Origin of the sequence: Pseudomonas sp. B21-017 (assembly GCF_024749245.1) — a bacterium.
Lineage (GTDB): Bacteria > Pseudomonadota > Gammaproteobacteria > Pseudomonadales > Pseudomonadaceae > Aquipseudomonas.
In genome coordinates, this window is the sequence record NZ_CP087194.1 from 2,258,530 (window position 1) to 2,315,388 (window position 56,859).

A 56,859-nucleotide genomic window follows, 5' to 3' on the forward strand; every position below is an offset into this window, starting at 1 on the left:
AGAGCATCGCCCAGGCTGGCCAACCCCTGGTTATCGATCTGTTGAGAGGTGAGTTGCCAGTCTTTCAGGCAGGCCTGCAACAACGCGGCGGTGAAGTCTTCACCGCCGAGGAAGTTGTCGCCGGTGGAGGCATGCACTTCGATCAGCGGCAGTGCGTATTCCAGTACCGTGACATCAAAGGTGCCGCCGCCCAAGTCGAAAATCAGCGTGCGCTCGAACTTCTGCTCGTGCAGTCCGTAGGCCATGGCCGCGGCGGTCGGTTCGTTGATCAGCCGCGACACTGTCAGGCCTGCCAGTTCGGCGGCAAACAGCGTGCGTTTGCGTTGCTCGTCACTGAAATAGGCCGGCACCGAAATCACCGCCTCATACACCGGATGGCCTAGCCAGGCTTCAGCATCCTGCTTGAGCGAGCCGATCACCAGTGCCGACAGCTCTTCGGGGCTGAATTGCCGTCCGCCCAGTTCGAACTGTTTGTCGCTGCCCATAAAACGCTTGAACGCCGCCACCGTGCGTTCCGGATGGGTGGTCAGACGCGCGCGGGCGGCCTTGCCTACCAGAATGCTGTCGTCCTCATCGAGGCTGACCACTGAAGGGGTGAGGACATCGCCAAGGGCGTTCGGAATCAACTGCGCCTGACCTTCCTGCCAAACGGCGATCAGGCTATTGGTGGTCCCAAGGTCGATGCCCAGCAAGGCCGGACGGGAGAGGGTTGCATCCTGCATGGTTGATCTCTTTGAGGCAGTAAAAAAAAAGCGCGACCCTACAGGTTGCAAGAAAAACTGGCAATTGGAGCACCTGTTACGGAACGTCTCCCATGCGGACTATTTGAGCAGTTTCTGAAACTCCTCCACCAGCAACGGCCGGCTGTGCAAATACCCCTGATACAAATGGCAGCCCAGCCCTTGCAAGAACTCCAGTTGCTCCTCGGTTTCAACCCCTTCGGCAATCACTTCCAGCTCCAGGCTGCGGGCCATGGCGACGATGGCGCGAATGATTTCGGTATCGTTGGGGTCGGTGGTGGCGTCGCGGACGAATGACTGGTCGATTTTCAGGGTGTCGACCGGCAGGCGCTTGAGGTAGGTCAGCGAGGAGTAACCGGTGCCGAAATCGTCCATGGCAAAGCTCACGCCGAGTTTTTTCAGGCGTCGCATTTTGCTGATGGTGTCGTCCAGGTTCTGGATGACGATGCCTTCGGTGATTTCCAGTTTCAGCAACGAGCAGGGCAGGTCGTGGCTGCCGAGGCTGTGCTCGATGCGTTCGACGAAGTCGTTCTGACGGAATTGCCGCGGGCTGATATTCACGCACAGGCTGAAATTGAGCGGGTCAATCAGGCCTTTGGCGATCAGGCGTTTGAAGGCCGCACAAGCTTCGTCGAGGATCCATGTGCCGACTTCCAGAATCAGCCCGCTGTCTTCCAGCACCTTGATGAACTCGGTCGGCGATTGCGCGCCCAGTTGCGGATGGTGCCAGCGCACCAGGGCTTCGGCGCCGGTAATGCGGTTGTTGCGGGCGTCCACCTGAGGCTGGTATTGCACGCTGAACTCACCCCGGGAAAGGGCCAGGCGCAGGTCGGTTTCCATGCGCAGGCGTTCGCTGGCGGCCTTCTGCATGGTGTTGTGATACATCTGCGTGGTGTTGCGGCCCGAGTCCTTGGCGCGGTAGAGGGCGATATCGGCGCGCTTGAGCAGGTCGGTCGGGGTCGAGCCGTGGTCGGGGATCAGCGCGATGCCGATGCTCGGCGTCACTTGCAGGCGCTGTCCATCGAGAAACATCGGTTCGGACAGCAACTCGCGCAAGGTATCCGCCAGTTCCCGGACTTGAGCGCTGACGTCGGTGCGCGAGCCTTCCAGGCCACTGAGCAGCACCACGAACTCATCGCCGCCCAGGCGTGCGACGGTGTCTTCCATGCGTACGCTGGCTTCAAGGCGCGCGGTGATGATTTTCAGCACCGTATCGCCCACCGGGTGGCCGAGGGAGTCGTTGATGTGCTTGAAGTGGTCGAGGTCGAGGAACATCAGGGCGCCACGCAAGTTGTGGCGCTTGAGCAGGGCGATCTGCTGGCTCAGGCGGTCCATCAACAGCGCGCGGTTCGGCAGGTTGGTCAGCGGGTCGTGGTAGGCCAGGTGACGGATCTGCGCTTCGGCATTTTTCAGCAGGCTGACGTCCCGGGCGGTCAGCAGCAGGCAGGCAGTTTCGTTGAGGGTGATCGGTTCCACCGAGACTTCGACGGTCAGCAACTCGCCGCGCTTGTTGCGCCCGAGCATTTCCAGGTGGTGAACCCGGCCCTTGATCTGTAGTTCGGCCAGCAACGCCGAGCGTTGTTTCTCTTCGGCCCAGATGCCGACCTGATACACCGTGCGACCCACCACTTCATCGGCACGGTAGCCGGTCAGGCGGCAGAAGCCGTCGTTAACCTCCAGATAGCGTCCAGTGTCGCGCTCGGTAATGGTGATGGCGTCGGGGCTTGAGTGGAAGGCCTTGGCGAACTTCTCTTCGCTGGCCTTGAGCGCCGCTTCCGAGCGTTGCTGTTGGGTGATGTCGCGCAGGGTGGTGACGATGCACGGCTGGTCGCCGACGCTGATCTGGCGGCTGGAGATCACGCAGGTCAGGGATTGCCCGTCCTTGTGTTGAACGATGATCGCCACATTGTTCAGGCCCTGCTCGCGGATGACCCGCTCGATCCTTTGCAGGCTTTTCGCCGAGGCGTCCCACAGGCCGATTTCGTCGGCGCTGCGACCGATGACGTCGGTGGTGCTCCAGCCGAACGTCTGGGTGAAGCTGGAGTTGATCTCGATGAAGTGGCCGGTGTCCTGGCGCGTGACGCAGATAGGGTCGGGGCTGACCTGGAACAACGTGGCGAATTTCTCTTCCGACGCTATCAGTTGCTGTTCGCGCTCCACTTGCTCGGTGATGTCCAGCAATGTGCCGGCCATGCGCAGCGGGTTGCCGTCATCATCGCGGTAGAGTCTGGCGCGGCTTTCCAGGTAGCGCGAACTACCGTCCGGCAGCTGCACGCGGTAGGTCAGTTGATAATTGCCGGCGGGGCCTTCGCGTAAGCTGCGGTAAGCGTCGCGCATGGTGTCGCGTTCTTCACCGGGTACACCTTCGAAAAACGCATCGAAGGATTCATGGAAGGGTTTGGGCTCCAGGCCATGCAGCTGGGCGGCCCGCGCCGAGCCGTAAAGCATGCCGCTGGGGATGTGCCAGTCCCAGGTGCCGAGTTGTGCTGAATCCAGGGCCAGGTCGAGGCGTTCCTGGCTGTCTTTGAGGGCGTGCTCGGCGATTTTGCGTTCGGTGGTGTCAAGGAATGTGCTCAGCAGATAGGGCTGGCCTTCGAGCTCGACCTTTTGCGCGCTGAGAATGCCGTCGTGAACCTGCCCGTTGCTGGCGCGAAATTGCACCTCCATGTTGATCAGCTCGCCTTTGGCCTTGGTGGCCTTGACCAGTTCCGCCCGTTGCTCCGGGTTGACCCAAAGGCCCAGTTCCAGGGTGGTTCGGCCGATTGCGTCTTGCACCGGCCAGCCGAACAGGCTTTCGAAGTACTGGTTGGCTTCGCTGATCAGGCCGTCTTCCTGTCGGGTCAGCAGCACCATGTTCGGGCACAGGTGAAACAGCGTGGCGAAGCGTTTTTCCGAGCTGCTCAGCGCTTGTTCACGCTGGCGCTGGTGGGTGATTTCACGGATGACCCCGATCATTCGTGGCCGGCCGTTTTTGTCCGGTAGCAGGCTGCCGTTGATTTCCAGCCAGTGCAGGCTGCCGTCGGGCCAGCGGATGCGGTGGTGCATGGCCTGCTCCAGCGGGGCGCCGGCGATCACTGCATTGAAGGCGCGGATGGCTTTCGCCCGATCCTCCTGGGGCAGCAGGTCGAGGTATTCCAGATCCTCGGGCAACGGTTGTCGGGGATCGAAGCCGAACAACGCCTGAGTGCCCCGTGACCAACTGATCTGTCCGCGCTCGATGTCCCAATACCAGGCGCCCAGTCGGGCACCATTGAGGGCCGCGAGCAACTGTGGGGCGCTTTCCCAGCTCTGCTCGGACCGTTTTGGGTCAATTGCCTGAATTCGCGGCATTGGCGGCATACGTTCAACAGATTTGGGCATGGATGACAGGCCTTGGGCTGAATTGGGCGTTAGGCACAGGGTTTTGGGGCTCTATAGGCGTAGCACAAAAGAAGAAGCACAGCTTAGCCGCGAGTCCCTGGCTGATCGATTTGTGCATCCAGCAAAGCCATGAAGGCCTTTGCCGCGTTCGACAGCGTCCGTTCGGTGTGCAGGATATAGCCTAGCTGGCGAGTGAGCTGTATGCCCGGCAAAGGTATGCGCGCCACTTGCTCATCCAGCATGGTGCGCGGCAAAACGCTCCAGGCCAGGCCGATCGAGACCATCATCTTGATGGTCTCCAGATAATTGGTGCTCATGGCGATGTTCGGCGTCAGGCCCTGGGCCTCGAACAGGCGTTGCACGATGTGGTGGGTAAAGGTGTTGCCGCCGGGGAAAACCGCGGGGTGCAGGGCAATGTCCGCCAGGCTGACCGCACCGTTGCTGATCAGCGGATGCTCCGGGGCGGCCACGAAATCCAGCGGGTCGTCCCACACGGGCGTGGCCTTGACCAATGTGTGAGGTTCCGGTGCAAGGGTGATGACTGCCAGTTCAGCGCGGCCATGGAGGATTTCTTCGTAGGCCACTTCCGAATCGAGGAACTGAATATCCAGCGCTACCTGCGGGTAACGTCGGGTGAACTCCCTTAATAAGGGCGGCAAGCGATGCAGGCCGATGTGATGGCTGGTGGCCAATGTCAGACGACCGGTCACTTCGCCAGTCAGGTTGGTCAGGGCGCGGCGGGTGTCATCCAGTACATTGAGGATCTGATAGGCCCGTGGCAGCAGGGCGCGGCCGGCTTCGGTCAGGCCGACTTCCCGGCCCAGTCGATCGAACAGTCGCACCTTCAATTGCTGCTCCAGCCCGGCGATGCGCTTGCTGATGGCCGGTTGCGTCAGGTGCAGTCGTTCACCGGCGCCGGAGAAGCTTCCGGTCTCGGCAATCGCGATAAAAGCGTTGAGGTTGGCGAGGTCCATAATGAGGTCTCAGTGACATTCCAGTTGGTTATGCAAAGCATAAAAAATATGAATTTGAGTTATTTAATGTAACCCCCTAGGATCGACCTCACAAGCCAAGGGGTTATTGAATTACTCAAGATCCGGGGCATAGAAACAAGCTGATGAGGAAACCGTCTGATGGCCGGCAAAACGCTCTACGACAAGCTCTGGGATTCGCATTTGGTCAAGCAGCGCGACGATGGCTCTGCGCTGATCTACATCGATCGTCACATCATCCATGAAGTGACCTCGCCGCAAGCCTTCGAGGGCCTGCGTCTGGCCGGGCGCAAGCCTTGGCGCATCGATGCCAACATCGCGACCCCGGACCACAACGTACCGACCACCCCGGAGCGCAAGGGCGGCATCGAAGCGATCGTCGACCAGGTCTCGCGTTTGCAGGTTCAGACCCTCGACGATAACTGTGACGAATACGGCATCGTCGAATTCAAGATGAATGACGTCCGCCAAGGCATCGTCCACGTCATCGGCCCGGAGCAGGGCGCCACCTTGCCGGGCATGACCGTGGTCTGCGGCGACTCCCACACCTCGACCCACGGCGCATTCGGTGCCCTGGCTCACGGTATCGGCACCTCCGAGGTCGAGCACGTGCTCGCCACTCAGTGCCTGGTCGCCAAGAAAATGAAGAACATGCTGGTGTTGGTCGAGGGCAAATTGCCGTTCGGCGTGACTGCCAAGGACATCGTCCTCGCCGTGATCGGCAAGATCGGCACCGCCGGCGGTAATGGCCACGCCATCGAATTCGCCGGTAGCGCGATTCGCGACCTGTCCGTTGAAGGCCGCATGACCATCTGCAACATGTCCATCGAAGCCGGCGCCCGTGTTGGCCTGGTGGCCGCAGACGAAAAAACCGTGGCTTACGTCAAGGGCCGTCCATTTGCTCCGAAGGGCGCGGAATGGGATTTGGCCGTCGAAGCCTGGAAAGACCTGGTCTCCGACGCCGATGCCAAGTTCGACACCATCGTCGAGCTCGATGCCTCTCAGATCAAGCCGCAAGTCAGCTGGGGCACCTCGCCTGAGATGGTGTTGGCCGTGGATCAGAACGTACCGGATCCGGCCAAGGAAATGGACCTGGTCAAGCGCGATTCCATCGAACGCGCCTTGAAATACATGGGTTTGACCGCCAATCAGGCGATCACCGACATTCAGCTGGACCGCGTATTCATCGGTTCCTGCACCAACTCGCGGATCGAAGACCTGCGCGCCGCCGCCGTGATCGCCAAGGGCCGCAAAGTGGCTTCGACCATCAAGCAGGCCATCGTGGTGCCGGGTTCGGGGTTGGTGAAGGCTCAGGCCGAATCCGAAGGCCTGGACAAGATTTTTATCGAGGCCGGTTTTGAATGGCGTGAGCCTGGCTGCTCGATGTGCCTGGCGATGAACCCGGACCGTTTGGAGTCGGGCGAGCATTGCGCGTCGACCTCCAACCGTAACTTCGAAGGCCGTCAGGGCGCCGGTGGTCGTACCCACCTCGTCAGCCCGGCCATGGCCGCCGCCGCCGCTGTGAACGGTCGTTTCGTCGACGTCCGCGAATTGATCTAAAGGAGCACAGCATGAAAGCTTTTACCCAGCACACTGGTCTTGTCGCGCCTTTGGATCGTGCCAACGTCGACACCGACCAGATCATCCCGAAGCAGTTCTTGAAGTCGATCAAACGCACCGGTTTCGGTCCGAACCTGTTCGATGAGTGGCGTTATCTGGACGTTGGCCAGCCGTATCAGGACAACTCCAAGCGCCCGCTGAACAAGGACTTCGTCCTCAACGCCGAGCGTTATCAAGGCGCCAGCGTGTTGCTGGCCCGCGAGAACTTCGGTTGCGGCTCCAGCCGCGAGCACGCGCCGTGGGCACTGGAAGAGTACGGTTTCCGCAGCATCATCGCGCCGAGCTACGCCGACATCTTCTTCAACAACAGCTTCAAGAACGGCTTGCTGCCGATCATCTTGAGCGACGCTGAAGTCGATGAGCTGTTCAAGCAGGTTGAAGCGAACCCGGGCTACCAGTTGCAGATCGATCTGCAGGCCCAGACCGTGACCCGTCCGGACGGCAAAGTGCTGAGTTTCGAGATCGATGCCTTCCGTAAGCACTGCCTGTTGAATGGTCTCGACGATATTGGTCTGACTTTGCAGGATCACGAGGCGATTGCCACGTTTGAAGCCAAGCACCGCGCGAGCCAGCCATGGTTGTTTCGCGACGCCTGAGATTGATCTGGAATCGATGTAATCAGGGCCGGCCTCTTCGCGGGCAGGCCCAGACAGCGCAAGGTTAAACCTAAAAAGGAAGTCCCGATGACCAGCACCGCGCAGCACAGCCAGGTAGTCCAAAAACAATTCGGTGAACAGGCCTCGGCCTATCTGAGCAGCGCCGTACACGCTCAAGGCACCGAATTCGCGCTGCTACAGGCTGAACTGGCGGGGCAGGGCGATGCCCGGGTACTGGACCTGGGTTGCGGCGCCGGTCATGTGAGTTTTCATGTGGCCTCGCTGGTCAAGGAAGTAGTCGCTTACGACCTGTCCCAGCAGATGCTCGATGTGGTTGCCGCCGCCGCTGTCGACCGGGGTTTGAGCAATGTGACCACGGTCAACGGCGCCGCCGAGCGTCTGCCATTCGCCGATGGGGAGTTCGACTTCGTCTTCAGCCGCTATTCGGCGCACCATTGGAGCGACCTCGGTGTGGCCCTGCGCGAAGTTCGCCGGGTGCTGAAACCGGGCGGGGTGGCGGCGTTCATCGATGTGTTGTCGCCGGGCAGCCCGTTGTTCGACACTTACCTGCAAAGCGTCGAAGTGCTGCGCGACACCAGCCACGTGCGCGATTATTCTGCGGGCGAGTGGTTGCGTCAGGTCAGCGAAGCGGGGTTGCATACCCGCAGCACCACGCGTCAACGGTTGCGCCTGGAGTACACCTCCTGGGTCGAGCGCATGCGTACGCCGCAGGTGATGCGCGCGGCGATCCTCGAGTTGCAGCAATCGATGGGCAACGAGGTGCGCGAATATTTTGAGATTGAAGCCGATGGTTCGTTCAGCACCGATGTACTGGTGCTGATGGCTGAACGATAGAATTTTTCCGGGCGCACCCGCGGGTGCGCCGACTGATGACATGAGGAAAGCATGAGCAAGCAGATTCTGATTCTCCCAGGCGACGGTATTGGCCCGGAAATCATGGCCGAAGCGGTCAAGGTGCTGGAGCTGGCGAACGACAAGTACAGCCTGGGCTTCGAACTGAGCCATGACGTGATCGGTGGCGCCGCCATCGACAAGCACGGCGTGCCGCTGGCCGATGAAACCCTGGCCCGTGCACGCGCAGCCGACGCTGTGCTGCTGGGCGCCGTGGGCGGCCCGAAATGGGACACCATCGAGCGTGACATCCGCCCTGAGCGCGGTCTGCTGAAAATCCGTGCGCAACTGGGCCTGTTCGGCAACCTGCGTCCGGCGATCCTGTACCCGCAACTGGCCGAGGCTTCCAGCCTGAAGGCAGAAATCGTTGCCGGCCTGGACATCCTGATCGTCCGTGAACTGACCGGCGGTATCTACTTCGGCGCGCCACGTGGCGTGCGCGAGTTGGAAAACGGCGAGCGCCAGGCCTACGACACGCTGCCATACAGCGAAACTGAAATCCGCCGTATCGCCCGTGTCGGTTTCGACATGGCCCGCGTACGCGGCAAGAAGCTGTGCTCGGTGGACAAGGCCAACGTGCTGGCCTCCAGCCAGCTGTGGCGTGAAATCGTCGAGCAAGTGGCCAAGGACTACCCGGACGTCGAACTGAGCCACATGTACGTCGACAACGCCGCCATGCAACTGGTGCGTGCACCGAAGCAGTTCGACGTGATCGTCACCGACAACCTGTTCGGCGACATTCTTTCCGACGAAGCGTCGATGCTCACCGGTTCCATCGGCATGCTGCCGTCGGCGTCGCTGGATGCCAACAACAAAGGCATGTACGAGCCGTGCCACGGTTCGGCGCCGGACATCGCTGGCAAGGGCATTGCCAACCCGTTGGCGACCATTTTGTCGGTGTCGATGATGCTGCGTTACAGCTTCAATCTGCAGGATGCGGCCGACGCCATCGAGAAGGCCGTGAGCCTGGTTTTGGATCAGGGTCTGCGTACGGGCGACATCTGGTCGGCTGGTTGCACCAAGGTCGGTACGCAGGAAATGGGCGACGCAGTAGTCGCCGCGCTGCGGAATCTGTAATCTCTCTGGCCCGCTGCAATTTTCAACCTTGAAAGCAGCGGCCCACTTTTCAAGAAGGTGTAGTTGCGATGAAACGTGTAGGTCTGATCGGTTGGCGCGGCATGGTCGGTTCCGTGCTCATGCAGCGGATGCTGGAAGAGCAGGATTTCGATCTTATCGAGCCGGTGTTTTTCACCACTTCCAATGTCGGTGGCCAAGGCCCGTCCGTGGGCAAGGACATTGCTCCGCTCAAGGACGCTTACAGCATTGAAGAGCTGAAAACCCTCGACGTGATTCTGACCTGCCAGGGTGGCGACTACACCAGCGAAGTGTTCCCGAAGCTGCGCGAAGCCGGCTGGCAGGGTTACTGGATCGACGCCGCTTCCAGCCTGCGCATGCAGGATGACGCGGTGATCGTGCTGGACCCGGTGAACCGCAAGGTTATCGACCAGCAGCTCGACGCGGGCACCAAGAACTACATCGGCGGCAACTGCACCGTCAGCCTGATGCTGATGGGCTTGGGCGGTCTGTTTGAAGCCGGTCTGGTGGAGTGGATGAGCGCCATGACCTATCAGGCGGCCTCCGGTGGCGGCGCGCAGCACATGCGTGAGCTGATCAAGCAAATGGGTGTGACTCACGGCGCTGTCGCCGATCAACTGGCCGATCCGGCCAGCGCCATCCTCGACATCGACCGCCGTGTTGCCGAAGCCATGCGCAGCGACGCGTACCCGACCGAAAACTTCGGCGTACCGCTGGCCGGCAGCCTGATCCCGTGGATCGACAAGGAACTGCCGAACGGCCAGAGCCGTGAAGAGTGGAAGGCCCAGGCCGAGACCAACAAGATCCTCGGTCGCTTCAAGAGCCCGATCCCGGTGGACGGTATCTGCGTGCGCATCGGCGCCATGCGTTGCCACAGCCAGGCGCTGACCATCAAGCTGAACAAAGACGTGCCGATCGCTGATATCGAAGGGCTGATCAGCCAGCACAACCCTTGGGTCAAGCTGGTGCCGAACAACCGTGAAATCAGCATGCAGGAGCTGAGCCCGACGAAAGTCACCGGCACCCTGAACGTGCCGGTCGGTCGTCTGCGCAAGCTGAACATGGGTTCGCAATTCGTCGGTGCCTTCACCGTCGGCGACCAACTGCTGTGGGGCGCGGCCGAGCCGCTGCGTCGCATGCTGCGGATCCTGCTTGAGCGTTGATCGATTGATGCAATGAAAGAACCCGTGCCTTGAAAGAGGTGCGGGTTTTTTATGCGCGCCATCCAACTTCTGTAGCAGCTGGCGAAGCCTGCGTCCAGCTGCGCAGCAGTCGTAAACCCTGCGCGCGGGGTTTGCCTGAATGATCGGGATCGCCATGACGAGGACTTCGTCCTCGAACGCAGCCTTCGGCAGCTGCTACAAGGCTTCCCCATTCATTGCCTCACCACCAACCACCCGGTAAAGTGCCGCTCCCCCCGTTTCGCCAGAGGTAGAACCATGAGCCAGTCCTTCGATATTGCCGTGATCGGCGCCACCGGTACTGTCGGCGAAACACTCGTCCAGATTCTCGAAGAACGCGACTTCCCGGTCGGCAATCTGCACCTGCTGGCGAGCAGTGAATCGGCCGGACACTCGGTGCCGTTTCGCGGCAAGAACGTGCGGGTGCGCGAAGTCGATGAGTTCGACTTCAGCAAAGTCCAGTTGGTGTTCTTCGCCGCCGGTCCGGCGGTGACCCTCAGTTTCGCCCCGCGCGCTACGGCCGCCGGTTGCTCGCTGATCGACCTGTCCGGCGCGTTGCCGGCCGATCAGGCGCCGCAAGTGGTGCCCGAGGCCAATGCTGCAATTCTTGCCGGCCTGAAAAAGCCCTTCCAGGTCAGCAGCCCAAGCCCTTCGGCGACAGCGCTGGCGGTGGTGCTGGCGCCGCTGCTCGATTTGCTCGACCTGCAACGCATCAGCCTGACGGCGTGCCTGGCGGTATCCGCCCAGGGCCGCGAAGCCGTCAGCGAGCTGGCCCGGCAAACCGCCGAACTGCTCAACGTGCGTCCGCTGGAGCCGGCTTTCTTCGATCGGCAGATGGCTTTTAACCTGTTGGCGCAAGTCGGTGCGCCCGATGCTCAGGGCCACACGTTGCTGGAAAAGCGTCTGGTGCGCGAGCTGCGTCAGGTCTTGTCGCTGCCTTTATTAAAGATTTCCGTCACTTGCATTCAAGCCCCGGTGTTTTTTGGCGATAGCTATAGCGTGACCTTGCAGTCATCGAGCGCTGTCGACCTGGCGAAAGTCAACGCGGCACTGGAAGCTGCGCCCGGTATCGAGCTGGTCGAGGCGGGCGATTACCCGACTCCGGTAGGCGATGCGGTAGGGCAGGACGTGGTTTACGTTGGTCGGGTTCGCAGCGGGATCGACGACCCGGCGGAACTTAACGTGTGGCTGACGTCAGATAACGTACGCAAAGGCGCCGCGCTCAATGCTGTGCAGGTGGCTGAATTGTTGATAAAAGACCTGCTGTAAAAGATACTTGGCAACAATTTTTTCTAGTGGTTCCAGCCGAACACCATGTTTGGCTGGAATGCTTGAGGCGAGCCATCCCGCAGGGCTTTCGTCGCATGAATGAAACGATCGCGCGCGACGACCCTTCGCCGTCGCGCGCAACGCCTTACGGCAGCGGCAATCAACACCTTCTCGCTGGCCGAGGAATGTTCAAACAAAGGATGAGGCTATGGTTCAAGTTCGCAAACTGGTGTTAGCAATAGCGGCCGCCTCGGCGCTGTCCTCCGGTATGGCGCATGCCCTCGGGCTTGGGGAATTGACCCTGAAATCGACGCTGAACCAGCCTCTGGTAGCAGAAATCGAGTTGCTCGACGTCAAGGACCTCACGGCTGCCGAAGTGGTGCCGAGCCTGGCCTCGCCCGAAGATTTCGCCAAGGCTGGTGTCGATCGTCAGGCGTTCCTCAACGACCTGACTTTCACGCCGGTGCTTAACGCCAGCGGCAAAAGCATCCTGCGCATCACCTCCAGCAAACCGCTGTCCGAACCGATGGTGAAATTCCTGGTTCAGGTGATGTGGCCAAGCGGTCGTCTGCTGCGTGATTACAGCGTGCTGCTCGATCCGTCCAAATTCTCGCCGCAAACCGCCGATGCCGCCGCGCAACCGGCGCCAGCCCAGGCGGTGACCACGCCAGTCACCGGCGCGACCAAATCGACGCAATACACCACCACGTCGCGCGATACCTTATGGGAAATCGCCGCGAAGGCGCGTAACGGTGGATCGATCCAGCAAACCATGCTGGCCATCCAGGCGCTGAACCCGGATGCCTTTATCGACGGCAACATCAACCGGCTGAAAGCCGGCCAGGTGCTGCGTCTGCCGGATCAGGTGCAAAGCGCCAGCCTGCCGCAACCCAAGGCCATCGCTGAAGTCGCGGCGCAGAACTCTGCATGGCGCCACGGTCGTCGCTATGTGGCGAAGCCTGGAAGCGGGCAGCAGCAACTCGACGCCACCAAGCGTGCTCGCGGTGACGGCGCTTCGTCGCAAGTCGCCACGGACAAGCTGAGCCTGGTCTCTGCCGACACCGGCAAGGGCCGTGGCAAAGGTGCCGCCGGTGATGCGAAAGCCTTGAGCAACAAGCTGGCCGTGACCCAGGAAAGCCTCGACACGGCTCGCCGTGACAACGCTGAACTGAAAAGCCGCATGAACGACCTGCAAAGCCAGCTGGACAAGCTGCAGCGCCTGATCGAACTGAAGAATAATCAGTTGGCCAAGCTGCAAGCCGAAGGCGGCGCGGGCGCACCGGCGGCTACGACCGCTCCGGCGATGTCGGCCGAGCTGGCAGCCAGCCCGGCGGCAACGCCTGTTGAGGTGACTCCGGCGGCTCCTGCGCCGGAAGTCGTTCCGGCGCCAGCCGTCGAGCCGACGCCTGTGGCGTCCGACGAGCAGAAATTCAACGAACTGCTGACCAACCCGATCCTGCTGGGTCTGGTGGGTGGCGGTGCAGTGGTTCTGCTGCTCTTGCTGCTGTTGCTGGCCCGTCGCCGTAAAGCTCAGCAGGAGGCAGAAAAACATCTGCGCATGGCCCGTGCCTTGGCTGAGGAACAAGCGTTCTCCGCCGACCTCGACCTGCCGGAAAGCAGCTTCGAAGGTCTGGAAGTTCCGCCGCCAAGCGTGAAGCTCGCGACCGCACCAACGCCTGCACCTGCACCGGCCCCGGTGATTGCCCCGGTTGTGGTGACGCCACCGATCGCTGCGCCGTTGGTTGCGCCTGCCGCCGAACGCTCTGACGACGTCTTGGCCCAGGCTCAGTCGCACATCGCGGCCGGTCGCCTGAATCAGGCTGCCGCGTTGCTGGAAGACGCTATCAAGCAAGAGCCGCAACGCAGCGACCTGCGCCTGAAGCTGATGGAAGTCTACGGTCAGCAGGGCGATCGCGATGCGTTCGTCGCTCAGGAGCGTCAACTGGTGGCCAACGGCGACAACTTCGCCCGGGTCGAACAGCTGAAAAGCCGCTTCCCGGCCATGGTGGTCGCGGCGGTGGGCGGTCTGGCCGCCGCAGCTGTCGCCGCCGAGCTGGACGCACAGTACGTCAAGGACCTGCTGCTGGATGAGCCGCAAGCCCCGGAACCGGCATTGGCTGACTTTGACAGTGCTTTCGATCTGAGTCTCGACGATCTGGAAGCGGCTACTCCGATCACGCCTGCGGTTGCAGTCGAGCCAGCACCGCAGCCACAGCCTGAGCCAGAACCAGAGTCTCTGGCTGAGCTGGATGAGTTTCCGCTGGACGACGACCTGAGCTTTGAGTCGGTGTTGCAACAACAGACTGAAATCAAGGAAAGCCTCGACGACCTGTCGGACTTCGACCTGGACATGGATCTGGGCGGCGATGCTTCCCCGGAGACTCTGGCTGAAGACGACTTCCTGCTGAGCCTGGATGACGACCTCAAGGACTTGCCTGTCGCTGAAGTGCCGACCGTCACTGAGGCGCCAACGGTGACTGAGGCGCCGCTCGACGATCTGGAGTTGCCGGCTGATTTCGATCTGTCGCTGGCCGATGAAATGGACGCCGCCCCGGATAAGCCTGACGCCTTTGAAAACGAACTCAACGACGTCAATGCCGAGCTGGATCGTTTGTCCCAGAGCCTCGGCGAGCCAAGCTTCACCGAGGAAGATGCGTTGGTCGCGTCAGATGACGAGCTCGATTTCCTCTCTGGCGCTGACGAAGTCGCCACCAAACTCGACCTGGCCCAGGCCTACATCGACATGGGCGACAATGACGGTGCTCGGGACATCCTCAATGAGGTGGTGACCGAGGGTGATGCGGGGCAGAAGAGCGAAGCCAAGGAAATGCTCTCGCGTCTGGCGTGAATCGTCGGTAAGGCTTAAACAAAACGGCAGCCCATCCAGGCTGCCGTTTTTGTTTGGGGGATGCGATAGGGTTGGTACATTCAACGCCGTGTCACAGTTACACTGGCATCCCGGTCCAGCGGCCTTATAATGCCTGCCTTTGCGTAGATCAGCAGGCTGTCACCCCTTGGCAAATATAGATAATCCGGCCGCCGAAATGGCGGCCGACGGCTTTTTTCGGATCGCGTTGGGCGTTGAATACAAAGGTTCGCGTTATCGCGGCTGGCAACGTCAGGCCTCCGGTGTGGACACGGTGCAGGAGCTTCTTGAAAAGGCCTTGTCCAAAGTCGCCGACTCACCCGTGTCGCTGCATTGCGCCGGGCGCACTGACGCCGGTGTGCATGCTTGCGGCCAAGTGGTGCATTTCGACACCCAGGTAGAGCGCTCGATGAAGGCCTGGGTCATGGGTGCCAACATCAACTTGCCGCACGACATCAGCGTCAGCTGGGCCAAGGTCATGCCGGCGCATTTCCATGCGCGGTTCAAAGCCATCGCCCGGCGCTATCGCTACGTGATCTACAACGATCAGATCCGCCCGGCGCACCTGAACGAAGAAATCACCTGGAACCACCGCCCGCTGGACGTTGAGCGCATGTCCGAGGCCGCCCAGTATCTGGTCGGCACCCACGACTTCAGTGCTTTCCGCGCCGGCCAGTGCCAGGCCAAGTCGCCGATCAAGGAGCTGCATCACCTGCGCGTTACCCGCCATGGCAAAATGATCGTGCTGGATATCCGTGCCAGTGCGTTCCTGCACCACATGGTGCGCAACATCGCAGGCGTTTTGATGACTATCGGTGCTGGCGAGCGTCCCGTGGAGTGGATGAAAGAGGTGCTGGAGAGTCGCATTCGCCGTTCCGGTGGGGTGACGGCTCATCCGTTTGGTCTGTATCTGGTGCAGGTCGAGTATCGCGACGAGTTCGAATTGCCCGAGCGTTACATCGGCCCACACTTCCTCACCGGCTTCTCGGAACTTGACGGCTGACGCCTTCGAACGCTTTTGATACCATCCGGGACTTTCCCGCAATTGCCCTGAGGTTCTATCGACATGTCGGCCGTTCGCAGCAAAATTTGTGGGATTACCCGCATAGAGGATGCGTTGGCGGCGGTTGAGGCCGGGGCCGATGCCATCGGATTTGTGTTCTACGCCAAAAGCCCGCGGGCCGTGACGTTCCAGCAGGCGAGGGCGATCATCAAGGCCTTGCCGCCGTTCGTGACCACCGTGGGTTTGTTCGTCAACGCCAGCCGTTGCGAGTTGGGGGAAATCCTCGACGCCGTGCCACTGGACCTGTTGCAGTTCCATGGCGACGAAACTGCTGCTGATTGCGAAGGCTGGCACCGACCGTACATCAAGGCATTGCGGGTCAAGGCCGGTGATGACATCGCGGCAGCTTGTGACGCATACCCAAGTGCCAGCGGTATTTTGCTCGACGCCTATGTCGAAGGTGTTCCTGGTGGAACCGGTGAAGCCTTCGACTGGTCACTGATACCGCAAGGCTTGAGCAAGCCGATCATCCTGGCGGGTGGCTTGACGCCAGATAACATCGCCGAGGCGATTGCCCGGGTTCGGCCTTACGCGGTGGACGTCAGCGGAGGGGTAGAGGCGAGCAAGGGCATCAAGGATCACGCAAAGATTCAGGCATTCATCAAAGCGGTACGCGGTAGCACGTCGTTGATGTGACGGCTGGCAGACTGCCGCCGTCCACTGCTCTGTACAAAAGAGGTGCACCTGCACAAAGCAGGCATGGCTGAGAATTTTTGGGTCGTACGCAGGTCAGCGTCTCGCTGACCCGGCAATCCATCGATCATCGCTACACATATGAATTTAGCTCAAGGGCATACGCGGGGCTGCGAACCAGAGCGTTCGGGCCGCCGGTACTGGAGAAAGAAAGCATGAGCAACTGGTTAGTAGACAAACTGATCCCTTCGATCATGCGTTCCGAGGTCAAGAAGAGCTCGGTGCCTGAAGGTCTGTGGCACAAATGCCCGTCTTGCGAGGCGGTGCTGTATCGTCCGGAGCTGGAAAAGACCCTGGACGTTTGCCCCAAGTGCAACCACCACATGCGTATCGGCGCACGCGCGCGCATCGACATCTTCCTCGACGCTGAAGGTCGTGCCGAACTGGGCGCGGACCTGGAGCCAGTTGACCGTCTGAAATTCCGTGACGGCAAGAAGTACAAGGATCGCCTGACCGCTGCACAAAAGCAGACCGGCGAAAAAGACGCACTGATCTCCGTGAGCGGCACCTTGCTGGGCATGCCGGTCGTGGTGTCGGCTTTCGAATTCTCCTTCATGGGTGGTTCGATGGGTGCCATCGTCGGTGAGCGCTTTGTGCGCGCCGCCAACTACGCCTTGGAAAACCGTTGCCCGATGATCTGCTTCTCCGCTTCCGGCGGTGCACGGATGCAGGAAGCGCTGATCTCCCTGATGCAAATGGCCAAGACCTCCGCGGTGCTGGCACGTCTGCGCGAAGAAGGCATTCCGTTCATCTCGGTGCTGACCGACCCGGTCTACGGCGGTGTTTCCGCCAGTCTGGCGATGCTCGGCGACGTGATCGTCGGTGAGCCGAAAGCCCTGATCGGTTTCGCCGGTCCGCGCGTGATCGAACAAACCGTTCGCGAAAAACTGCCGGAAGGCTTCCAGCGCAGCGAGTTCCTGCTGGAGCACGGCGCGATCGACATGATCATCCCTCGTCAGGAGCTGCGTCCGCGTCTGGGCAACCTGTTGGCGCAACTGACCGGCAAGCCGACGCCTAAATTCGTCGCTGCGCCAGTCGAGCCGATCGTGGTCCCACCGGTACCTGCGAACCTATGATCGAGCGCACCCTTGGCGAGTGGCTCGCCTACCTTGAACAGTTGCATCCTTCGGCCATCGACATGGGGTTGGAGCGTTCGCAACAGGTAGCGTCCCGCATGGGGCTGGGCAAGCCGGCGCCTCGGGTGATCACGGTCACCGGCACCAACGGCAAAGGGTCTACCTGCGCATTCGTGGCTTCATTGCTGCGGTCGCAGGGCCTGAACGTGGGTGTCTACAATTCTCCGCACCTGCTGCGTTACAACGAGCGGGTGCAGGTCAATGGTGTCGAAGCCACTGACGCGCAGCTGTGCGAAGCCTTTGCCGTGGTCGAGGCGGGTCGCGGCGAAACATCCCTGACTTACTTCGAAATGGGCACCCTGGCGGCGTTCTGGCTGTTTCAACAGGCCGGTCTCGATGCAGTGGTGCTGGAAGTCGGCTTGGGCGGGCGCCTGGACACGGTCAACGTGGTGGATGCCGATATCGCGCTCGTCACCAGCATTGGTGTCGACCATGCGGATTACCTGGGTGATACCCGCGAATCCGTGGCCTTCGAAAAGGCCGGAATCTTCCGCCAGGGCGCTCCTGCACTGTGCGGCGATCTGAATCCTCCTCAACCTCTGCTGGATAAGGCGCGCGAGCTCAATTGCCCGTTTTTCCTGCGTGGGCGCGATTTCGACCTCGGTATCACCGATTACAACTGGCAATGGCGCGGCGTTGATGCTCAAGGGCGTGCGGTCGAATTGCACGATCTGCCATTGCTCGATCTGCCGATGGAAAACGCTGCACTGGCGTTGCAGGCTTACCTTCTGCTCGGTTTGCCTTGGGTGGATGCGCAGATTATTGAAGCGTTGAAAGCGACGCGGATCGTCGGTCGTCTTGATCGTCGGCAGTTCGACTGGCAGGGCAAGCGTCTGAATCTGCTGCTGGACGTGGGGCACAACCCTCACGCGGCAGAATATCTGGCTCGGCGTCTGGCCAGTCGACCGCTGGCCGGCAAGCGTCTGGCGGTGTTCGGGTTGTTGGCGGACAAGGACTTGGATGGTGTTGTCGGTGAATTGAATGCTAGTGTCCAGCATTGGGCCGTCGCGCCGCTGGATTCGCCGCGGGCACGGCCGGTAGCTCAGTTGCACGCAGCGTTGCAGAACCTTGGCGCCTCGGTTACGTCCTATGACAGCGTGGCCGCTGCCCTGGAAGGGCAGTGCGCGCAGGCGACGAGCGACGACGAGATTCTGTTGTTCGGATCATTTTATTGTGTCGCCGAGGCCCTTGAGTGGCTGGCCCGGCACTCCACGGAGGAAGCGGCAAATGGCTTTGCTGGATAAGGCGTACAAGCAGCGCATGGTCGGTGCCTTGGTGCTGGTGGCGCTGGCGGTGATTTTCTTGCCGATGCTGTTTTCCCGTCAGGACGAACAGCGCCAGGTAAGGGTCGACGCGCCTGCCGCACCGCATGCCTCCTCGTTACCGCAAGTGCAGATTGAGCCGGTCGCGGTGCCTGAACCACAGGCATTGCCGCAAGAGCCTGTGCCAAGCGACGACGAGATTGCCGAGCAGCAAGCGCCGTCGGCACCGATTGCACCAACGGCTCCCGTAGCGCCAGCGCCGCCGGCTGCCAAGCCAGTCGCGCCGCCAGCAACGCCAGTTGCCAAGCCTGTACCGGCACCTGTCCAGCCAATCGCGGTTGCACCGACCAAGCCGGTCGCTACTCCAAGTCGCGTCGATGCCAATGGCCTGTCGGTCAGCTGGTCGGTGCAACTGGCCAGCCTGGCGAGCCGTGAGAGCGCTGAAAGTTTGCAGAAAACCCTGCGCAGCCAAGGCTATAACGCCTACATTCGCTCCGCCGATGGCAAGAATCGAGTGTTCGTCGGGCCGCTGATCGAGCGTGCGGAAGCCGATCGTCTGCGTGATTTGTTGAGTCGCCAGCAGAACCTCAAGGGTTTTGTGGTGCGTTTCCAGCCTGAGCGCGGCTAAATCTATCACCCCGATTTGAAAAGCACTGACAATCTCAGCTTACCGACAGCCATGGGCTCTGCTAAAATGCGCCGCCTCATCTGTCTGTAGGCTGCACTGTGCCATTTACCTGGGTTGACTGGGCGATCGTTGCAATCATCGCCATCTCCGCTTTGATCAGTCTGAGCCGCGGCTTCGTCAAGGAAGCACTCTCGCTGCTGACCTGGATCATCGCAGGAGTCGTTGCCTGGATGTTCGGTGGTTCATTGTCCGAGTACCTGGGCGGATACATTGCTACGCCGTCGGCTCGTGTTATCACGGGCTGTGCCATCATGTTTGTCGCCACTTTAATCGTAGGCGCAATGATCAATTATCTTATCGGCGAGTTGGTTCGCGTCACCGGGCTGTCCGGGACCGATCGATTCCTCGGCATGGCTTTCGGCGGGGCGCGTGGCGTGTTGCTGGTGGTCGTGGCGGTCGGGCTGTTGAGCCTGGGGCCGGTACAGCAGGACGAGTGGTGGAAAGAGTCACAGCTCGTGCCAAAATTTCTATTGGTCGCAGACTGGTCCAAAAACCTGATCCTCGGGTGGAGCAGTCAGTGGCTTGCCAGCGGAATCAGCGTACCCGCTGATATTCCGTTCAAGGAGCACCTCTTGCCGACGGCCAAAACGCCTCAGTGAGTTGTGTTCAGTTCAGATCCATTAAGTAGGGGTTGCGTCGCATGTGTGGCATCGTCGGTATCGTCGGTAAGTCGAACGTCAATCAGGCGCTGTATGACGCGCTAACCGTCCTCCAGCACCGCGGCCAGGACGCTGCCGGTATCGTGACCAGCCACGATGGCCGGTTATTCCTGCGCAAGGACAATGGCCTGGTGCGTGACGTGTTCCATCAGCGTCACATGCAGCGCCTGGTCGGCCACATGGGCATTGGCCATGTGCGTTATCCGACCGCGGGCAGCTCGACCTCGGCCGAAGCTCAACCGTTTTACGTCAACTCGCCGTACGGCATCACCCTGGCGCACAACGGTAACCTGACCAACGTTGAACAATTGGCCAAGGAGATTTACGAATCTGACCTGCGCCACGTCAACACCAACTCCGATTCGGAAGTGCTGCTCAACGTGTTCGCACACGAGCTGGCCCAGCGTGGCAAGTTGCAGCCGACTGAAGAAGACGTGTTCGCGGCCGTCACCGACGTGCACAACCGTTGCGTCGGTGGTTACGCGGTCGTGGCGATGGTGACCGGTTATGGCATCGTCGGTTTCCGCGATCCGCACGGCATCCGCCCAATCGTTTTCGGTCAGCGTCACACCGATGAAGGCGTCGAGTACATGATCGCCTCCGAAAGCGTTTCGCTGGACGTGCTCGGTTTCACCCTGATTCGCGACCTGGCACCCGGCGAAGCGGTCTACATTACTGAAGACGGCAAGCTGCACACCCGTCAGTGCGCGACCAACCCGTCGCTGACCCCGTGCATCTTCGAACACGTCTACCTGGCACGTCCGGACTCGATCATCGACGGCGTTTCGGTTTACAAGGCCCGTCTGCGCATGGGCGAGAAGCTCGCCGAGAAGATCCTGCGCGAGCGTCCGGACCACGACATCGACGTGGTCATCCCGATTCCGGACACCAGCCGCACCGCGGCCCTGGAGCTGGCGAACCACTTGGGCGTCAAGTTCCGCGAAGGCTTCGTGAAGAACCGCTACATCGGTCGGACCTTCATCATGCCGGGTCAGGCTGCGCGGAAAAAATCCGTACGCCAGAAGCTCAACGCCATCGAACTGGAGTTCCGCGGCAAGAACGTGATGCTGGTGGACGACTCCATCGTTCGCGGCACCACCTGCAAGCAGATCATCCAGATGGCTCGCGAAGCCGGCGCCAAGAACGTCTATTTCTGCTCCGCGGCCCCGGCCGTGCGTTACCCGAACGTCTACGGCATCGACATGCCGAGCGCTCACGAGCTGATCGCCCACAACCGTTCGACCCAGGACGTGGCCGACCTGATCGGCGCTGACTGGTTGATCTATCAAGATCTGCCTGACTTGATCGAAGCGGTCGGTGGCGGCAAGATCAAGATCGACAAGTTCGATTGCGCGGTGTTCGATGGCCATTACGTCACCGGCGACGTCGACGAGGCTTACCTGAACAAGATCGAGCAGGCACGTAACGATGCCTCCAAGGTCAAGACCCAGGCAGTCAGTGCGATCATTGATCTGTACAACAACTGAGTAACTACCGGCCCTGAGGGGCCGGTTTTGTATCTATTAAATAAAGAGCAAGGCAAGGAGTGACAGCATGAGTCAGGATTGGGATGCCGGTCGGCTGGACAGCGACCTCGAAGGCGTAGCGTTCGATACCCTGGCCGTACGCGCCGGTCAGCACCGCACGCCGGAAGGCGAACACGGTGATCCAATGTTCTTCACTTCCAGCTACGTATTCCGTACCGCCGCCGACGCGGCTGCGCGTTTTGCCGGTGAAGTGCCGGGTAACGTTTACTCGCGCTACACCAACCCGACCGTGCGCGCATTCGAAGAGCGCATTGCCGCGCTGGAAAGCGCCGAGCAAGCCGTGGCTACGGCGACTGGCATGGCCGCGATCATGGCGGTGGTAATGAGCCTGTGCAGTGCCGGCGATCACGTGCTGGTGTCGCGCAGCGTGTTCGGCTCGACCATCAGTCTGTTCGAGAAGTACTTCAAGCGCTTTGGCATCGAAGTCGATTACGTAGCTCTGGCGGACTTGTCCGGCTGGGATGCGGCGATCAAGGCCAACACCAAATTGCTTTTCGTGGAATCGCCTTCCAACCCACTGGCCGAGCTGGTGGATATCACCGCCCTGTCGGAAATCGCTCACGCCAAGGGCGCGATGCTGGTGGTCGACAACTGCTTCTGCACGCCTGCGCTGCAGCAGCCACTGAAGCTGGGCGCGGACATTGTCGTGCACTCGGCGACCAAGTTCATCGACGGCCAGGGTCGTTGCATGGGTGGTGTCGTGGCGGGTCGCAGCGAGCAGATGAAGGAAGTCGTCGGTTTCCTGCGCACTGCCGGGCCGACCCTGAGTCCGTTCAATGCCTGGATTTTCCTCAAGGGCCTGGAAACGCTGAGCCTGCGCATGAAGGCGCATTGCGCCAATGCCCAGCAACTGGCCGAGTGGCTGGAGCAGCAGGACGGCATCGAGAAAGTCCATTACGCCGGCCTCAAGAGCCATCCGCAGCACGAACTGGCCCAGCGTCAGCAGAAGGGTTTCGGTGCGGTCGTGAGCTTCGAGGTCAAAGGCGGCAAAGAGGGCGCCTGGCGCTTTATCGATGCGACTCGCCTGATCTCCATTACCGCCAACCTGGGCGACAGCAAAACCACCATCACGCACCCGAGCACCACCTCTCACGGCCGTCTGGCGCCGCAAGAGCGTGAAGCTGCGGGGATTCGTGACAGCCTGATTCGCATTGCGGTCGGTCTGGAAGACGTGGCAGACCTGCAAGCCGATCTGGCGCGCGGGTTGGCTGCCTTGTGATTGAGTTGTCGTCGCCGACCACGGGTACCCATGGCCGCGTCGCGCTGGTCACCGGTGCCGCGCGCGGCATTGGCCTGGGCATTGCGGCCTGGCTGATCAGCGAAGGCTGGCAGGTGGTGTTGACCGATCTGGATCGCGAGCGTGGTTCGAAAGTGGCGAAGGTGCTCGGCGAAAACGCCTGGTTCATCGCCATGGACGTAGCGAATGAAGCGCAGGTGGCGCTGGGTGTGGCCGAGGTGCTGGGGCAGTTCGGGCGTCTGGATGCGCTGGTGTGCAATGCGGCGGTGGCCGATCCGCACAACATCACCCTGGAAAGCCTCGACCTGGCTTACTGGAACCGGGTGTTGGCAGTGAACCTCAGTGGGCCGATGCTGTTGGCCAAGCACTGTGCGCCGTACCTGCGCGCTCACAGCGGCGCGATCGTCAACCTGGCCTCGACCCGCGCCGCGCAGTCGGAACCCGACACAGAGGCTTATGCGGCGAGCAAGGGCGGCCTGTTGGCCCTGACTCACGCCCTGGCCATCAGTTTGGGGCCAGAGATTCGTGTCAATGCGGTCAGTCCCGGCTGGATCGATGCACGGGATCCAGCGGCACGGCGCGCCGAACCGCTGACTGACGCCGATCATGCGCAGCATCCGGCGGGCAGGGTAGGGACCGTCGAAGACGTGGCGGCGATGGTGGCCTGGTTGCTGTCGAAGAACGCTGGTTTCGTCACGGGCCAGGAGTTTGTGGTCGATGGTGGCATGACCAAGAAGATGATTTACAGCGAGTAACAGGGCAGGGGCGCTGTCCCCGGCATTGATGTTGAATGTGTTGCCATCATCGTCGGCTCGCCGCCGAGAGTCGGGTCGCTCCCACATTAGAAAACCTGTTGTCTGAAGAGGCGCGGTCCACTGTGGGGGCGAGCCTGCTCGCGAAAGCGGTCTGGCGGTTGTCGGCCTCGTCCGGAATGACACGATTTTGTCTTTTTTAGAAAAACTTCAAGCGGGGTATTGACTTAGCTTCGGTACCTGCGTAAATTTCGCGGCCTCAGAGATGCAAAGGGTGATTAGCTCAGCTGGGAGAGCGTCTGCCTTACAAGCAGAATGTCGGCGGTTCGATCCCGTCATCACCCACCAACTCTTGAGACTCTTGTGTAAGCAAGAGGGAAGCTGAAAAGCCTCCACCGACGCGCAGCGGTAGTTCAGTCGGTTAGAATACCGGCCTGTCACGCCGGGGGTCGCGGGTTCGAGTCCCGTCCGCTGCGCCATATTTTCCGAATCAGGTTTACCCTGGTTCGAGATTGAAAAGCGAGATCGAAAAGTCTCGAAGTTTCAATCAGACGAGTTACTTGAGCGTCAGCTCAAAGCGATACGCAGCGGTAGTTCAGTCGGTTAGAATACCGGCCTGTCACGCCGGGGGTCGCGGGTTCGAGTCCCGTCCGCTGCGCCATATCTGCCTCAAGGCCCACTGAACGCCTTGAAGCTACGAAGAAGGCCGTTGGCAATCTTCGAGTCGATAGCAAAGACCCTGGTCGAAAGACCGGGGTTTTTTGTGTCTGCGATTTGGCTTTTTCTTCTTTCGCGCCTTTGCGCTCTGATCCTTCTGCATCCAGCCTCGGCGCTACAACGGCCGAGTCACTTTGCGCGCCACTGACATCTGTTGGGCTTCGACGGCGACTTCGCTACAAGAAGTCGCCGCTCCTGAGTCGGTCGATCAGACCCCGAGCTTGTCCCGCAATCCGTAATACCAGGCGCCCAACGCTGCGAACGGTGTGCGCAGCAATTGCCCGCCGGGGAACGGGTAGTGGGGGAGGTCGGCGAAGGCGTCGAAGCGTTCAGCCTGACCACGCAATGCTTCGGCCAATACCTTGCCCGCCAGGTGCGTATACGTCACGCCGTGGCCACTGCAGCCCTGGGAGTAGTAGATGTTATCGCCCAGTCGCCCGACCTGAGGAAGACGCGACAGGGTCAGCAGGAAATTGCCGGTCCAGGCGTAATCGATCTTCACGTCCTTGAGTTGCGGGAAGGCCTTGAGCATCTTCGGTCGAATGATCGCCTCGATGTTCGCCGGGTCCCGCGCGCCATACACCACGCCGCCACCAAATATCAGGCGTTTGTCGGCGCTCAGGCGGTAGTAGTCGAGCAGGTAGTTACAGTCTTCGACGCAGTAGTCCTGAGGCAGCAGGCGCTTGGCCAATTCATCGCCCAAGGGTTCGGTGGTGATCACTTGAGTCCCGCAGGGCATCGACTTGGCCGCCAGCTCCGGCACCAGATTGCCGATGTACGCGTTGCCGGCGACGATGATGAATTTGGCCCTGACCTTGCCCTGAGGCGTATGCACCACCGGGTTGGCACTGCGCTCGATGCGCACTGCCGGCGATTGTTCGTAAATAGTGCCGCCCAACGACTCCACGGCTGCTGCTTCGCCCAAGGCAAGATTGAGTGGATGAATATGCCCGCCACTCATATCGAGCATGCCGCCGACATATTGATCGCAAGCCACTACCTCGCGGATGCGACGCTGATCCAACAGCTCAAGCTGCGTGTGACCGAAACGCTCCCACAGGCGCTTCTGAGACTCCAGATGGCCCATCTGCTTGTCGGTAATGGCGGCGAACACACCGCCATCCTTCAAGTCGCACTGGATATTATATTTGGCCACTCGTTCACGAATGATCCGCCCACCTTCGAACGCCATCTGCCCCAGCAACTGAGCTTGCTTGGGGCCGACGCTGCGCTCAATCACATCGATATCACGGCTGTAGCTGTTGACGATCTGGCCACCGTTGCGTCCCGACGCACCGAAACCGACCTTGGCGGCTTCCAGCACCGTAACCTTGAAACCGTTTTCCAGCAGGAACAGGGCAGAGGACAGGCCGGTGTAACCGGCGCCGATTACACAGACATCAGTCTCTACATCATCCTGCAAGGCCGGGCGCGCTGGCGCCGCATTGGCCGACGCGGCGTAATAGGACTCTGGGTAGGGAGTGTTCGCCATCCTGCAGCCTCTGTTTAATATATTTTACGAGTGCATTGATCCTACCCGAGTTAAAAAACGACCGCCAGCCACCGGAAAATCTTCTTTGCCACAGAGAAATTAAATATTTTGCATATTCATAGGGTTAGGTGAAAAAAAGGTGTTGACACCCCTCCGGAATTCCGTAGAATGCCGCCTCACAGCAGGCACGTAGCTCAGTTGGTTAGAGCACCACCTTGACATGGTGGGGGTCGTTGGTTCGAGTCCAATCGCGCCTACCAAACAAAATCCGCTCTGCTGGGCGGTCTGGAAGGGCTCACCGAAAGGTGGGCCCTTTTTTGTTGTCCGCGATTTACCTGGCTTTTGCAAAATCCTCAAAAACGCCAACTCGGCGCCTTACTTCCAGTAAACACTGTTGCTGAACTAATACCGCCATAGCCGTCTACATTCTTCAGGGGACATCCCCTTTCGGAGAGAACGGATATGTTTAGATCTCGCTCGTTGATCGCCGCTATGACGTGTCTTGCCTTGGTGTCTGGTTCAGTGACTGCATTGGCCGACCCGGGAAACGGGAAAGGCCAGGGAGGTGGCAAGGGAAATCCACAATACAACCAGGACCATGGCAACTCCGGCCATGGAAACAAGGGGAAAGGTTCAGGGGGGGGCGATTGGAGTCACGGCCCGAGCATCGACCACGGTAGCGTCCTTGGCATCGTGGGTGGTTATCGTGGCTACTGGAGCCCCGGGCCCGCCTTGCCACCCGGTATTCAGAAAAACCTCGCGCGCGGTAAACCTCTGCCGCCGGGGATCGCCAAAAAACTCGATGGCCGTCTGCTCGGCCAGCTTCCCCACTACGATGGCTATGAGTGGCAGCAGGCTGGCACTGACTTGATTTTGGTGGCCATCGCTACCGGGATCATCTACGAGGTGCTCAATGGCGCATTCGATTGAAGTGAGGGCGATAAATTTCAATCGCGCCCTTGCCGCATAACGACCAGCAACATCGCGGGAAGCAGTGTGCCGGTTCGATCACTGCACATTGCTTGCCCGCTGGTCGCCGGCCTTTGAACTGTGTGGGGGGGATACGGTCAATTATTCCGTGCAATATCAACCTCCACGGAACCTCACCATGCTATTAAAAAACAAGAGTTTTGTTGCCGTCATGTCCTGCGTGATGATGCTTGCAGCCGCCCCGTTATTGCCCGCTGAACTGTCCATCATGAGCTCCGCCTACGCGAAGGATGGTGGCAATGGAGGTGGTGGCGGTGGTGGCAATGGCGGCGGTAACGGCGGTGGTCATGGTGGCAACGGCGGTTCCGGCCATTCCGGCGGCGTCAGTAGCAATGGCCGTGGCGCAGGCTTGAGTAGCGACCATGTCGGCCTTGGTGCAGGCTTGAGTGGCACCCATGTCGGCCGTGGCGCAGGCTTGAGCAGCGACCACGTCGGCCGTGGCGCAGGCTTGAGTGGCACCCATGTCGGCCGTGGCGCAGGCTTGAGCAGTGATCACGCCGGCAAAGCCGTCCGGGACCGTGGCGTCAATGGCAACCACTTTGGTAGCGAACGTAACAGTGACCGTGGCCATGGCGCAGTCACTTCGGGCATTGCGCATTCCAGGGACACGCGAGGAGTTGCCAAGGCCTCTGCCATTTCGGCCACTACGCCTGGCGATCACAACACGAAAGGGTTGAGCAGCGCTCGTACTTCGATCTCGAAACGACTGGATTAAGTCCAGGACTCTCAAAAACCGGGTATCCATCAGGAACCCGGTTTTTTTTCGCCTGCAATTTGCCCGATGGCGAGGTGCGGGAGATCAGCCCAGCTACATGCGTGAGCAAATCCGACACGATGGACTACTACTGTAAGGCTGATTCAACTTTGTCCTGATGGGAGTATGTCGATGCTGGCTCACTGGTTTCTGGCGGCGGTTCACCTCTTGGCCTTTGGTCTGGGTTTTTGGGCTGTACTGACCCGCGGTACGACGTTACGTCGTCTGAGTGCCGGGGCAGGGGACGCTCGCCGTGTTTTGATTGCAGATAATCTGTGGGGGATCTCTGCAGTCACTCTGCTGATCACGGGTGGGCTACGAGCCTTTGGCGGGTACGAAAAAGGCACTGATTACTATCTTCACCAACCCCTGTTTCATCTCAAGATGACGCTCTTGGTGGTCATCCTGTTGCTTGAGATTGCACCGATGGTGACGCTGATCAAATGGCGGATTGCGCTGGGGCGCGGCGCGGCTATCGATACCGGGCGCGCAACGCTGTTTGCCCGTATCAGTCATATCGAGGCGCTGTTGCTGGTGCTGATGGTCGTGGCGGCCACGGGCATGGCGCGTGGTGTGACGTTTGGCTAACCGGGCAGGGGAGCGCTCTTTCTCGCTGCAAATGCGAAACGTCTGACAGTCATGGCAGGAGCCAGGGCAGTAGTATCGGCTCCGTGTTGCGATGGCATCGCAAAGAGAGACGGAGCGCAGAACGATGCGGCACTTGAATCTTAGCCAGCCGTTACTCGAGGCAGGATGGGCTGGCTACTGACTGCAGCAGGATTCAGGGCGTTTGCGGCTTGTCCGGGGCGGTCAGGCCAGCCTGGATGCGTTGATAAATTTCTTCGCGATGCACCGCAACGTCTTTCGGGGCGTTGATGCCAATCCTGACTTGCTGGCCGCTAACGCCCAGGATGGTGATCGTAATGTCATCACCGATGTTTATGCTTTCACCGACTTTGCGGGTGAGTATCAGCATGGTTTTCTCCTTGATTGCTTTGTAGGGCACCTGATTCGGACAGTGCAGAGGTCGGTATTAGATATAGATTAGTGCGAAGTTTCACGGTTTGGGTGCCTCTTTCTGACGCGCAGATGCTGCATTAATTCCCAAGGTGTAACTATACAGAGGCCGCCACCATCATTCTCGTTGTTTTGAGCCCATTTTGCGGCACTCGGGATGGATCCATGGATGTTAAAATCGCCGCTTTAAGCATTCGGAGGAAAGCGTTGTGCGCAAAATGGTCTTGGTAATCGCGGTACTGACGCTGGCCGGATGCGGTGAGGATAAAGGGGTTGACGCTCAAAAGCCGCAACCGGCAGTCGCCTCCGTCCCCGCGGCGGTAACGGGCCCGCAGTGGGACGTCGAAGTGCGTGGCGAAACCCCCCAGGCGGTCAGTGACCTGAGCGGTTGGTTGATTGAGCACAGCTTCGTTCCCAACGTCGTGAAGGAAAATGGAAAGGTTCGTATTCTGGTCGGGCCGTTCGGTTCGCAAGCCGAGGCGCAGGCCAGGCAAGCTGAAATAACGGCGGCGCTGACCCGGGCGAAAAAGATGAACATCGAATCGCTGATCGTCGAACACCCGACGGCTCAGTAACCGTCCTTTTCGCAACGCGCAGACCCGCATGCCGGGTGATGTGCCAGGGAAGCGATCTTCGAGGTCGCTTCCCTGGTGATGCGTCGGCATAAACGTCACATCAAGTTATTTTGCGGCAACCCCAGCAGGCCGGTCAGGGTGTTGATGATCGCTTGTTGCCGGGCACGGTCTGTCTGGTGCACGGCTTCCGCGGCGGCGACATCAGCGTCGCAGTGGGGGCACGTCACTTCGTGTGCATGGATGTACTGCAAGCAGCCACGACACAGCGCCAGTTGCGGTGGAATACGTCCTTCGTCAGGCGATTTCTGGCCCTGGTTCGCCCAGGCCAGTTTGATCACCTGGCCGCTGTCGCTGACGCTGTTCACCTTCTCGCCGGTATCGATGCGCTCGGTAATCAGATCAAAACGGCCGACGGCGAAGGAGGTTTTTGCCGCGTCCTCGAGTTTGACGATGCGCTCGCGTAGCCCGCGTTTTTGCAGGTCCAGCGCGCGGTAATGGCAGTAGGGATTATTGCCGGGTTTGCCGAGCAGGGAGTGCGAGGTCCAGGTGCAGCCGCCACGGCAGACGTCGTTGTAGTAACAGCCTCGGCAGTAGCCCCACAGGTCGTCGACCCCCCGCAGGCGACCAAAGTGCATGCCTTCGCTGTAGTGCCAGATATCGTGCAGGCTCATGTTGCGTACGTTGCCGCCCGAAAACCCCACCGTGGCCAATGACGGGCAACCCTTTACCGTGCCGTCGGCTTCCAGCGCCAGCACGGTCTGGCCGGCGGCGCAGCCGCTCCAGTGCACGCGTTCGTCGCCGAAGCCACGCCACATGTGCTCGTAAGGGCCGTAGTAACCGATATTGTTGCCCACGTTCATCAGCAGGCCGCGATCAACCCCTTCGCGGTAGAGGCGCGCCAGCAACGGCATCACTTCCAGCAGTTGGTAGGGTTGCAACAGCAGCTCCGGGTGATCGACGGCATTGCCCATGGCGACCGTCAGCTGGATCTGCCAATGAGTGGCGCCGAGGTCGATGATCAGGTCCATCAGCTCGGGCAAGTCGGGCAACGTGGCCGCGCCGATTTGTGTGTTGACGCTCACCGCAAGCCCGGACTGTTTGGCGCGTCGCAGGGTGTCCACCGCCTTGTCGAACGAGCCCGGAACATTGCGCACTGCGTCATGCAGTGGGGCCAGTCCATCCAGTGACACACCGACGCCATTGAGTCCGGCGTCCACCGCTGCCTGCATTTTTGCGGGCGTCAGGTTGCGCCCACCCGTTTGTATCGCGCAATACATGCCGTGATCGTGGATAGCCTGGATCAGTTGGGTCCAGTCCTTGCGCAAATAGGCTTCACCGCCGATCAGGGTGATCTCGCGGGTGCCGAGTGCCGCCAGGGAATCGATAACGTCCAGGCACTCCCGGGTGTTCAGTTCATCGGGGCGTCGATGGCCGGCGCGTGAGCCGCAATGCAGGCATTTGAGATCGCAGGCCAGAGTGATTTCCCAGACCACATGCACCGGCACGTAGCGTTTGAGGTCGGTTTCACTGAGGTAGCGGGCAGGGCGACTGTCTGACATGGGAAATCCTTGCGCACCAACGCGTGCGCGGCACGAATCCATCGAAGTGTTCGCGCCTTCCTTGAGTCAATGGCGCGACCGGATTTACCTTTTGTTGTTGGTCTATAGCGCGGAGTCTGTGGGAGCGGGCTTGCCTGCTCCCACAGGGGGTTGCGCTTAACTGCCTGGGGTTATCGGGCCTCCAGGCGGGCGATTTCAGCGTTCAGCTGTTCCAGAGCGCTGCGCAGGGCACCGCTGTTGGCCAATTGCTGTTCACCCTGGCTCACCACGGACTTCAGTTGCGCCAGGTCACCGCTGGTTTGCGCTTGCTGTACCGCGACGGCATAGAGCGGCACCGCATGGTGCGGATGCTCTGGGCGCTCAATCACTGGGGCCTGGCTGACAGCTGCGTGTTTCACGTAATGCCAGATACCCTGGTCCTGGTACTTGTAGTCGACATAACCGCTCGCCCAGTCGGCGCCTAAAATGCCTTTCAAGCCGAAAGTCTGGGCGATCTGGCTGAGAGGGCCGCTCGGGCTGCCCGCCAAGGTGAGGATGATGTGGTTTTCGGCCGTCGGCACCAGTTTGGCCTCGGAGTATTCACCCCATACACGGGCACGGAAGTTGAGAGGCGGATAGGTGCTTTGGAAAATGCTGGCAACCCCGCTGACTTTTTTCTTTACGGTATCTACCAGCAGATCCAGGGTTAAAACCGGTGCGCCCAATAGGTGACTACTGACATTCAGGCGGGTATGAAATAGTCCGATTGACATGGTGCTACTCCCTTATTTGTATTCAGGACAACTCGGGCATGTTTCGTGAGCGGGTCAGCGGCGTTCCTGCCGGCTGATTTCGCCCTTGGCCGTTTCAAGCGCGCTCTGCAGTTGGGGTTGCTGATCCAGTTGTTGTTGGGCCAGGCGGGCCAGGTTTTTCATCTGGGCCAGGTCACCGCTGGCAATGGCACTTTGAATCGGTGCGGCGTACAGCGGCATGATCGGTGGATAGGCTGGAATGACCGGGCCGGGCTCCAAAGGCACTGATTTATAAGCGTTGGAGGGTACCGCCTCGACAAGATGAGCGGGAGCAGTGACCTGGACCCACCGTTCACCATTGAAGTACTCGTAATTGGCGACACCTTCTCTCCAGTCGCTACCGACCACCAGATGCAACTTGAAATTCACGATTGAGTTCGAGCCTGGGCCGCCGTTATTGCCTTGAGCGGTGATCAGGATCTTGCTGACGCCAGGGCTCATGACCGTCAGGTAGGTGTATTCGCCCCAGACATCGGAGTGCACATCCAGTGGAGGGTTAGTGGCTTGAGTAATTTCGGCAGTGCCGCTTACCGTTTGATCTGGGGTAAAAACCAGAAGATTGAGTGCCAGGTTTTGTGCGCCCGCGGCCGAAGTACCAATTCGGTAGCAGAGTGGGAACAAGCCGACAGGTTGTTGATTGGAACCAGACATAATTATTGCCTCCATTGCAATAAGGGGCGCGGAAATAGCTATTAGTGCTTTTCCAGGCGTGCGATTTCCTTAACCAACTGCTCGTAAGCAGTTTTTAGCTCTTTATTTTCTGGTGTGGATGCATCGCGTTGTTTCAACAGCGTCTTCATTTGCGGCAGGTCGCCTGCCTTGATCGCGCCTTGGATGGCCACCCCATAGGGGGGCATGCTATGGCGAGTTGAAGTGCTCATAACGATTCCTTCCGTGGTGTTTGCGGGCACTGCTGTCATCAGCAGTTTTTGCAGTTAAGCAGGCGCCGATAAATATGCAATGGGCTGTGCAAGAGTAATTTTTAATATCGTTTTATTTATCGCGGCGGGTGAGCAGTCGAGATATTTGATATTAAGATTGGCGATAAGTTAGTGCGATTCCTCATGAGTCCTTATTGTTTTTATCGCCATTGATAAAGAGTGTTGGGGCGGTCTGTAACGCCCTGGACTGAGATCATTCAAACAGCGCTGACCTTGTGCCCGAACCGTTCCCGATACACCGAAGGCGGCACGCCGACCACGCTGCGAAATGCCACCCGGAAACTCTCCACCGAGCGATAACCGCAGTGCTGGGCAATCTGGTCGGTGTTTTGATTCGTACTCTCCAGCAGCTCGCGGGCCCGGGCCAGGCGTTCATGCTGCAGCCACGCTTTGGGGGGCATACCGCTGGCTTCGGTGAACCGCCGCAGGAACGTGCGCTCACTCATGGCCGCCTCGCTGGCGAGGTCGCGAACCTCCAGCGGTTCATGCAGACGTTCCCGTGCCCACTGCATGACCCGCGACAGGTCGCTGCGCGGCGTCGGGCTGACCGGTGACGGAATGAATTGCGCCTGGCCGCCGGTGCGTTGCGGCGACATTACCAACCGCCGCGCCACCGAGTTGGCCACCTGCGTGCCGAAATCCCGCGCGACCAGATGCAGGCAGGCATCGATGCCGGCGGCGCTGCCGGCCGAGGTAATCAACTGACCCGAATCGACATAGAGCACGTCCGGATCCACCAGAATGTTCGGGAAGCGCTCGGCCAGTTCAGTGGTGTAGCGCCAATGGGTGGTGGCGCCGTGACCGTCCAGCAAACCGGTGGCCGCCAGTACGAATACCCCGGAACAGATCGACAGCAACCGCGCGCCTCGGGCATGGGCCTGGCGCAGCGCGGCGAGCAAGGGCTCCGGCACCGGTGCGCTGCGGTCGCGCCAGCCGGGGATGATGATGGTTCGGGCGCGCTCAAGCAGTTCCATCCCGCCGTCGGCCAGCACCTGAATGCCGCCCATGGCGCGCATCGGCCCTTGGTCGACGGCGACGATGCGGTGCTCGTACCAAGGGAAATCGAACTCTGGCCGCGCCAGGCCGAAGATCTCCACGGCAATGCCGAATTCGAAGGTACAGAGGCCGTCGTAGGCCAGAATCGCGACTAAACCTGGGGTGGGCTGCATTTGGCGGAAAATTCCCGGTGAGTGTCTTGTGCGCCACTGTAGCGGCAAGGCCGGAGCAGATAAAGTTTTCTCACACCCACTGAGACTTTGGAGTACAGCCCATGCCTAGCCTGGTTCGCGAGATTCCCGCAGCCCCGTCCGCCATCGCCCTAATGCACTTCAGCAATCGTCTGACCTTCGAAACCGATTGTTCCGACGTCTATAGCAGCCAAGAGGCCGGCGAGGTGGATTTTGTTCTGGTAGACGTGCGCGGACCGTTGGCGTTCGAACGCGGACATGTGCCAGGCGCGATCAACATCCCGAGTCGATTGATCACAGCTGATGGCTTGGCGGCCTATCCGAAGTCCACGCTGTTTGTGGTCTATTGCGCCGGACCTCACTGCAACGGCGCCAACAAGGCCGCGGTGAAGCTGGCGGCGCTGGGTTACCCGGTCAAGGAGATGATCGGCGGGGTGACCGGGTGGCTGGATGAAGGGTTTGAGTTGAGTGTTGCGGTGCAACCCGCCGTTGCGTTGACCATTAGGTGTGAATGCTGACTAAGTGTGGCGATTAGCTGATGAAGCGCTCCACCATGCATCCAGCGTCACCCGCAACCAGTCAAACACCGTTGCATAAGCGGCACTGTCTTGCGGCTCCCGGGGCAACGGTGATTCCTCGCCAAAGTGCTCATTGAGGATCGCCACCGATTCAGCATTCCATTCCGGGTGGAACTGCAACCCCACCCGCGTCGGGCCAACGCGATACATCTGCTGCTCACAAACCTCGCTGCTGGCCAGCAACTGCGCAGCGGGCGGCAGATCGATCGCGTCTTCGTGCCATTCCAGCACCTTCAGCGTCTGGCCATCGGCAAAGGTCACGGTAGTCCAGCCGGTTTCGGTGTGAGCCATCCGCCGCACATTGCCACCCAGGCTCAGCGCCAGCAACTGCGCCCCCAGGCAAATCGCGAACACCGCCGCGCCCTGATCCAGGCTGCCCGCCAGCCACTGACGCTCTGTTTCCAGCCATGCCGGCCCGGCACCTGATTCATAAGGCCCACCCAATAGAATCAGCGGTGCCGCGCTCACCGGCGGCAACTGACCGAGGTCGGCGCGAAACACGTTCAGGGTGATACCTCGGGATCGGGCCCATTCGGCAATGGCGCCGGGGCCTTCGGCAGGATGGTGCTGGATCAGATTCAGCGCGGGCATCACGTTTCTCTTGTGGGGGCGGTTGGCGGGTCAATGTGAGGCAAAAAAAGGTTCATCGCCAGTGCGACTCTTCGATCGGATCAGTACCCGAAAATGTGTAGGTTTTGTCTGAAGCAAAGGATTGTCCTACAGTCCTTGCACCACCTCGGAGCACACTTCAAGTGCGTCGAATCCCTCGGCTTCTTTTTTATAAGTATTTGTCGCCTAAACACAATTTGCCCTCCTGTAGCCGCTCTAGACTGCCGGCCACTTCGGTCTTCACTAGCCGAAAGTTGCCAATCGAAAGCTGCCAATAAAAGCCTCCGCACACAGGAGTTATAAATGAAGAAGCGAGTGATGTTCGGTGCCCTGGCACTGTCGATGTTGTCCCTGACCGCCGTGGCCGAAGACGCCAAACCGATTCGCCTCGGGATCGAAGCCGGTTACCCGCCATTCTCGATGAAAACCCCCGACGGCAAACTCACCGGTTTCGACGTGGACATCGGTGACGCGCTGTGTGAACAGATGAAAGTGAAGTGCACTTGGGTCGAGCAAGAGTTCGATGGCCTGATCCCGGCCCTGAAGGTCAAGAAAATCGACGCGATCCTGTCGTCCATGACCATCACCGACGACCGCAAGAAGAACGTCGATTTCACCATCAAGTACTACCACACCCCGGCGCGCTTCGTGATGAAGGAAGGCACCAACGTCAAGGATCCACTGACCGAGCTCAAGGGCAAGAAAGTGGGTGTACTGCGCGCCAGTACCCACGACCGCTTCGCCACCGAAGTGCTGGTGCCGGCCGGCATCGACCTGGTGCGTTATGGTTCCCAGCAGGAAGCCAACCTGGACATGGTTGCCGGTCGCCTTGACGCGATGCTGGCCGACTCGGTCAACCTGGACGACGGTTTCCTGAAAACCGACGCCGGTAAAGGCTTCGCGTTTGTCGGCCCGACCTACGAAGACGCCAAGTACTTCGGCGGTGGTGCCGGTATTGCCGTGCGCAAGGGCGATAAAGAGCTGGCAGACAAATTCAACACCGCCATCACTGAAATTCGCGCCAACGGCAAGTACAAGCAAGTGCAGGACAAGTACTTCAACTTCGATGTTTACGGCCATTAATACGCCGTAGAGAAGTGGCCACCGTGGATGCGGTGGCCATTTTTTCATGCTGGACTTTGTGGGTGCGGGCAGGCTTGCTCCCACAAGAATGGCCTCATCGCGCAGATATTCAGGAGTCCCCATGCAACGCATCGATCATTCACTGCCCTGGAGCCATCTGGGGACTGAACGCACGCTCAGCGTGTTTCGTTATGGCGCGGGTACTCGCAAGGTTTACATCCAGGCCAGCCTGCACGCGGACGAACTGCCGGGCATGCGCACCGCCTGGGAACTGAAGAAGCGTCTGGCCGAGCTCGAAACCCAGGGGCAACTTCAGGGCATCATCGAACTGGTGCCGGTGGCCAATCCCATCGGCCTCGATCAGCACCTGCAAGGCAGCCACATGGGTCGCTTCGAATTGGGCAGCGGCAAGAACTTCAACCGCTCGTTCGTTGAACTCAGCGCACCGGTGGCTGAGTTGATCGGCGATCAATTGGGGGGTGACGCCCAGGCCAACATCGTACTGATTCGCCAGACCATGGGGCAGGTGCTCGATGGTCTGCCGGCACCGCTTTCGCAATTGGAAGCCATGCACCGCTTGCTGCTGCGCCACGCCTGCGAGGCCGACATCACCCTCGACTTGCATTGCGATTTCGACGCGGCGATTCACCTGTATGCCTTGCCGCAGCATTGGCCGCAATGGCGCTCCCTGGCGGCTCGCCTGAAGGCCGGGGTGGCGTTGTTGTGTGAGGATTCCGGCGGCAGCTCTTTCGATGAGTCGTGCTCTACGCCGTGGTTGCGCCTGGCACGGGCCTTTCCCGAGGCAGCGATCCCGCCGGCCAACCTGGCGACCACGCTGGAGCTGGGCAGCATGGGCGATACACGGGTCGATCAGGCCCAGGCCAACTGCGAGGCGATCCTGGGGTTCCTCGCCGAACAGGGTTTCATCACCGGCACCTGGCCGGCAGCGCCGAGCGAATGCTGTGAGGGCCTGCCGTTCGAAGGCACCGAGTACCTGTTTGCACCGCATCACGGGGTGGTCAGTTTCCTGCGCAATTCAGGTGAATGGGTGGAGCGGGGCGACGCGTTGTTTGAAGTAGTCGATCCATTGAGCGACCGGGCCACCACCGTGTGCGCCGGAACCAGCGGCGTGCTGTTTGCCATCGATCGCGGACGCTACACGCAACCGGGCACCTGGCAGGCGAAAGTCGCCGGACGTGAGCCGATCCGGGTCGGGAAACTGGTCAACGACTGACGTCCCGACGCGATTCAACATGTAGGCGCTGCCTCTTGCGGGGGCGCGGTGCATCAGAGGGAAACGGTGCATCGGCGGGAAGAGATGTTAGGCTCTGTCCCGAATCCTGCGCGCTGTGAAGGAAGGTTTATGTTGAAGTTTCTCGCTCTGCTCACGCTCCTGGCGTCCACCGCCGTCCACGCTGAAATCCCGCTACACACCGATCTGCCGCTCAAGTACCTGGAACAGGCCAACGTTGAATCCCGTAACCAGCCCTTGGTGATTTTCCTGCACGGTTACGGCAGCAACGAGCAGGACCTGTTCGGCATCAAGGATGAATTGCCGCCGCAGTACACCTACCTGTCGGTGCGGGCGCCGATGACGTTGGAAGAGGGCAGTTACCAGTGGTTTCGCAAAAAGGGCGAGGGCGCCTATAACGGCGAGACTGACGACCTGAAAACCAGCCGCCAGGTGCTGCTGGATTTCGTCGCACAAGCGGCAAAGAAATATCACACCGAAACGGACAAGGTTTTCCTGGTGGGTTTCAGCCAGGGCGCGATCATGTCCTATGAAGTCGCGTTGCGTCATCCTGAGGCAGTGGGCGGCATTGCGGCGTTGAGCGGGCGCATCCTGCCGGTGCTCAAGTCCGAACTCAAACCGGATGAAAAACGCCAGCCGCTGGCGATTTTCATCGGTCATGGCACCGCCGACAAACGCCTGCCCTACACCGACGGCACTGAGGCCGACAGCCTGCTGCAAAGCCTGTCACTCAAGCCCGAGTTCCATGCCTACGAAGGTGTCGGCCACAGTATCAGCGCCACCGAGATGCAGGATTTGAGCGCCTGGTTGCAGCGCCTCAATCCCTGAGCCGGTAGGGTTTATTTGCCGGTGATGATCTGGTTCACCAGCGTTTCGTGGCCGGTTTTGTCGTTGGGGCGGGAGATGACCTGAATGATGGCCATGCGAGTGCCAGAAGCGGCCATCAGCGAGGTGTCGAGGGTCATGCCGCCGCCTTGGGTGGCGGTGCTGTCGATCTGTCGCAGGCCCAGCCCCGTGCTTTTCTGGGTCAGGCTTTTTTCGCTCAGCTTGTTGAAGTCCGGCAAGGCGTTGCGTTGCTCGGTGGCGAAGGCGGACACGGTGGCGTCGAGGAACTCACCGTCGTTGTCCTTGACGTTGGCGCCGCCGGGAATGGTGTTTTCAGCGGCAATCACCACGGTTTTAGTGGTCTGGTTGGTGTACATCGTGCCCGTCGCCCCGGCGGTACCGGTGGCCGCGTCGCCGGCGGGCAGCGGATTGGCGATGAAGCCCTTGGGCAGGGTGAAGGTGAACTTGCCGCCGAGCATCGAGACCTTCTGGGTCGGCGCTTTGTCGCTGGTAGTGGCCTTGGCCGCCTGCGCATTCAAGGCCCCCAGGCTGGCAGCCGCTGTCAGCAGCAGAACAACGGCTTTTTTACTCAACAATGACATTCAAACTCTCCGTGGGATGGTCGCGCTATGACGGCGATCATCCCACGGATCACGATTTGTAGCAGCAGCCTCTCAGGCTCGACAGCTGCTACACAAGGCGTGTGGTGATCATTGTTGCCGTTCGTTGAAACGATAGGGCGTTGGGCGCAAGGCCCGTTGTTTAGTCATCAACAGCATCCCGAACGAGGCGCCTATCCCCAGCACAAATCCTATCCAGCCGAACCTCGGCAACGCCAACGCCAGCACCAGACAGAACGCCGCGAACGAATACATCCCGGTTGCCGTGGCCCTGAGTAACGCCGCTGTAAATGCCGGACCGCGAGTCTGCTGGGAAAACACCGCCATCACACTGCCCAGCACCGGGAACACTGCGAGCAATCCGCTCCAGCGCTCGCCGACGGTGCTGGCCAGCAGCGTCACGGCCAACGTGAGCAGGGCGCCAGCCATCATGCGCAGCAGCAGTTTGTCGGATTTGGGCGCCGGGCCTGAAACGACGGGTTGCACCGAGGGAAACAGGTACGGCGCGGCCAGCAACGCGGTGGCGGCGGCGATCACCGAGAGCGCCAGCGATGGCGGGATCAGCGACAGCACAACAGCCACCGACGCCCAGACCAGCAGCGCCATCGTTAGCGCCCACGGCCAGCTCAAGCGTTGTGCAACCTGGGCATACGTCACGCAGAAGGCAATCATCGCGAACATGGCTGACAGCGCCGCCGTTGCCGCCTGAGCGGCGAACACATGGCCTTGCTCGATGGCGAGGAACAACAGAATCGGCCCGACCACCACCGGCAACCCCGACAGCCAACCGGCCACGCTTGGTCCCCAGCGTTTACCGGCCAGGGAAATCAGCAGCAGAAACCCCGGAATCACCAGCAGCTTGAGCATCAGCACGCACGCATCTCCATTTGTGTGTGCCGGTCACGTTAGCATTGCGGGCGATGGATTGCTTAAGGCGGTCTCTGTGCAAGCGTTGAGCGCCCTACACCCGGGTGCGCGAAACGTCTAAGCTGCGCGCTCCCACCTGTTGACGGATGCTTGCGTGAAATTCAGTTTGCCCAAAGTCGGCACCGCGCCGTTTTGCCCACCGGAAGTGGCCGGCACGGTTGCCGTTGACCCTGGTGCTTCGTTCTACAAGCGCGTTCTGCGTTTTGCCGGCCCCGGTTTGCTGGTGTCCATCGGCTACATGGACCCGGGCAACTGGGCCACGGCCATCGAGGCCGGTTCGCGGTTTGGCTACAGCCTGTTGTTCGTGGTGTTGCTGGCGAGCATGGCGGGGATGGTGGTGCAGTGTTTGTGCTCGCGTCTGGGTATCGCCACCGGGCGCGACCTGGCGCAGTTATGCCGGGAGCGCTACAGCACGCGGACCGCACGGACCCAGTGGCTGCTGGCGGAAATTTCGATCATCGCCACCGACCTCGCCGAAGTGCTCGGCTGCGCCCTGGCGTTCCACTTGCTGTTGGGCTGTTCGCTGACGTTTGGCATTGCGCTCACCGCGTTCGACACGTTGCTGGTATTGGCCCTGCAAAACCGGGGTTTCCGCCGGTTGGAGGCGATCATGCTGGTGCTGGTGGGCACTATTGGCGCGTGTTTCTTCGTCGAACTGCTGCTGATCAAACCCTATTGGCCGGATGTCGCTCGGGGTTTCACACCGTCACTTTCGGTGATCGGCGATGCGGCGCCGTTGTACCTGGCCATCGGCATTCTCGGGGCCACGGTGATGCCGCATAACTTGTTCCTGCATACCTCGATCGTGCAGACGCGGATGATCGGCAAAGACCTGGCCAGCAAGCAGGACGCGGTCAAACTGGCGCGCATCGACACCATCGGCTCTCTGGCCCTGGCACTGCTGGTCAACGCGGCGATCCTGATTCTTGCTTCCGCGGCCTTCCACAAGACCGGGCACACCGACGTGGTGGACATCCAGGATGCCTATCACTTGCTCGATCCATTGGTGGGCGGGGCGTTGGCCAGTGTGTTGTTTGGTGTGGCGTTGCTGGCGTCGGGGCAGAGCTCGACCTTCACCGGCACCATCGCGGGCCAGGTGATCATGGAGGGCTACCTGAACCTGCGCTTGCCCTGCTGGCAACGGCGCTTGATCACTCGCGGGCTGGCGCTGATCCCGGCGTTTATCGGCGTGTGGCTGATGGGCGACGGGGCAATCGGCAAACTGCTGGTGTTGAGTCAGGTGGTACTCAGCCTGCAACTGCCATTCGCGTTGTACCCGTTGATTCGCATGACCAACGATCAGACGCTCATGGGGCCGTTTGTGAATCGGCTGCCAACTCGGGTGTTGGCGTGGGGATTGTTTACGGTAATCAGTGCGGCCAACAGCTGGTTGATTTTGCAGTTTGTGGGCTGAGTCATTCTTTTGATCTTCACCCCCGCTCAAACGCCTCAACCAGATAATCGATAAACACCCGGGTCTTGGCCGGCATCAACGTGCGGCTCGGGTAATACAGCGAGATCGATCCCGCGTCGGCATGCCAGTCCGGCAACAAGCGCAGCAGTTCGCCGTGCTGGATATGGGCGATGACATCGGGCGACACCAGCAGCGTCACACCAAGGCCGAGCAGGGCCGCTTCACGCATGGCGGCAGGGTCATTGAGCACGATGTTTTCACTCAGCTCGGCGCTGGCTTCATTGCCCACGCTATCCCGCATCACCCATTGGCGCACCCGCCCGGTGCGAATGCCGCGCATCACAATGCCGTTGTACTGAGCCAGGTCCGCCGGGCTGCTGGGCAGGGTGCGTCCGGTCATGTACGCCGGTGAGGCCACCGCCACCACATCCGCCGCTGCCAACGTCCGCGAGACGACCCCGGGTGTCAGCTCGAAACCGCCGCCGATGGCGGCGTCATACCCTTCGGCGATCAGATCGACCTGGCGGTTTTCAAAGTGCCATTCCAAGCGAATCAGCGGGTAGCGCGCCAGAAATTCCGGTAACAGCGGCAACACGTGGTCAATGCCGAACGTCGGCGCCAAGCTGACCTTGAGCACCCCCGCCGGCTCCCCGCGATCACTGGACACTGCACTGATCGCCGTCTGCAGCGCCTGCAGGTTGCCGCCGATGCTGGCTAGAAAGCGTTCTCCGGCTTCGGTCAGTGACAGCTTGCGGGTCGAGCGCTGGAACAGCCGCACACCGATATTGCGTTCAAGCATCGCCACGTTGCGGCTGACGGCGGCGGGCGTCAGTGCGAGCAACCGTGCGGCGGCGGAGAAGCTGCCGGTTTCAGCGCTGCGCACGAAAGATTCGAGGTTGGCGAGTGTTTCCATCTCAGACACCTGATATTGATACTTGAAGATCATTCAACTCATTACCGTCTAATAAAGTAGTAATGGCAAGCGCAGTATTCACTCCACCAACCCACTACGGAGTGAACACCATGAGCACTATCGGAATCATCGGCGCCGGCGCCATCGGCACAGCCTTCGCCAAAGCATTGTCCCGTCAGGGCATTGAAGTCGTCATCGCCAACAGCCGCGGCCCGGAAACCCTGGCCTCACTGGTGGAAGAACTCGGGCCGACGGCGCGGGCCGGCACCCGTGAAGAAGCGGCCGCGCAGCCGATCGTTCTGGTCGCGGTGAACTGGTCGAAATTGCCAACGGCACTGGCCGGATTGCCGGATTTCGGCGGGCGGATTGTCATCGACGCGAACAATTCGATCGAGGCGCCATCGTTCAAAGCGGTGGATTTGCAGGGCCGTCCGTCCAGTGAAGTGTTTGCCGAATGGGTACCTGGCGCGCGGGTGGTCAAGGCCTTCAATCACCTTCAAGCGCATCTGCTTGAGAGTGATCCGGCGGCGGAGGGTGGGCGGCGAGTGTTGTTTCTTTCTGGTGACGATGCCGAGGCCAAGGCTCAAGTGGCAGCGCTGATCGAGCGATTGGGCTTCTTTGGAATCGATCTGGGCGAACTGAGTGTCGGGGCGCGGCTGGTGCAGTTCCCGGGCGGTCCGTTGCCGGTCTTGAACCTGGTGAAATTTGCCTGAGGGCCAGAGGTTTCCAGCCGTTGTGGTGAGGGGACTTGCCCGCGAAAGCGGTGTGTCAGGCGACATCAATGTTGACTGTGCCGCCGTCGTCGCGGGCAAGCCACGCTCCCACAGGTAACCGAGTGCTCTCGGGAGAATGCGGTCACCTGTGGGAGCGAGCCTGCTCGCGATGAACGACAACGCGGTCTCGGGCTAGCGCTCGATCGCCAATGCCACGCCCTGACCACCACCAATGCACAGGGTGGCCAGGCCTTTTTTGGCGTCACGCTTGATCATCTCGTGCAACAAGGTCACCAGCACCCGGCAACCCGATGCACCAATCGGATGACCCAGGGCAATCGCGCCACCGTTGACGTTGACCTTGCTCAGGTCCCATTCCAGGTCCTTGGCCACCGCCAGGGATTGCGCGGCGAAGGCTTCGTTGGCCTCGATCAGCTCCAGTTGATCGATGGACCAGCCGGCCTTGTCCAGGCAACGACGGGTGGCGCTGACCGGGCCGATGCCCATGATCGCCGGGTCGACGCCCGCGTTGGCGTACGCGGCGATTTTCGCCAGCACCGGCAGGCCGAGGGCCTTGGCTTTCTCTGCACTCATCAGAATCACCGCGGCCGCACCGTCGTTCAGCGAAGAGGCGTTGCCGGCGGTCACCGAGCCGTCCTTCTTGAAGGCCGGTTTCAGCTTGCCCAGGGACTCGGCGGTGGTGCCGGCACGCGGCTGTTCATCGGTGGCGAAGGCCAGCGGATCGCCCTTGCGCTGGGGGATCAGGATCGGGGTGATTTCATCGACGAAACGCCCGGCTTCGATGGCGGCCACGGCTTTCTGTTGCGAAGCGGCCGCGAAGGCGTCCTGGGCTTCACGGCTGATGCCGTACTTGTCCACCAGGTTCTCTGCGGTGATGCCCATGTGGTAATCGTTGAACGCATCCCACAAACCGTCGCTGATCATCGTGTCGACGATCTGGCTGTGGCCCATGCGCAGACCGGTGCGGGCGCCCGGCAGCACGTAATTGGCCAGGCTCATGTTTTCCTGGCCACCGGCGATGATCACCTCGGCATCGCCGCAGCGAATCGCCTGCGCCGCCAGGTGCAGCGCTTTGAGGCCCGAGCCGCAGACCTTGTTCAGGGTCATGGCCGGTACGGCGTGGGGCAGGCCGGCCTTGATCGCAGCCTGGCGCGCAGGGTTTTGCCCGGCGCCGGCGGTCAATACCTGGCCCATGATCACTTCATCGACCTGCGCCGGGTCCAGATCGGTTTGCGCCAGCAACTGGCGGATCACCGCAGCACCGAGGTCCACCGCGGACACATTGGCCAACGCGCCCTGGAAACTGCCGATGGCAGTGCGAGTGGCAGCAACAATCACAACGTCTTGCATGGACGGATTCCTCACTGGGCAGCGAACTGCATTTCCGGGACGTGGTCAGGCACGATCAGTTTGCCGGCGGTCTTGGCGACGATTTCCTCAACGCTCACGCCTGGTGCGCGTTCCTTGAGGATGAACGCACCGTTGTGGATTTCCAAGTAGGCCAGGTCAGTCAGTACGCGTTTGATGCAACCGGCGCCGGTCAGCGGCAGGCTGCAGCGGGGCAGCAGTTTCGACTCACCGTCCTTGGAGGCGTGGGTCATGGTGACGATGATGTTGTCCGCACCGGCCACCAGGTCCATCGCGCCGCCCATGCCCTTGACCAGTTTGCCGGGGATCATCCAGGAGGCGATGTTGCCTTCGACGTCCACTTCGAACGCGCCGAGCACGGTCAGGTCAATGTGGCCGCCGCGGATCATCGCGAACGATTCGGCGGAGGAGAAAATCGACGCGCCGATACGCGCGGTCACGGTTTGCTTGCCGGCGTTGATCATGTCGGCGTCGACTTCGGCATCGGTCGGAAAGGCGCCCATGCCGAGCAGGCCGTTTTCCGATTGCAGCATGACTTCCATGCCTTCGGGGATGTAGTTGGCGACCAGGGTCGGAATGCCGATGCCGAGGTTCACGTAGTAGCCGTCCTGCATTTCGCGGGCGACGCGCTGAGCCATTTGTTCGCGGGAAAGTGCCATTGTTGTTATTCCTTCATTCGGTCCGGGGGCAGGGGATCACTTACGCACGGTGCGCTGTTCGATGCGCTTTTCGAACGTGCCGCAAATGACCCGGTCGACGTAGATGCCAGGGGTGTGGATCTGCGACGGGTCCAGCTCGCCGGGTTCGACGATTTCTTCGACTTCGACCACGGTGATCTTGCCGGCGGTGGCGGCCAGCGGGTTGAAGTTCTGGGCGGTGTGGCGATAGACCACGTTACCGAAATGGTCGGCTTTCCAGCCTTTGACGATGGCGAAGTCACCGGTGATGGATTCTTCCATCAGGTACTGGCGGCCCTTGAATTCGCGCACTTCCTTGCCTTCAGCGACTGGAGTGCCGACGCCGGTGGCGGTGAAGAACGCCGGGATGCCGGCGCCGCCTGCGCGCATTTTCTCGGCGAGGGTGCCTTGGGGGGTCAGGACGACTTCTATTTCGCCTTTAAGCAGTTGGTCTTCGAACAGTTTGTTCTCGCCGACGTAGGAGGCCACCACTTTGCGGATCTGCCGGTCCACCAGCAGCACGCCGAGACCGAACCCATCGACGCCGCAGTTGTTGGAGACCACGGTGAGGTCACGGGTGCCCCGGTGCTGGATCTCGGCGATGAGGTTTTCCGGAATCCCGCACAGGCCGAAGCCGCCGGAGATCACGGTCATGCCGTCTTCAAGACCGGCCATCGCTTCCTCATAGGAATACACGCGCTTGTCGAACCCTGCCATATGCACCTCTTTTATTCTTTGTGGGCGGCTGGCTAGCCGGATGGGGAGGGAGTGTCTCGCCACAGGATTTATTTGTTAAGTTGATTTTTAAGGTTGATTGATAGATAAAACTCACCAATGAGTGCGCGCTACGTTGGAGACAGTGGCCATGACCGTTAAACAGATCCGCGCCTTCCTGGCCGTGGCCCAGAGTTTGAGCTTTGCCGTGGCTTGCGAGCGATTGCACCTGTCCCAGTCGGCGTTGAGCCTGACCATCAAGGCGCTGGAGGAGGGCCTGGGCGGGCGCCTGTTCACCCGCAATACCCGCAACGTCGCACTGACCGCCGAGGGTGAATCGCTGCTGCCACTGGCCCGTCGGCTGATCGCGGACTGGGACAATGCCGAGGATGAACTGCGCCAACGCTTCACCCTTCAGCGTGGCCGCGTGACGCTCGCGGCGATGCCATCGTTTGCCGGCAACCTGCTGCCGCCGATCCTCAAGACCTTCCGCGCGCGTCATCCCAACGTCAACGTCACGGTGAACGACGTGATCAACGAGCAGGTGCTGGAAATGGTCCGCGACCGTCAGGTGGAGTTGGGCGTGGCGTTTGAGCCGACCCAGAGTTCGTCGCTGCAATTTACCCCGTTGTACATCGACCGGTTTGTGGCGGTGGTGCCGCTTGATTCACCGCTGGCGGAACTGGGCGATATCGATTGGCAGACCTTGCTCAAGGAACCGTTCATTACCTTGCAGCGACCGTCCACGGTGCGGGTGATGCTCGAAGAGCACTTGCAGGCGCGGGGCATGAAATTGCCGGTGGAGTTTGAAAGTCATCAGTTGGCAACGGTCGGGCGGATGGTGGCCAGCGGACTGGGCGTGAGCGCGGTGCCAGCGTTGTGCGCCGGGCAGATGCGCGAGCTGGGCGCGCGTTGCATCACCCTGCGCGACCCGGTGGTGGAACGGGCGATCGGGGTACTGACGACGGGGCAAGAACTGTCGGCGGCGGCGCAGGCGTTGTTCGATATTCTCAAGGCCGAAAACCTTGGCGAGCGTCTGAGCTGATCACGGTCACCTGTTGAAATGGACTGTGGCGAGGGGGCAAGCCCCCTCGCCACAAAAGCACACCCCGACAGGGTGGGTTTAGCCTGCCTGGGTGATGCGCCTACCCTTATTTACGCGCCTCCAGAATCAGGTTGAACGGCGTTTCCGTGGCTCGCCGGAACTGGGTGAACCCCGCCTCGGTGAAGACCTTGCGCAACCGTGCCTCGCCTGCCTGGGCACCGAGCCCGAGGCCGACCTCCTGGGACAGCGAGTTGGGTGTGCAGATAAAGGTCGAGGCGGCGTAGAACAGCCGTCCCACCGGGTTGGTGTTCTCGTCAAGCGTGTCGTTGGCGAAGGGCTCAACCAGCAGCACCGTGCCGTCGGGTTTGAGCGATTCATAGGCATGCTTTGCGGCACCGACCGGGTCACCCATGTCGTGCAGGCAATCGAAATAGCAAATCAGGTCATAGTCGTCGCCCGGATAGCTCTTGGCGGTGCCCTGGAAGAACCGCGCCCGACCGGACACGCCACCTTCTTCGGCGCGCTGGGTGGCGACGGTGATCGAAGGCGCGTGGTAATCGAAACCGACGAACCGCGACTCGGGGAAAGCCTGGGCCATGATCACGGTCGAGGCGCCGTGGCCGCAGCCGATGTCCGCCACTTTCGCGCCGGCTTCCAGTTTGGCGACCACCCCGTCGAGCGCCGGCAGCCACTCGCTGACCAGATGCGCCTTGTAGCCTGGGCGGAAGAACCGCTCGGTGCCGCTGAACATGCACGGATGGTGATCGCCCCAGGGCAGGGCGCCGTTGCCGCGCATGGCGTTGACCAGTTTGTCCTTGTCATGGAAAAACGACGCAACCACCGCCATACCGCCGGCTACATAAACCGGTGAGTCTTCGATCGCCAGCGCCAGGGCTTGCTCTTCGGGCAGGCGGAACTGGCCGTCGCGGTGTTCCATGTAACCGGAGGCGGCGTGGGCGCTGAGCCATTCACGCAACAGGCGAGTGTTGCAGCCGGTCTTCTCGGCGAGTGCTTCGGGGGTGACTGGCTGACTGTCGGCCATGGCCCGGTACAGGCCGAGTTCTTCGCCGAGGATGACGTTGGCGAGCATCGCCGCGCCCCCCATGTCGCTCACCAGTTTGCCCATGAAATCATTGAGTCTGGCCTCGTCCATCTTGTGTGCTCCTTCAGCAGGATCACGGCCCGCAGGCATTGTTTGTCGAGGCATGCGCCTGTGGGCGGTGATCGTGGGAATGAACAGGACGATAACCGCGTCCTGGCTCCCCCCGCGGGGGGTAATCAACAAGTCTAGTTCGTGTATCCCTCTGTATCTGGCTGCCTGTCCGATACAGTGCGCTGAGAAGAGGGGTGTTTGCGCACACAGACCCGACACACCGAGGCGCTTGACTGGGCCTGCCGGCCGGCACTGATTTTCAGGCGCTGGAGACCGGATCCCAGGATGAGATCGACACCATGCAAATTCCCCTTACATCTGCGCAGGCGACCGTCGGGCTAGGCTTGCGCCGCGGTTTGATGAAGGACCTGCAAGCGGCCCCGGCGGGCGCTTTCGATTTTCTGGAAGTCGCGCCGGAAAACTGGATTGGCATCGGCGGCGCGCATGGCGCGGCGTTTCGTGCCCTGGCCGAGTGTTATCCGTTGTCCTGTCACGGCTTGTCCTTGTCGCTGGGCGGATCGGCGCCGCTGGACGTCGGGTTTCTGCGGGAAGTGCGGGTTTTCCTCGATCACTACAAGGTGCCGCTGTACAGCGAACACCTGAGCTACTGCAGCGATGACGGGCATCTTTACGATCTGCTGCCGTTGCCGTTTACCGAGGAAGCGGTGCATCACGTTGCCGCCCGAATTCGTCAGGCACAGGACATTCTCGGTCGGCGTCTGGCGGTGGAAAACGTCTCCTACTACGCCGCGCCGCAGCAGGACATGGACGAATTGACGTTCACCAACGCAGTGCTGCGCGAAGCCGATTGCGACCTGCTGCTGGACGTCAACAATGTCTACGTCAACTCGATCAATCACGGTTCTGATCCGCAGACGTTTCTGGCGGGCATCGACACGGGGCGGGTAGTCGCAATGCATGTGGCGGGGCATTTCGACGAATCCGACACCCTGAAAATCGACACCCACGGCGCCTCGGTCAAACCGGTGGTCTGGGCTTTGCTGGCCGAAGCGTATGCGCGGTTCGGCGTACAGCCGACGCTGCTTGAACGGGACTTCAATTACCCGGCGTTCTCTGAACTGGTGAGCGAGTTGCAGACCATCCGCCGACTGCAGGAGGAGGCGGACCGTGGATAAACCGACGCTGTATCAGCAGCAAGACACCTTGACTCGCTACCTGCGCGACCCTGAGCACTGTGCTCCACCCGCCGGGATGGACGTGGCACGGGCGCAGGTTTATCGCGATCTGGTGTTCTCGAACCTGTCGTCGTTGCTCAGCGGCACCTTTCCGGTGTTGGTGAGAATACTGGGGGACAGTGACTGGCGTTCTCTGGTGCGAATCTTCCTGCGGGACTACCGCGCTCACACGCCAAAATTCGGCGAGATCGCCCGGGAGTTTGTCGAGTTCCTCGCATCGATTCCGCTGGCGCTGAACGATGGGCCATGGCCACCGTTCATGGTCGAACTGGCGCATTACGAATGGGTCGAAATGGCCCTGCAACAATCCGACGCCGAGCCGCTAGCCGCCAGCGATGCAGGGCTGCTGCTGGATCTACCGTTGCAGGTTTCGCCACTGGCCTGGCCGTTGGCCTATGGCTGGCCGGTGCAAAAAGTGGGGCCGGATTATCGGCCGCAAGTGCCACCGACTCAGCCGACGTTGCTGTTGGTGCGTCGGGCCGAGGACTGGAGTGTGCACTTCTCCGAACTGAGCCCGTTGGCGTGGCGATTGTTGCAGCGGATCGGGGAATTTCCTCAACTCGATGGCCGGTCGCAACTGGAAGGGCTGGCGGTGGAGGCTGGGACGGCGGGGTCGCAGGCTTTTATCGATAGTGGGTTGGCGTTGTTGCGGCAGATGCATGGGGAGGGGGTAATCGGCATAGCGGCCTTTAGTCGCTGCTAATCAGCGAATCGCCCTACATCCATTTCTACCTTTCCTGACTTCATTTCTGATTGATCCCCCGCAAAGTCCCCGCGCCTAATTTTCTGCGCAAGGGATTGCTTATGTTCGACTCCTTTTCTCCCGTCACTGCCTACTTTCCGGTGCGTTGATGGAGCACATCGCCCGTATCGAGCAGGAGCTAGACCGTTTTCCGGACTCCCTGACGCTCTACCGCAAACAGCTTAAGCATTGGTTCAACCAAACGGCGGACATGGCCAGCCGTGCCGCTGATTTGCCGTCGCTGATGGACATGGAACGCAAAATCAAACTGGGCGATACCAGTAAGTCCGTCAGCAGCAGCGATGACGATTTTTTCTCCAGCGTTGCGCAGTGTCCCGACGGCGGAATTCTGCAGATCGAGAGCAAGTTTGAGTCGGTTTACGATGTTCCGTTGGGGAATATTCAGGTCGATGTCATTGCGGTGGATGGCGGTAAGTCGACGCCTGTGACGCTCAATGAACGTGGCAAGGGAGAGTTCACCGGTACACCCGGCAAGTTCTACCGCGTTCATGTTCACAACGAAGTCACCCCGGATCAGGTAAATGAGCTGTTTTCCTCGTACGACGGCCTGACGAAGGAGCTCGACAGCTGGCTGCGTGATGAATGGCAGACGTTCAAACCGAAGTGGTCGGAATCGTCTTCGGTTGCTGTAGGCAATGGAATGCTCGCGGGAAGTTGGGCGGCAATTGAAGGAGTATGGGACGGCATTGGCCTGCTTTCGGACATTCTCAAGGATCCGGCGAAGTTTGGAGAGCGGTTGGGCGAAAGCGCCGCAGAGCTGGAGAAGCTCGCCAAAGCCGCACCGGATGTCATGGAAAAAGCCCAGTTGCTAGTCAGTGACGAAGCGGCGCTGTTTCTGCTGGTGCGCTGCGCCAGCCTCTGGCTGGACATGCTGCCACCCAGCGAAATTGCCGGCAAAACCGCCGAAGCGGTGTCGATGGTGGTGGTGCAGCTGCTGATCGATATCCTGATTGGCCTCGTCCTGACGTTCGCCGGGGCGGGCGCCGGCATCGCCTATCTGACGATGCGTTTGGCTGATCGAGCTGCGCAGTTGATCAGTGCCGTTGTGCGTCTCGTGAAGGCGATTTTCACGATCATCAATAACTTCATCGGCTATGTCGACCGCTACAAAAAAGTCGCCGCCCGTGGCATTGCGGCGGGCCTGAAAAAAGGCCGGATGCAACTGCGCTGGGATGCCAAACGCAACACCACACTGAAAAAAAACGAACACCACGACGACTCCCCGGATCAGGCGAAAAACCCCAACGGCGACAGCGCCACCTGTGCACCGTCGACCTGCAAAAATGGCTGCCCAGTGTCGATGGTCACCGGCGAAGAACTGCTGACCCTCACCGACGGTGCGCTGGACGGCATCCTGCCGTTCGACTTCACCCGACTCTATCGCACCAGCGCCGCCGAGATCGACTGCGGCCTCGGCTTTGGCTGGAGCCATTCGCTCGCCCATCGACTGGAGATCGACGGCGACCAGGTCATCTGGATCGACCACGAAAACCGCCGCACCACTTTCCCGCTGCCGAGCAGCGAACGCCCGGCGATCCACAACAGCCTGTCGCGCGCGGCGATTTATCTCGGCGATGCCCCTGAAGAACTGATCCTCGCCCAGGCCGGCGACGACACGCGGTTCTACCACTTTCACCAGGGTCGGCTGACGGCGATCAGCGACGCCTACGACAACCGCCTGCGCATCACCCGCGACCGCCAGGAGCGCATTCAGCGCCTCGACAACGGCGCCGGCCGCGCCTTGCTGTTGCGTTACGACTGCGCCCACCTGATCGCCGTCGACTACCAGTGTTTCCGCCCGGCGCAGACCCTCGCCGAGGCCTGGTATACCGAGCAGACGCTGGTCAGTTATCACTACGACGAACGCGATCAACTGATCGAAGCGAGCAATGCCGCCGGCGAAAGCGAACGTTACGACTACGACGACAACCACGTAATTTTGCAGCGGCAACTGGCCGGTGGCGCGAGTTTCTTCTGGGAGTGGGAAAGGTCCGGCAAGGCGGCGCGCTGCGTGCGGCACTGGGCGTCGTTTGCGCAGATGGATGCGCGCTACGTCTGGGATGATGCGGGCAGCGTCACGGTCCTGAACATCGACGGCAGTGAAGAGGTTTACGTCCACGACGACCGGGCGCGGCTGGTGCGCCGGGTTGGGCTGGATGGCGGTGAACAGCTCAAGGCCTACGACGAGCAGGGCCGGTTGGTGGCCGAGCAGGATCCACTCGGGGCCGTCACTGAATACCGCTACGACGACGTCGGACGATTGGTGGCGCTGATTCCGCCGGAGGACGAACCGACGTCCTACGAGTATCGCAACGGTTTCTTGCACGCGCGCTATCGCGGCAAAGCGGTGTGGAAATACCAGCGCAATGCTCAGGGCGATGTCACCGAAGCGACCGATCCCGACGGGCACGTCACCCATTACCACTACGACCCTCAGGGCCGGCTGTTGTCGGTCCGCTACCCGGACACCAGTCGGCATGTCTTTGTCTGGAATGCCTTGGGTCAGTTGCTTGAGGAAACACTGCCAGATGGTGGGCAGCGAACGTTTTCCTACGATGCGCTGGGACGGCAGACGACTCGTCAGGACGAACACGGTGCGCTCACCCAGTATCAATGGGATGCCGTCGGCCGACTGGTCCAGGCGACATTGCCGACCGGCGCCACCCGTGGGTTCAGCTACAACGCCTACGGCAAGATCACTGCCGAACGCGATGAACTGGGCCGCATCACCCGCTATGAATACGTCGACGACCTGCACCTGGTCAGCCGCCGGATCAATCCCGACGGCACCCAGCTCCAGTACCGCTATGACAATGCGCAGCTGCTGCTCACGGAAATCGAAAACGAATCCGGCGAACACTATCGGCTGGACTACACACCCAACGGCTTGATCCGACAGGAAACCGGTTTCGACGGCCGCCGCACCGCCTACGTCTACGACCTCAACGGCCATCTGCTGGAGAAAACCGAATTCGGCGATGACGGCTCGCAGCTGGTTACCGGGTACGAGCGGGATGCGGAAGGACGGCTGTTAGTCAAAACCTTGCCCGACGGCATCAAGGTCGAATACCGCTACGACAGCCTCGGCCGATTGGTCAGCGTCGACGACGGTCACGATCACCCGCTGGAGTTCGAGTACGACCAACAGGACCGCCTGATCACCGAGCATCAGGGCTGGGGAACGCTGCGCTATGGCTACGACGCCTGCGGCCAGCTCAACCGCCTGCGCCTGCCGGACGGCAGCAAACTCGACTACCACCACGCCAAGGGTGGTGCGCTGACGGCTATCGACCTTAATGGCACACGTCTTACAAACCACACGTACAAATCCGGTCGAGAACTACAGCGCCAGCAAGGCCTGCTGCTCAGCGAATATGCCTACGACGAACAGGGCCGGCTAAAGGCCCACGCCGTCAGTCAACAGCAAAAAAGCCTGTACCGCCGCGACTATGCCTACAGCCTCAACGGCAATCTCGACCACATCGCCGACACCCGCCACGGCCAGCGCAGTTACCAGTACGACCCGCTGAACCGGCTGACCCGCGTCCGCCACACCCGCGACGACCCACCGGAAAGCTTCGCCCACGACCCCGCCGGCAACCTGCTGATGCAGGACCGCCCCGGCCCGACGACCGTCAAAGGCAATCGCCTGCTGATGCAAGGCGACCGCCATTACGACTACGACGCCTTCGGCAACCTGATCCGCGAACGCCGTGGCACCGCGCAAAAACTCGTCACCGAATACCGCTACGACTGCCAGCATCGGCTGATTGGCGTCACGTTGCCGGATGGAAGTTGCGCGAGCTATCGCTACGACGCCTTCGGCCGTCGCATCGCCAAAACCGTCGAAGGCAAAACCACCGAGTTCTTCTGGCAGGGTGATCAGGTCGTCGCCGAAAGCAGCAAAGAGCGCTACCGCAGCTACGTCTACGAGCCGGGCAGCTTCCGCCCGTTGGCCATGCTCGACGGCAAAGGCCCGCGTAAGGCCTGCCCGTTCTATTACCAACTTGACCATCTAGGCACACCGCAGGAACTGACGGATTTCGGTGGCGAGATTGTCTGGTCGGCGAAGTACAACGCCTACGGCGAAGTCACTCACCAGACGTTCGGCGGGGGCGAGCAACTTGAACAACCGTTACGGTTTCAGGGGCAGTACTTCGACGCCGAGAGTGGTCTGCACTACAACCGGCATCGGTACTATGATCCGCAGGTGGGTCGGTATCTGACACCGGATCCGATCAAGCTAGCCGGTGGGCTGAACCAGTATCAATACACGCCGAATCCGACGGGGTGGGTTGATCCGTTGGGGTTGGCATGTCTACCGTGTCCCGGAGAAATAGAGGCTGATGGGCCGTTCAGCGAAATTGTTCCGGGTGGTGGTTTAGCAGCACACGAGGCCCAAGGAGGGCATCTTATTGCGAAGCATATCGGGAGAACGGATTTGCAGTTAGCACAAAGACTGGAAGCAGAGCCAACTATCCCTGCCGCTTCAACATTCCCTGATCGAGCTATTGCTGAGTCGGCTGTCGCGAGGGCGCTATCTGAAAACAAAAAACGGATCGACAAGTTCCTTAAAAGTAAAAAGAGCAAGACGACCATTACGCATCAATTCGACCTGCCAGTAGGAATCAGTTTGCCTAACGGTAGTACCGACTATGTGCCAGCCTCGAAAGTATTGTTGGTATTGATAAAAGACGCCCGACGTCCTGAGGGATATTTTTTGCTGACAGGGTTTCCAGAGATATGAACAAAGAATTTCCCGAGTTACACGACTTTTTTGGAGCGTACTTCCATCAAGATTGGACGGTCGAACATGATACGGCTGAGCAAGTGATTGATGCTTTTTTAGCTGACTCCGATCCCGAGGATCTGATGGTAGTCCAGCATGAACTCAACACACTGCTTGATCAGCGGAAAGATGAGCTGGTGTTAAGGGATTACCTATTGAAAGAACTGAGCTGTTACTACTGCTACTGGAATGCGTGGGAATCAGGCGAGTCGTGGTTGCTCCATATCGCCAACAGATTGGCTAGTCGGCTGGATCGTCCTTGATGGAAAATTGCTGCGAAATTTCTGGGCAAAGTCGTCGGAAGTTTCCTTCAAGTTGTAGCGGTTTCCATGAACTGGTGCGCAGCGCGCCTCATCGATAGTCTTTGGGAGGTCACTGCAAATTCAGTGACAGGGCGTGGAAGCCCTTCTATCGTTAGGCGCATCAAGCGCCACCAGTTCGGCGTTTTTTATCGTGTTTCATGGTGGCTGTGCGCGGGGCGCTTTCGAGTGCGCCGGGTGCCTAACGTCCCGGTCTTCCACACCTGCGTACAGCCGCCACCTATTCGCGTGGAAGTGATTTCTGGCGGCTTCAATCCATACGTTAGGACTTAAATCGATGAAGACGCTTACACCCGATCCACCCTACGAAAAAATAATCCCTCATCCCGAAAACCGCTTCATGGCCCTCACCGGCAACTGCACCGACATGCCCACCCTGTTCGTCGATACCCACGCGCCGATCGATGTCTTGTATGACGCTGCCAGCTATCGAATTCGCGCAGTCACTCAGGTGCTTGAGAACATGTCGATGCGCGGTTCAGTCGAGTGCGAATCCTTCATTCTCAGTGATTTTGCTTTGCTCTGTGCCATTCCATTGCGCGATGGCTGCGATGTGCTGGATGTCATTGGACGGCGGTTGTGGGCTCGGCCTTCGGAATAATGTCGAGTGGCTTTTGTGGCGAGGGAGCTTGCTCCCGTTCGGCTGCGCAGCAGTCGTAAACCGAATTCTGCGGTGTGTCTGGCTAATCCGTGGTGTAGGTTTTGGGGCTGCTGCGCAGCCCAGCGGGAGCAAGCTCCCTCGCCACAAGGGCCTGACTGCACACAATCCCCCAAACACCACACCTACATTGGATGGGTGGTGTTTATTGGGGCTTCGGTAACCTGAGTTCCGCACACAACCCTCCGTCCACGCGATTGCTCAGAGTCAGTGACCCGCCAATCGCCAGCGCCAATTGCTGGGCAATCGCCAACCCCAACCCGGTCCCGCCGGTGCTGCGATTACGCGAATTCTCCACGCGGTAGAACGGCTGCATCACCTGGGCCAATTGCTCTTCGGCAATCCCCGGCCCTCGGTCCATGACCTTCACCGACAAGCTGCCGTCCGCCTTCGTTTCCACCCACAACTCAGCCGCGCCAGCGAATTTCAGCGCGTTGTCTACCAGGTTAACCAGCACTCGCCGCAAGGCATGGGGCCGGGTGTCGATGACTGCGGCGCTTTTGCCGCCCAGCTGCACGTCTTTGCCCATGTCCTGATAGTCGAACACCAGGCTGTCGAGGAACGAATCCAGATCGGTGCGGCGACTTTCCTCGGTGGCGCCATGGATGCTGCGGGCGTAGGCCACGCCTTCGCGCACCAGGTGTTCCATCTCGCCGAGGTCATTCCACAGTTTGTCTTTTTCGCTGGAGTCGTCCATGAATTCGGCACGCAGTTTCATGCGCGTGATCGGGGTTTGCAGGTCGTGGGAAATCGCCGCCAACAGTTGCATGCGCTCCTTGAGATACGCCGCGATACGCGCTTGCATCGCATTGAACGCCCTGGCGGCGTAGGCGACTTCGGTCGGGCCTTTTTCGTCGAGGTGCACGGCGTGGGTGTTGGGGTCGAGGGTTTCCACGGCTTGGGCGAGGCGGGTGAGCGGGCGGATGGCGATTCTCACGGCCAGCCAGGTGCAGGCGATCAGCAGCGCCAGTTGTCCCAGCAATACCGCCGGCAACCACGGGGACAAAGGCACCATCGCGGGTCGCACGTCGATGGTGACGGGGCTGCCGTCCTTCAGTTTCAGATGGGCCTGGAAGTGTTTCTTCGGGCCGGGGATGTCGGTAAAAGTCAGCGGATATTCATGGCCGATGGCGTCCTGAATCGAGGGGACTGCAATCGGCACATCGCTGGGCGCCATCGGTGTGCCGGGCGAACCTTCATTCAGCAGATAACCATAGTTGGTGCGTTCCAGGCGCTGCAGCCAGCTCGCTCGTTCGTTGGCAGGCAAGCGGTCGAGGATGGCGAGGGAGGTCGAAACGTCGGTTTCCAGATTGCCCAACATCGTATTTTTCGCACTTTCATAACGCTCGTAGTACTGCGCGCCAAAGGACAGCGCCTGGGCGAGGATCAGGCCGATCAGGAAAATCAGCGACAGCCGCGAGGCCAGCGTGCGGGGCCAGTGCAGCGCAAGGTTCATGACGGCGCACCGAGCACTTCCACCGGCAGGGAAAACACATAGCCTTCGCTGCGTACGGTCTTGATGTAGGCCGG

The 56,859-nt window shown here is 60.4% G+C and carries 52 protein-coding genes and 4 tRNA genes (2 of these 56 cut by a window edge); 36 read left to right on the forward strand and 20 right to left on the reverse strand.

Annotation, left to right across the window (positions count from 1 at the left end; all coding sequences use genetic code 11):
* The 3 genes from LOY28_RS10220 to LOY28_RS10230 form a co-directional block, all read right to left on the reverse strand.
* Positions 1–722: the beginning of a molecular chaperone HscC gene (locus LOY28_RS10220; RefSeq protein ID WP_064616987.1), read on the reverse strand. The gene continues 970 nt to the left of window position 1, outside the view; 722 of the gene's 1,692 nt are visible here — the first part of the coding sequence; it begins with the start codon at positions 720–722; its stop codon lies beyond the left edge, outside the window.
* A gap of 99 nt (positions 723–821) precedes the next feature.
* Positions 822–4,100, reverse strand: a complete 3,279-nt coding sequence (locus tag LOY28_RS10225) for a PAS domain S-box protein (protein WP_258613598.1) — start codon at positions 4,098–4,100, stop codon at positions 822–824.
* A gap of 83 nt (positions 4,101–4,183) precedes the next feature.
* Positions 4,184–5,074 (reverse strand): LysR family transcriptional regulator, encoded by an 891-nt coding sequence (locus LOY28_RS10230; protein ID WP_018928099.1) that lies wholly within the window; start codon positions 5,072–5,074, stop codon positions 4,184–4,186.
* 159 nt (positions 5,075–5,233) lie between these two features.
* Between LOY28_RS10230 and leuC the strand changes: the two genes are divergently transcribed.
* The 19 genes from leuC to LOY28_RS10325 all read left to right on the forward strand — a co-directional run bounded on the left by leuC (position 5,234) and on the right by LOY28_RS10325 (position 24,329).
* Positions 5,234–6,652, forward strand: coding sequence for a 3-isopropylmalate dehydratase large subunit (leuC, locus tag LOY28_RS10235; RefSeq protein WP_018928098.1), 1,419 nt, complete (start codon positions 5,234–5,236; stop codon positions 6,650–6,652).
* Positions 6,653–6,663: 11 nt separating this feature from the next.
* Positions 6,664–7,308, forward strand: coding sequence for a 3-isopropylmalate dehydratase small subunit (leuD, locus tag LOY28_RS10240; RefSeq protein ID WP_018928097.1), 645 nt, complete (start codon positions 6,664–6,666; stop codon positions 7,306–7,308).
* 87 nt (positions 7,309–7,395) lie between these two features.
* Positions 7,396–8,163 carry a class I SAM-dependent methyltransferase gene (locus tag LOY28_RS10245; RefSeq protein WP_007935188.1) on the forward strand — a complete coding sequence of 256 codons (768 nt, stop codon included), beginning with the start codon at positions 7,396–7,398 and terminating at the stop codon, positions 8,161–8,163.
* A 51-nt stretch (positions 8,164–8,214) separates the two neighbouring features.
* A complete protein-coding gene (gene leuB / locus LOY28_RS10250) occupies positions 8,215–9,297 on the forward strand; it encodes a 3-isopropylmalate dehydrogenase (RefSeq protein ID WP_007935187.1) in 1,083 nt (360 codons plus the stop codon).
* Positions 9,298–9,365: 68 nt separating this feature from the next.
* Positions 9,366–10,478, forward strand: coding sequence for an aspartate-semialdehyde dehydrogenase (gene asd / locus LOY28_RS10255; RefSeq protein WP_007935182.1), 1,113 nt, complete (start codon positions 9,366–9,368; stop codon positions 10,476–10,478).
* 276 nt (positions 10,479–10,754) lie between these two features.
* Positions 10,755–11,765 (forward strand): aspartate-semialdehyde dehydrogenase, encoded by a 1,011-nt coding sequence (locus tag LOY28_RS10260; protein WP_019582121.1) that lies wholly within the window; start codon positions 10,755–10,757, stop codon positions 11,763–11,765.
* Positions 11,766–11,973: 208 nt separating this feature from the next.
* Positions 11,974–14,613: a FimV/HubP family polar landmark protein gene (locus LOY28_RS10265; RefSeq protein WP_258613602.1), complete on the forward strand. Its 2,640-nt coding sequence runs from the start codon at positions 11,974–11,976 to the stop codon at positions 14,611–14,613.
* A 196-nt stretch (positions 14,614–14,809) separates the two neighbouring features.
* Positions 14,810–15,634, forward strand: a complete 825-nt coding sequence (gene truA, locus LOY28_RS10270) for a tRNA pseudouridine(38-40) synthase TruA (RefSeq protein WP_018928093.1) — start codon at positions 14,810–14,812, stop codon at positions 15,632–15,634.
* Positions 15,635–15,697: 63 nt separating this feature from the next.
* Positions 15,698–16,330 carry a phosphoribosylanthranilate isomerase gene (locus LOY28_RS10275; RefSeq protein ID WP_258613604.1) on the forward strand — a complete coding sequence of 211 codons (633 nt, stop codon included), beginning with the start codon at positions 15,698–15,700 and terminating at the stop codon, positions 16,328–16,330.
* 212 nt (positions 16,331–16,542) lie between these two features.
* On the forward strand, positions 16,543–17,463 hold the full coding sequence (gene accD / locus LOY28_RS10280; RefSeq protein WP_258613605.1) for an acetyl-CoA carboxylase, carboxyltransferase subunit beta: 921 nt from the start codon (positions 16,543–16,545) through the stop codon (positions 17,461–17,463).
* Positions 17,460–18,767, forward strand: coding sequence for a bifunctional tetrahydrofolate synthase/dihydrofolate synthase (folC, locus tag LOY28_RS10285; protein ID WP_258613608.1), 1,308 nt, complete (start codon positions 17,460–17,462; stop codon positions 18,765–18,767). Before accD ends, folC begins: the two co-directional genes overlap by 4 nt.
* Entirely contained in the window at positions 18,751–19,413 is a 663-nt protein-coding gene (locus LOY28_RS10290; protein WP_258613612.1) for an SPOR domain-containing protein, read from the forward strand. Before folC ends, LOY28_RS10290 begins: the two co-directional genes overlap by 17 nt.
* A 98-nt stretch (positions 19,414–19,511) precedes the next feature.
* Entirely contained in the window at positions 19,512–20,072 is a 561-nt protein-coding gene (locus LOY28_RS10295) for a CvpA family protein (protein ID WP_018928089.1), read from the forward strand.
* 41 nt (positions 20,073–20,113) lie between these two features.
* A complete protein-coding gene (gene purF, locus LOY28_RS10300) occupies positions 20,114–21,619 on the forward strand; it encodes an amidophosphoribosyltransferase (protein ID WP_018928088.1) in 1,506 nt (501 codons plus the stop codon).
* A gap of 67 nt (positions 21,620–21,686) precedes the next feature.
* Entirely contained in the window at positions 21,687–22,898 is a 1,212-nt protein-coding gene (locus LOY28_RS10305; RefSeq protein ID WP_018928087.1) for an O-succinylhomoserine sulfhydrylase, read from the forward strand.
* Positions 22,895–23,671 (forward strand): SDR family oxidoreductase, encoded by a 777-nt coding sequence (locus LOY28_RS10310; protein ID WP_018928086.1) that lies wholly within the window; start codon positions 22,895–22,897, stop codon positions 23,669–23,671. Before LOY28_RS10305 ends, LOY28_RS10310 begins: the two co-directional genes overlap by 4 nt.
* A gap of 269 nt (positions 23,672–23,940) precedes the next feature.
* Positions 23,941–24,016 (forward strand) — tRNA-Val (locus tag LOY28_RS10315).
* A 54-nt stretch (positions 24,017–24,070) separates the two neighbouring features.
* Positions 24,071–24,147 (forward strand) — tRNA-Asp (locus LOY28_RS10320).
* Between the two features lie 105 nt (positions 24,148–24,252).
* Positions 24,253–24,329, forward strand: a tRNA-Asp gene (locus tag LOY28_RS10325).
* Positions 24,330–24,593: 264 nt separating this feature from the next.
* Here LOY28_RS10325 and LOY28_RS10330 read toward each other — a convergent pair.
* Positions 24,594–25,877, reverse strand: a complete 1,284-nt coding sequence (locus LOY28_RS10330) for an FAD-binding oxidoreductase (protein WP_018928085.1) — start codon at positions 25,875–25,877, stop codon at positions 24,594–24,596.
* Between the two features lie 183 nt (positions 25,878–26,060).
* Here LOY28_RS10330 and LOY28_RS10335 point away from each other — a divergent pair.
* From LOY28_RS10335 to LOY28_RS10350, 4 genes are all read left to right on the forward strand, one after another.
* Positions 26,061–26,137, forward strand: a tRNA-Val gene (locus tag LOY28_RS10335).
* Positions 26,138–26,339: 202 nt separating this feature from the next.
* Positions 26,340–26,807, forward strand: a complete 468-nt coding sequence (locus LOY28_RS10340) for an RcnB family protein (protein WP_258613615.1) — start codon at positions 26,340–26,342, stop codon at positions 26,805–26,807.
* Positions 26,808–26,985: 178 nt separating this feature from the next.
* Complete coding sequence (locus LOY28_RS10345) at positions 26,986–27,582, forward strand: hypothetical protein (RefSeq protein WP_258613616.1); 597 nt, start codon at positions 26,986–26,988, stop codon at positions 27,580–27,582.
* Positions 27,583–27,753: 171 nt separating this feature from the next.
* A complete protein-coding gene (locus LOY28_RS10350; protein ID WP_258613617.1) occupies positions 27,754–28,209 on the forward strand; it encodes a DUF2214 family protein in 456 nt (151 codons plus the stop codon).
* 193 nt (positions 28,210–28,402) lie between these two features.
* Here LOY28_RS10350 and csrA read toward each other — a convergent pair whose 3' ends face one another.
* Entirely contained in the window at positions 28,403–28,597 is a 195-nt protein-coding gene (gene csrA, locus LOY28_RS10355) for a carbon storage regulator CsrA (RefSeq protein ID WP_007938114.1), read from the reverse strand.
* Positions 28,598–28,847: 250 nt separating this feature from the next.
* Between csrA and LOY28_RS10360 the strand changes: the two genes are divergently transcribed.
* Positions 28,848–29,213 (forward strand): SPOR domain-containing protein, encoded by a 366-nt coding sequence (locus LOY28_RS10360; RefSeq protein WP_007938113.1) that lies wholly within the window; start codon positions 28,848–28,850, stop codon positions 29,211–29,213.
* Between the two features lie 95 nt (positions 29,214–29,308).
* Here LOY28_RS10360 and LOY28_RS10365 read toward each other — a convergent pair whose 3' ends face one another.
* From LOY28_RS10365 to ftrA, 5 genes are all read right to left on the reverse strand, one after another.
* The gene (locus tag LOY28_RS10365) at positions 29,309–30,772 is read right to left on the reverse strand and encodes a GDL motif peptide-associated radical SAM/SPASM maturase (protein ID WP_028940397.1); all 1,464 of its coding nucleotides are present in this window, start codon (positions 30,770–30,772) and stop codon (positions 29,309–29,311) included.
* A gap of 170 nt (positions 30,773–30,942) precedes the next feature.
* Positions 30,943–31,524 carry a DUF1842 domain-containing protein gene (locus tag LOY28_RS10370; RefSeq protein ID WP_018928079.1) on the reverse strand — a complete coding sequence of 194 codons (582 nt, stop codon included), beginning with the start codon at positions 31,522–31,524 and terminating at the stop codon, positions 30,943–30,945.
* A 54-nt stretch (positions 31,525–31,578) separates the two neighbouring features.
* Complete coding sequence (locus LOY28_RS10375) at positions 31,579–32,214, reverse strand: DUF1842 domain-containing protein (protein ID WP_018928078.1); 636 nt, start codon at positions 32,212–32,214, stop codon at positions 31,579–31,581.
* 41 nt (positions 32,215–32,255) lie between these two features.
* Entirely contained in the window at positions 32,256–32,444 is a 189-nt protein-coding gene (locus LOY28_RS10380) for a DUF1843 domain-containing protein (RefSeq protein WP_018928077.1), read from the reverse strand.
* Between the two features lie 257 nt (positions 32,445–32,701).
* Positions 32,702–33,673, reverse strand: coding sequence for a transcriptional regulator FtrA (ftrA, locus tag LOY28_RS10385; protein WP_018928076.1), 972 nt, complete (start codon positions 33,671–33,673; stop codon positions 32,702–32,704).
* Positions 33,674–33,774: 101 nt separating this feature from the next.
* Here ftrA and LOY28_RS10390 point away from each other — a divergent pair, with 101 nt between their 5' ends.
* On the forward strand, positions 33,775–34,209 hold the full coding sequence (locus LOY28_RS10390; protein WP_018928075.1) for a rhodanese-like domain-containing protein: 435 nt from the start codon (positions 33,775–33,777) through the stop codon (positions 34,207–34,209).
* On the opposite strand, the gene LOY28_RS10395 is transcribed toward LOY28_RS10390, so the two are convergent.
* Entirely contained in the window at positions 34,210–34,860 is a 651-nt protein-coding gene (locus LOY28_RS10395) for a type 1 glutamine amidotransferase (RefSeq protein WP_258613621.1), read from the reverse strand.
* 321 nt (positions 34,861–35,181) lie between these two features.
* Here LOY28_RS10395 and LOY28_RS10400 point away from each other — a divergent pair, with 321 nt between their 5' ends.
* The 3 genes from LOY28_RS10400 (at position 35,182) to LOY28_RS10410 (ending at position 38,041) form a co-directional block, all read left to right on the forward strand.
* Positions 35,182–35,961 (forward strand): ABC transporter substrate-binding protein, encoded by a 780-nt coding sequence (locus LOY28_RS10400; protein ID WP_018928073.1) that lies wholly within the window; start codon positions 35,182–35,184, stop codon positions 35,959–35,961.
* Between the two features lie 121 nt (positions 35,962–36,082).
* On the forward strand, positions 36,083–37,195 hold the full coding sequence (locus LOY28_RS10405; protein ID WP_258613623.1) for a succinylglutamate desuccinylase/aspartoacylase family protein: 1,113 nt from the start codon (positions 36,083–36,085) through the stop codon (positions 37,193–37,195).
* A gap of 129 nt (positions 37,196–37,324) precedes the next feature.
* On the forward strand, positions 37,325–38,041 hold the full coding sequence (locus LOY28_RS10410; protein WP_018928071.1) for an alpha/beta hydrolase: 717 nt from the start codon (positions 37,325–37,327) through the stop codon (positions 38,039–38,041).
* A gap of 11 nt (positions 38,042–38,052) precedes the next feature.
* On the opposite strand, the gene LOY28_RS10415 is transcribed toward LOY28_RS10410, so the two are convergent.
* The gene (locus LOY28_RS10415) at positions 38,053–38,640 is read right to left on the reverse strand and encodes a hypothetical protein (RefSeq protein ID WP_019649318.1); all 588 of its coding nucleotides are present in this window, start codon (positions 38,638–38,640) and stop codon (positions 38,053–38,055) included.
* A 108-nt stretch (positions 38,641–38,748) separates the two neighbouring features.
* Entirely contained in the window at positions 38,749–39,531 is a 783-nt protein-coding gene (locus tag LOY28_RS10420; protein WP_258613627.1) for a hypothetical protein, read from the reverse strand.
* A 148-nt stretch (positions 39,532–39,679) separates the two neighbouring features.
* Here LOY28_RS10420 and LOY28_RS10425 point away from each other — a divergent pair, with 148 nt between their 5' ends.
* Positions 39,680–40,999, forward strand: a complete 1,320-nt coding sequence (locus LOY28_RS10425; protein WP_086945471.1) for an Nramp family divalent metal transporter — start codon at positions 39,680–39,682, stop codon at positions 40,997–40,999.
* A gap of 16 nt (positions 41,000–41,015) precedes the next feature.
* Here LOY28_RS10425 and LOY28_RS10430 read toward each other — a convergent pair whose 3' ends face one another.
* A complete protein-coding gene (locus LOY28_RS10430) occupies positions 41,016–41,912 on the reverse strand; it encodes a LysR family transcriptional regulator (protein ID WP_258613637.1) in 897 nt (298 codons plus the stop codon).
* A 110-nt stretch (positions 41,913–42,022) separates the two neighbouring features.
* Between LOY28_RS10430 and LOY28_RS10435 the strand changes: the two genes are divergently transcribed.
* Positions 42,023–42,625, forward strand: a complete 603-nt coding sequence (locus LOY28_RS10435; protein ID WP_018928066.1) for an NADPH-dependent F420 reductase — start codon at positions 42,023–42,025, stop codon at positions 42,623–42,625.
* Between the two features lie 192 nt (positions 42,626–42,817).
* On the opposite strand, the gene LOY28_RS10440 is transcribed toward LOY28_RS10435, so the two are convergent.
* The 3 genes from LOY28_RS10440 to LOY28_RS10450 are packed head-to-tail and all read right to left on the reverse strand — an operon-like array spanning position 42,818 to position 45,408.
* On the reverse strand, positions 42,818–43,996 hold the full coding sequence (locus LOY28_RS10440) for an acetyl-CoA C-acetyltransferase (RefSeq protein ID WP_018928065.1): 1,179 nt from the start codon (positions 43,994–43,996) through the stop codon (positions 42,818–42,820).
* Positions 43,997–44,007: 11 nt separating this feature from the next.
* Positions 44,008–44,673, reverse strand: coding sequence for a CoA transferase subunit B (locus LOY28_RS10445; RefSeq protein ID WP_018928064.1), 666 nt, complete (start codon positions 44,671–44,673; stop codon positions 44,008–44,010).
* A gap of 36 nt (positions 44,674–44,709) precedes the next feature.
* Positions 44,710–45,408, reverse strand: coding sequence for a CoA transferase subunit A (locus LOY28_RS10450; RefSeq protein WP_018928063.1), 699 nt, complete (start codon positions 45,406–45,408; stop codon positions 44,710–44,712).
* 148 nt (positions 45,409–45,556) lie between these two features.
* On the opposite strand from LOY28_RS10450, the gene LOY28_RS10455 reads away from it, so the two are divergent.
* Entirely contained in the window at positions 45,557–46,450 is an 894-nt protein-coding gene (locus tag LOY28_RS10455; protein ID WP_258613639.1) for a LysR family transcriptional regulator, read from the forward strand.
* 106 nt (positions 46,451–46,556) lie between these two features.
* On the opposite strand, the gene LOY28_RS10460 is transcribed toward LOY28_RS10455, so the two are convergent.
* Positions 46,557–47,603, reverse strand: coding sequence for a class I SAM-dependent methyltransferase (locus tag LOY28_RS10460; RefSeq protein ID WP_258613641.1), 1,047 nt, complete (start codon positions 47,601–47,603; stop codon positions 46,557–46,559).
* Positions 47,604–47,902: 299 nt separating this feature from the next.
* Between LOY28_RS10460 and LOY28_RS10465 the strand changes: the two genes are divergently transcribed.
* From LOY28_RS10465 to LOY28_RS10485, 5 genes are all read left to right on the forward strand, one after another.
* Complete coding sequence (locus tag LOY28_RS10465) at positions 47,903–48,739, forward strand: DUF692 domain-containing protein (RefSeq protein WP_258613643.1); 837 nt, start codon at positions 47,903–47,905, stop codon at positions 48,737–48,739.
* The gene (locus LOY28_RS10470) at positions 48,732–49,502 is read left to right on the forward strand and encodes a DUF2063 domain-containing protein (RefSeq protein WP_258613644.1); all 771 of its coding nucleotides are present in this window, start codon (positions 48,732–48,734) and stop codon (positions 49,500–49,502) included. Before LOY28_RS10465 ends, LOY28_RS10470 begins: the two co-directional genes overlap by 8 nt.
* Before the next feature lie 148 nt (positions 49,503–49,650).
* Entirely contained in the window at positions 49,651–54,309 is a 4,659-nt protein-coding gene (locus tag LOY28_RS10475; RefSeq protein ID WP_258613645.1) for an RHS repeat protein, read from the forward strand.
* Positions 54,306–54,614: a contact-dependent growth inhibition system immunity protein gene (locus tag LOY28_RS10480; protein ID WP_019582712.1), complete on the forward strand. Its 309-nt coding sequence runs from the start codon at positions 54,306–54,308 to the stop codon at positions 54,612–54,614. Before LOY28_RS10475 ends, LOY28_RS10480 begins: the two co-directional genes overlap by 4 nt.
* Positions 54,615–54,948: 334 nt before the next feature.
* Complete coding sequence (locus tag LOY28_RS10485; protein ID WP_258613650.1) at positions 54,949–55,272, forward strand: hypothetical protein; 324 nt, start codon at positions 54,949–54,951, stop codon at positions 55,270–55,272.
* 202 nt (positions 55,273–55,474) lie between these two features.
* Here the strand turns inward: LOY28_RS10485 and LOY28_RS10490 are convergent, their stop codons facing one another.
* The gene (locus LOY28_RS10490; RefSeq protein ID WP_138867212.1) at positions 55,475–56,785 is read right to left on the reverse strand and encodes an ATP-binding protein; all 1,311 of its coding nucleotides are present in this window, start codon (positions 56,783–56,785) and stop codon (positions 55,475–55,477) included.
* On the reverse strand, positions 56,782–56,859 hold the final stretch of the coding sequence (locus tag LOY28_RS10495) for a response regulator (RefSeq protein WP_026286577.1). 663 nt of this gene lie beyond the right edge of the window; the window shows 78 of its 741 coding nt (coding positions 664–741); its start codon lies beyond the right edge, outside the window; its stop codon occupies positions 56,782–56,784. Before LOY28_RS10495 ends, LOY28_RS10490 begins: the two co-directional genes overlap by 4 nt.

Bases quoted from the DNA above. Each gene is read 5' to 3' on its own strand.
- truA (WP_018928093.1), top strand. From the start codon at position 14,810: ATGGCGGCCGACGGCTTTTTTCGGATCGCGTTGGGCGTTGAATACAAA.
- LOY28_RS10435 (WP_018928066.1), top strand. From the start codon at position 42,023: ATGAGCACTATCGGAATCATCGGCGCCGGCGCCATCGGCACAGCCTTC.
- folC (WP_258613608.1), top strand. From the start codon at position 17,460: ATGATCGAGCGCACCCTTGGCGAGTGGCTCGCCTACCTTGAACAGTTG.
- LOY28_RS10245 (WP_007935188.1), top strand. From the start codon at position 7,396: ATGACCAGCACCGCGCAGCACAGCCAGGTAGTCCAAAAACAATTCGGT.
- LOY28_RS10440 (WP_018928065.1), bottom strand. From the start codon at position 43,996: ATGCAAGACGTTGTGATTGTTGCTGCCACTCGCACTGCCATCGGCAGT.
- LOY28_RS10345 (WP_258613616.1), top strand. From the start codon at position 26,986: ATGCTATTAAAAAACAAGAGTTTTGTTGCCGTCATGTCCTGCGTGATG.
- LOY28_RS10490 (WP_138867212.1), bottom strand. From the start codon at position 56,785: ATGAACCTTGCGCTGCACTGGCCCCGCACGCTGGCCTCGCGGCTGTCG.
- LOY28_RS10275 (WP_258613604.1), top strand. From the start codon at position 15,698: ATGTCGGCCGTTCGCAGCAAAATTTGTGGGATTACCCGCATAGAGGAT.
- LOY28_RS10340 (WP_258613615.1), top strand. From the start codon at position 26,340: ATGTTTAGATCTCGCTCGTTGATCGCCGCTATGACGTGTCTTGCCTTG.
- LOY28_RS10265 (WP_258613602.1), top strand. From the start codon at position 11,974: ATGGTTCAAGTTCGCAAACTGGTGTTAGCAATAGCGGCCGCCTCGGCG.
- LOY28_RS10390 (WP_018928075.1), top strand. From the start codon at position 33,775: ATGCCTAGCCTGGTTCGCGAGATTCCCGCAGCCCCGTCCGCCATCGCC.
- LOY28_RS10445 (WP_018928064.1), bottom strand. From the start codon at position 44,673: ATGGCACTTTCCCGCGAACAAATGGCTCAGCGCGTCGCCCGCGAAATG.
- LOY28_RS10405 (WP_258613623.1), top strand. From the start codon at position 36,083: ATGCAACGCATCGATCATTCACTGCCCTGGAGCCATCTGGGGACTGAA.
- LOY28_RS10475 (WP_258613645.1), top strand. From the start codon at position 49,651: ATGGAGCACATCGCCCGTATCGAGCAGGAGCTAGACCGTTTTCCGGAC.
- leuB (WP_007935187.1), top strand. From the start codon at position 8,215: ATGAGCAAGCAGATTCTGATTCTCCCAGGCGACGGTATTGGCCCGGAA.
- LOY28_RS10350 (WP_258613617.1), top strand. From the start codon at position 27,754: ATGCTGGCTCACTGGTTTCTGGCGGCGGTTCACCTCTTGGCCTTTGGT.
- LOY28_RS10380 (WP_018928077.1), bottom strand. From the start codon at position 32,444: ATGAGCACTTCAACTCGCCATAGCATGCCCCCCTATGGGGTGGCCATC.
- LOY28_RS10375 (WP_018928078.1), bottom strand. From the start codon at position 32,214: ATGTCTGGTTCCAATCAACAACCTGTCGGCTTGTTCCCACTCTGCTAC.
- ftrA (WP_018928076.1), bottom strand. From the start codon at position 33,673: ATGCAGCCCACCCCAGGTTTAGTCGCGATTCTGGCCTACGACGGCCTC.
- leuC (WP_018928098.1), top strand. From the start codon at position 5,234: ATGGCCGGCAAAACGCTCTACGACAAGCTCTGGGATTCGCATTTGGTC.
- LOY28_RS10370 (WP_018928079.1), bottom strand. From the start codon at position 31,524: ATGTCAATCGGACTATTTCATACCCGCCTGAATGTCAGTAGTCACCTA.
- accD (WP_258613605.1), top strand. From the start codon at position 16,543: ATGAGCAACTGGTTAGTAGACAAACTGATCCCTTCGATCATGCGTTCC.
- LOY28_RS10465 (WP_258613643.1), top strand. From the start codon at position 47,903: ATGCAAATTCCCCTTACATCTGCGCAGGCGACCGTCGGGCTAGGCTTG.
- LOY28_RS10400 (WP_018928073.1), top strand. From the start codon at position 35,182: ATGAAGAAGCGAGTGATGTTCGGTGCCCTGGCACTGTCGATGTTGTCC.
- LOY28_RS10450 (WP_018928063.1), bottom strand. From the start codon at position 45,408: ATGGCAGGGTTCGACAAGCGCGTGTATTCCTATGAGGAAGCGATGGCC.
- asd (WP_007935182.1), top strand. From the start codon at position 9,366: ATGAAACGTGTAGGTCTGATCGGTTGGCGCGGCATGGTCGGTTCCGTG.
- purF (WP_018928088.1), top strand. From the start codon at position 20,114: ATGTGTGGCATCGTCGGTATCGTCGGTAAGTCGAACGTCAATCAGGCG.
- LOY28_RS10430 (WP_258613637.1), bottom strand. From the start codon at position 41,912: ATGGAAACACTCGCCAACCTCGAATCTTTCGTGCGCAGCGCTGAAACC.
- csrA (WP_007938114.1), bottom strand. From the start codon at position 28,597: ATGCTGATACTCACCCGCAAAGTCGGTGAAAGCATAAACATCGGTGAT.
- leuD (WP_018928097.1), top strand. From the start codon at position 6,664: ATGAAAGCTTTTACCCAGCACACTGGTCTTGTCGCGCCTTTGGATCGT.
- LOY28_RS10480 (WP_019582712.1), top strand. From the start codon at position 54,306: ATGAACAAAGAATTTCCCGAGTTACACGACTTTTTTGGAGCGTACTTC.
- LOY28_RS10455 (WP_258613639.1), top strand. From the start codon at position 45,557: ATGACCGTTAAACAGATCCGCGCCTTCCTGGCCGTGGCCCAGAGTTTG.
- LOY28_RS10260 (WP_019582121.1), top strand. From the start codon at position 10,755: ATGAGCCAGTCCTTCGATATTGCCGTGATCGGCGCCACCGGTACTGTC.
- LOY28_RS10225 (WP_258613598.1), bottom strand. From the start codon at position 4,100: ATGCCCAAATCTGTTGAACGTATGCCGCCAATGCCGCGAATTCAGGCA.
- LOY28_RS10460 (WP_258613641.1), bottom strand. From the start codon at position 47,603: ATGGACGAGGCCAGACTCAATGATTTCATGGGCAAACTGGTGAGCGAC.
- LOY28_RS10410 (WP_018928071.1), top strand. From the start codon at position 37,325: ATGTTGAAGTTTCTCGCTCTGCTCACGCTCCTGGCGTCCACCGCCGTC.
- LOY28_RS10230 (WP_018928099.1), bottom strand. From the start codon at position 5,074: ATGGACCTCGCCAACCTCAACGCTTTTATCGCGATTGCCGAGACCGGA.
- LOY28_RS10305 (WP_018928087.1), top strand. From the start codon at position 21,687: ATGAGTCAGGATTGGGATGCCGGTCGGCTGGACAGCGACCTCGAAGGC.
- LOY28_RS10365 (WP_028940397.1), bottom strand. From the start codon at position 30,772: ATGTCAGACAGTCGCCCTGCCCGCTACCTCAGTGAAACCGACCTCAAA.
- LOY28_RS10415 (WP_019649318.1), bottom strand. From the start codon at position 38,640: ATGTCATTGTTGAGTAAAAAAGCCGTTGTTCTGCTGCTGACAGCGGCT.
- LOY28_RS10290 (WP_258613612.1), top strand. From the start codon at position 18,751: ATGGCTTTGCTGGATAAGGCGTACAAGCAGCGCATGGTCGGTGCCTTG.
- LOY28_RS10395 (WP_258613621.1), bottom strand. From the start codon at position 34,860: ATGCCCGCGCTGAATCTGATCCAGCACCATCCTGCCGAAGGCCCCGGC.
- LOY28_RS10330 (WP_018928085.1), bottom strand. From the start codon at position 25,877: ATGGCGAACACTCCCTACCCAGAGTCCTATTACGCCGCGTCGGCCAAT.
- LOY28_RS10485 (WP_258613650.1), top strand. From the start codon at position 54,949: ATGAAGACGCTTACACCCGATCCACCCTACGAAAAAATAATCCCTCAT.